This is a genomic window from Mycobacterium sp. 852002-51613_SCH5001154 (assembly GCF_001667425.1).
Taxonomy (GTDB): Bacteria; Actinomycetota; Actinomycetes; order Mycobacteriales; family Mycobacteriaceae; genus Mycobacterium.
Map to the genome: position 1 here is coordinate 227938 of NZ_LZII01000006.1, position 47886 is coordinate 275823.

Sequence of the window (47886 nt, forward strand, 5' to 3'; positions counted from 1 at the left end):
CACCCTCGACGGCGGCGCCGACTCCCGTCAGGCATTCGCCGCCAGCCCCGATCACGACACCGATCTGCCCGGCGGGATGTACCGCAACCAGATGTGGTTCCCGTACCCGGGCAGCAACGTGGTGTTGTGCCTGGGCATGTGCGGCCAGATGGTCTACGTCAACCGCTCCGCGGAGGTCGTCGCCGCCAAGGTGTCCACCCAGCCGCACTCCCATGAGCCGCACATGTTGGACACGCTGCGCGCGTTCGACGCGGTGGCACACGAACTGGCCGGGGTCACCGGTTAGTGCCTGCCGTCGGCGTCAGGTGTGGACGATCCATCCCGCTTCGGTGAAGGGAGCGGGTTGCGCGGGATCGTTGATCGTGATGTACAGGTCGCCTGCCGCAGGCATAGCGAAGCCCACGAAACCATGCGTGGTCTGCCCGTCCTGAAGGCCGCCCGACTGCAGCGGGGGCATCTTGTCGAGCCTCTGGTAGTCGACCGCAAGCGTTGCCGGCTGGGGCGCATTGTCGGGATGGGTCAACGGCTGACTGCCGCCGCCGTAACCCGCGAATATGTAGTTCCGGTCGAATTGGAAGAACCGGTGGGACGTCGCGGTGATGGTCAATTCCGCGACGTTGCAGCCGGGGCCAGACGGATTCGCAAAATGCGAGGCGCACCCCGGCGGCAACCACGTTGCACTGTCGACAGTGATGTCTGCGGTCGCGCCGCTGGCCGACCGCACATGCACGGGCACACCCAACTGACCGATCGGAAACGGTGGATTCTCGGGCGTGGGATCAGCCGATGCGATGGGACCCGAGCATGCGGCAATGGCCACGGCAACCGCGGCTGCAGGAATCACCGATTCCGCGCGCACCCCGGGGGGTTACCCGCAGCGCTGCCGCACGCAAACCCGTCCGAATAGTTGGTCGGGAGCTAGTCACGGTTCGTCGACGCTTATCGATCGCGGCACACGCGCTCGCGGCACAGCAACGATAAGGAACTGCTACCTGCCATCCGGCGCTTGCGCGGCATGTCGAGTGCAGGGGTCTTGGCAGGCGCAATTAACCCCGGGCAGTACTTGGTGTGCGACGCCGACGCCGCTGTGAATGGTGACGACCGCGACGATCCCGCCGCTCGCGGAGACTGCTGCGGCAATGAGCATTGCAACTGCGAAGCCATGGCCGAGGGGTTGCCCGATGCCGGCATCGATTCCGGCCACGGTTGGCAAGGCCGCGACGGCGAGCAGTCCGGCGAGGCGCGCGACGGCGTTGTTGACGCCTGAAGCGGTTCCGGCAAGCTCCTCCGGCACGGCGGCGAGGACCGCCGCGGTGAGCGGCGCGACGGTGATCGCCAAACCGAGGCCGAAGACCGCGACTGCGGGCAGCACCGCTTCGAAGTATGACGCCCCCGGGGTGATGCGGGCCATCAACGCCAGTCCGGCTGCGGCAAACAGGGGGCCTACCGTCATGGGCAGCCGCGGACCCAGGCGCTCGGCGAAGGCACCGGCGCACGGCGAGCCGAGCAACATGATGATGGTGGTCGGCAGGGTTGCGAGGCCGGCAGCTAACGCCGAGTAGTGCAGGGTTTGCTGCAACTGTAGTGCCAGCAAAAAGAGAGCGCCCCCGAGCGCGGCATAGACGGCGAGCGTGGTGAGGTTCGCGCCGGTGAATTGGCGCAAGCGAAATAAGCGCAGGGGTAGGACCGGGGCGGCGGCACGCGTCTCGATCAACGCAAACGTCACGAGTGCCGCTACGCCAATTGTGGCGGCTGCCACGGTGATTGGCGTCCAGCCGCGAGAAGGCGCTTCGATCAGCGCATAGATCATTCCGGCGAGGCCGACCATCACCGCGGCGGCGCCCAGGACATCCGGGCGTCCTCGCGCGGCGGTGTTGCGCGATTCGGGAACGTGACGAGCCGTAATCCACCCGGCGGCGGCGGCCAGCGGAATGTTCAAGAAGAAGATCCACCGCCAGGACGCGGCGTCGACAAGCCAACCGCCGATCAACGGGCCGAGTGCCGTGGTTACCCCGGACATCCCTGCCCAAATCCCCACGGCACGCGCCCGGTCTTGGTCTCTGATTCCGACGTCGATCAATGCAAGGCTGCCGGGAACCAACGCTGCCGCGCCGACGCCCTGAACGATGCGTGCGCCGATCAACCAGCTCACGGTCGGCGATAGTCCGCAGGCGAGCGAGGCCGCGGTGAAAACGGCCAAGCCGCTGAGAAACACACGGCGCCGACCATAACGGTCGCCCGCCGCGCCTCCGGAGAGCAGCAACGCCGTCAGCGACAGCAGATAGCCGTCGAGTACCCACTGCTGGCCGGCCAACCCGGTACGCAGGTCCCGCCCGATAGCGGGGAGCGCGACGTTGACCACGGTGCTGTCGAGAAACGCGATGCCGGAGCCAAGGACCGCCGCTGCGACCAGCCACCGTGCAGCGGGCGACGTCAACGGCACTCGCTGCGCGGCAATGACTTTCCGTTCGGTGGTCATCCTCGTGTTCGGTAGGCGCTCCACCGATCCGGGTCGTCTTCCAACGCGGCACGGTCCCAGCCGGCATTGATGGCCGCCGCTTCATAGGTGTCTTGGAGAAAACCGAGCAGCGTCCGATCCGGATCAGCCGCCTGCCGGACAACCTCATACGGTAAGACGTACTCACCGAGCTCTTTGCGGTAGCCAGCGTTTGCGGGACCGACGGCGTGGTCACCGAACCCGTCGGGCTCCGGATAGGCGTAAGCGTAGAACGCGCCCTCGTCACCGCCGCCGGGCCAGAACCCGCAGCTGCTCAGTTCGTGTGAGTAGCCCTCGACCATGACCCAGTCTCCGCAATTCGGCGCCCCGCCGGGATGGCGGGGTGCTTTGCGGCCGGAAAACCGAGTGCACGCGAGATCCATTGCGCCCCAGAAGAAATGTACCGGGCTGACCTTGCCGATAAAGCGGGACCGGAATTGACCAAGTACCCGGTCGGCCTGCAGGAGCTGGCGCCAGAACAGGTTGGCGGCGGCAGGGTCGTACGACGCGTGCTCGCTGTCCTCGGCGAACGGCAGGGCTGGGTCGACTTCGTTAGGATGCGATTGGATGCTTGTGGTGAGTCCTAATTCATCCAGTGTCCGCATGGTCTGCGCGTAGAACTCGGCGACCGACATCGGTTCCAGCGCCACGGCACGGGTGGCTCCGGTGCTGCTCCGAATCAGCAACTGGTGATCTATGAAGTCGAATTCGATGTCGAAAACCTCGGTCCCGTACGGGATCGTCGAAGTCGTCAGCCCACGGGGAGTCACGTACGAAGTGACCTGCCACCAATGGTTGACCATCGGCGAATGAGCGAGTCGGACCTTGCCGACGATCTGCATCCACATGTGCAGTGTGGCCCGCGTCGGCGCCCAGTCGTCAATTCGCAGGCTCGGCCACGCATCGCTGGGTTGCGCCATTGGCTGATCACTCCTGGCTCGGTGCCGCTTCCGTGCGGCCAGGCGTTTAGTCAAGCACTTACCCGCGCTGTGGACGAGGCGTAAGGTCTTTTCACGCGCCGCGGCCTATTCGGACATAGGGGGTCCTTAAGCGCACCGCGGTCGTTAGGTGTGGAATCGATGTCCGGTATGCACTTTGGGATCTTTACGGTCGGCGACGTCACCGATGATCCGACGACGGGCTACACACCCACCGAAGCCGAGCGCATCCGTGCCACGGTGGCGATCGCGAAGAAAGCCGAAGAGGTCGGTCTTGTCTACCCCTGGTTCGGCCAGGGCGGCCGCAGCGGCAAGGAACTCCGTTGAGAGCAACGTCTGGATCACCCTTCTTGGTGTTGGGCGCCACCGGTGGGCAGGGCGGCGCGGTTGCCAGCGCGTTGCTGGCCCTAGGAGCCCCGGTGCGCGCAATGGTGCGGCGTCCTGACGCGCCGTCGGTTCGTCGTCTGCATGAGCGCGGCGTCGAGATTGTCGTCGGCTCTCTCGATGACCACAATGCGCTTGGAGCGGCGGTGCGCGGCGTCGCAGGAGTATTCGCGCTGACCACTCCGTTCGACGCGGGGGTCGACGCCGAGCTAGCCCAGGGTCGTGCGATCGTCGGGGCGGCCATCGACGAGCAGGTGCCACACCTGGTCTTCAGTTCAGTCGCCGGAGCGGATCAGCACACCGGTGTGCCGCATTTCGAAAGCAAAGCGATCATCGAGGCGGAGCTGACCGCTAGCGGCGTGCCGTACACCATTGCTGCCCCCACCTACTTTTTCGACAACGCCCTCGGCGGAACCGACCGCATTCATGCCGGGGTGCTCGATCTGCCGCTGCCGCCCAATCGTCCGTTGCAGCAGTTGGCCCGCCCAGACTTGGCGGCGTTTGTCGCAAAGGTGCTAGGCAATCCGGAGCCGTACCTGGGGCAGCGCATCGAGCTGGCCGGCGACGCCGCCACGCCGGCGCAGATGGCCGACGTGCTCAGCGCGGCCTTGGGGCACAGCGTGCGACACGAACAGACCCCGCTCGACTCCATCGCCAATCCCGATATGCACGCGATGTGGCAGTTCCTCAACGGCCCCGGCTACCGCGTCGATATCGAGGCTCTGCACGCCGCGAACCCGGACATCCGGTGGCAGTCCTTCGCCGAGCGGGCGCGGCACGCCTTCGGGCCCCGAAGCTAAAGGAGGCGCGGACAGGAATGAACGTTCTGGCGGGAAGGCGGGCACTGGTCACCGGTGGCTCGCGCGGGATCGGCGCGGCGATCGTTAAGCGGTTGGCCGCCGACGGCGCGATGGTGGGATTCACCTACGCAGCTTCGGCAACCGCGGCAGACACGCTGCGGGCGGAGGTGTCGGAACGGGGCGGCACGGCGGTGGCCATTCAGGCCGACAGCGCCGACGCGCAACAGGTCACCGACGCGGTCGATGCCACAGTGGCGGCCTTCGGCGGTTTGGACATCCTGGTGAACAACGCCGGGTTGAGTAAGTCCGGTGTCGCCGAATCCTTTGCGCTACAGGACTTCGATCGGATGCTGGCAGTCAATGTTCGGGGCGTATTCGTGGCCATCCAGCGGGCGATTCCCCACCTAGGTGCCGGTGGCCGCATCGTCACCACCGGCAGCATCTTCGCGGACCGCGTTCCACGTCCGGGCAGCGCCGTCTATGCCATGACCAAGGCCGCGCTCTCCGGGCTGACGCGCGGGCTGGCCCGCGAGCTGGGACCGCGCGGCATCACGGTCAATGTCATCCAGCCGGGGCCTACGGCAACCGACGCCAATCCCGATGCGGGCGAATTCGCCGATGCCATGCGGGAACTCACGGCGGTCGGTCACTACGGCCGCCCCGAGGACATCGCCAGCGCCGTGGCTTACCTGGTAAGCCCGGAGGCTCGCTTCATCACCGGCATTGCCTGGAACGTCGACGGCGGTTTCACCGCCTAACCAAGACTGTCCGATGCCGCTGCTCGGTACGCTCAACTCCCTGATCAGGGAGGGTCAGCCGAACGGGTTTAAAGCATCAATCGGAACACTGTCAGGCATCACCCGGAGACCAAATGTCAACGATGAGCCGACGTCCTACCCGGGTGTGAGTCCACCCGCATGAATCGAAAGTGTGACCCAAGGATTAGCAGCGCTTTTACCCAGACGTTTTTGGGGAACGATCACTGTGACCACTGGAAAATCTTGGTCATCCGTATCCGCAGGGAAGTTAGGGGCGTTGTAGATGTCCGCTCAAGGGAACGCTGGAAGCGCGCACCTGAAACCGCCGGTCGAGAAGGTCCGGTCGCACTACGACAAGTCGAACGAGTTCTTCAAGCTCTGGCTCGACCCGTCGATGACCTACAGCTGCGCCTACTTCGACGAACATCCCGACCCGCAGAATTTGACCAAGACGCTGGAAGAGGCGCAGTACGCCAAGCGCAAGCTGGCCCTGGACAAGCTCAACCTCGAGCCCGGCATGACCCTGCTCGACATCGGCTGCGGCTGGGGTTCGACGATGCGGCACGCGGTGACCGAGTACGACGTCAACGTCATCGGCCTGACGCTCAGCGAGAACCAGTACGCACACGATGTGGAGAAGTTCAAAGAAATCGACAGTCCCCGCCGCATGGAGGTGCGGATCCAGGGCTGGGAGGAATTCCCCGACGAACCGATTGACCGGATCGTGTCGCTGGGCGCGTTCGAGCACTTCGCCGACGGAGCGGGCGACGCGGGATACGAGCGTTACGCCGTCTTCTTCAAGAAGTTCTACGACCTGCTGCCCGACGACGGCCGGATGCTGCTGCACTCGATCGTGGTGCCCACCACCGAGGAGGTCAACGCGCTCGGCTTGAAGACGACGATGACCCTGCTGAGGTTCATCAGCTTCATCCTCAAGGAAATCTTCCCGGGCGGTAGGTTGCCCCAGGTTCACCAGATCGACCGGTACGCCACGGACGCGGGATTCAAGGTCGAGCGCCATCACTTCATTGGCAAGAACTACGTTCCGACGCTGAATACCTGGGCGGACGCTCTCGAGGCACACAAAGAAGAGACGATCGCGTTGAAGGGGCAGGAGACCTACGACATCTACATGCACTACCTGCGGGGCTGCTCGGACCTCTTTCGGGACGGTTACACCAACGTTTGTCAGTTCACGATGGTCAAGTAGTCGGCTGTTAGGGGTCACCAGGCATCACCCGAAGCCGAAACGTCAAGCATCAACTGACGTCCGACGTCAAACTTGGTGCCCCCGGCACGACTCGAACGTGCGACCTAGGGATTAGAAGGCCCTTGCTCTATCCACCTGAGCTACGGAGGCAATGTGCAGGTCAGTCTATTCCAACGGCGTGTCGCGAGACGACTCGCCGCCGCGACGCGCGCGAAAAGCGTTCCCGCGCCACGGTTATCGGTTATGGTTGGGACCCTCGACACACGTGCAACACCGGCCGGTAACCGGCCGTTTACCGCAACGAGGCGTGTGCAGATCGTCGAGGGGTGGCGTTGCTATGAGCGTGACCACGCACCTGACTTCACGGTGCTCATGGGCTGGTACCCAGGCAGGACGCCTGGCGGCCGACGCGATGGATGCTTACCGGGCCGGCACGCTGTTGCTGCGCGGCTCGCCGTTCGCGCTGGGTTGCCTCGTGGGCTGGCTTTCGACGGAGTTTCCACCGCACGTGCTGACCGGGCATGCGCTGTCGCGGGTCGCGCACCCGTCCATCGGCCGCGTCGGCACATCCTGGGCCGCGCAGCGGGCGGATAGGGCGCTGACCGCCGCGCTCGAGGAGTCGTTTGGTCCAGACTTCCGCGAGCAGGTGTGCCACCCGAGCAGCATCAAGCCGGCCTGCGCGCCGCGCAGCGGCATGTTGAACAGGCCAGGGCCGCATCGCCGGTACGCGGCGCAGACGTCAAACATCTCCTACGGTCCGGGTGGGCGGGACAACCTGCTCGACATCTGGCGCCGCCATGACCTGGCGCCGGGGCGGCGGGCGCCAGTGCTGATCCAGGTCCCCGGCGGGGCGTGGACCGTCGGCGACAAACGAGTGCAGGCCTACACCCTGATGAGCCGCATGGCCGAACTCGGCTGGATCTGCGTCTCGATCAACTACTGCAAGAGCCCACGTTCGACGTTTCCCGCGCACCTCATCGACGTGAAGAGGGCGATCGCGTGGGTCCGCCAAAACATTGCCGACTACGGGGGCGATCCCGACTTCATCGCGATTACCGGCGGCTCGGCCGGCGGACACCTGGCATCCCTGGCCGCGCTCACCCCGAACGACCCGGCGTTCCAACCCGGATTCGAAGACGCCGACACGACGGTTCAGGCCGTCGCGCCCTATTACGGCGTGTACGACTTCACCGATTTCGAGAACATGCACGACTTGATGCTGCCGTTCCTGGAGCAGTTCGTGGTGAAGGCCCGCTACGCCGACAAGCCCGAGCGGTTCAGGGCGGCGTCACCGGTTACCTACGTGCACAGCGACGCGCCGCCTTTCTTCGTGCTGCACGGCGAGAAGGACGAGTTGGTTCCCAGTGGCCAGGCCCGGGGCTTCTGCGCGGCGTTGCGCGCGGCCGACGCTGCCACGGTGGCCCACGCGGAGCTCACCAATGCGCACCACGCGTTCGACATCCTGTCCACGGTTCGATCGCGGCTGGCCGCCGACGCCGTCGCCGATTTCTTGGGTGTCATCTACGGCCGGCGCGTCAGCTCCCTGCTGGACTTGGACCAGCTGGCAGCCACGTCGGCCAGCTGAGCCCGGGCCCTCGGTCACCGGCGCGGCGGTCCGACCGCTCCTTTCACCAGCGCGGCAACCCGACTAGCGTTGTGTTGGCTATGGGGTTGGCGGGGCCGAGGCAGGAGGCTTGATCGACGGTGACAGGGCTGGCGCGTCGGGCGGAGGACCATGACTGAGTCCGTCGAGGTCGTGAAATTGTCCGACCAACTTGGACCGGTCGACTATCTGATGCATCGTGGTGAAGCGAATCCCCGGACTCGGTCGGGGATCATGGCGCTGGAACTTCTCGACACCACGCCGGACTGGGATAAGTTCCTGACCCGATTCGAGAACGCTTCCCGACGGGTGTTGCGGCTGCGCCAGAAGGTTGTCGTGCCGACCCTGCCGACCGCGTCGCCGCGCTGGGTGGTGGATCCCGATTTCAACCTCGAGTTCCACGTGCGCCGGATGCGGGTGGCCGAACCCGGCACACTGCGCGACGTCTTCAACCTCGCCGAGGTGATCCTGCAGTCGCCCATGGACATCTCCCGTCCGCTGTGGACGGCCACCCTGGTGGAGGGCCTGGCCGACGGCAAAGCCGCCACGCTGCTGCACGTCAGCCATGCGGTCACCGACGGCGTCGGCGGTGTGCAGATGTTCGCGGAGATCTACGACCTGGAGCGCGACCCGCCTTCCAAGCCGACGCCCCCGCTGCCCATCCCGCAGGACCTCACACCCAATGACCTGATGCGGCAAGGCATTAACCACTTGCCCACCGCCGTGGTCGGCGGTGTCATGAGCGCGGTGTCCGGGGCGGTGTCGGCTGCCGGACGGGCCGTCCTGGAGCCGGGGTCCACCGTGTCCGGAGTCGTGAGTTACGCGCTCTCGGGCATGCGGGTGCTCAATCGGGCGGCCGAGCCGTCGCCGCTGTTGCGGCGCCGCAGCCTGGCCACCCGCACCGAAGCGATCGACATCCCGCTCTCCGACTTGCACCGGGCGGCCAAGGCCGGCGGGGGCTCGATCAACGACGCCTACCTCGCCGGCCTCTGCGGAGCCCTGCGGCGCTATCACGAGGCGCTCGGAGTGCCGATCAGCACGCTGCCGATGGCGGTACCGGTGAACCTGCGGGCCGAGGCCGACACGGCCGGCGGCAACAGGTTCACCGGGGTCAACCTGGCCGCGCCCGTGGGTACCGTCGACCCGGTCTCGCGGATGAAGAAGATCCGCGCGCAGATGACGCAGCGCCGCGACGAGCCCGCGATGAACATCATCGGTTCGGTCGCGCCACTGCTGAGCATCCTGCCTACGGCGGTGCTCGAGGGCATCACAGGCTCGGTGATCGGCTCCGACGTGCAGGCCAGCAACGTCCCGGTGTACCCGGGAGATACCTACATCGCCGGCGCGAAGGTGTTGCGGCAGTACGGGATCGGTCCATTACCGGGGGTGGCGATGATGGTGGTGCTGATCTCGCGGGGCGGGTGGTGCACCATCACCGTGCGCTACGACAGGGCATCGGTGCGCAACGAGCCACTGTTCGCTCAATGCCTGCTGGAGGGCTTCGACGAAATTCTGGCGCTGGCCGGGGAGGGGGCGCCCCACGCGGTGCCGGCCTCGTTCACCGAACCGGTGACTTCGGCACGGACGGCGTCGGGCTCATGAGCACCACGAAAGACCAGGGAAACGAGCGCGGGACACCCGGGACGGACATGCGCCTGCCGGGCTCGGTCGCCGAAATCATGGCCAGCCCACCGGGTCCGAAGATCGGGGCGTTCTTCGACCTCGACGGGACGCTGGTGGCCGGCTTCACGGCGGTGATTCTCACCCAGGAGCGGCTGCTGCGCCGTGACATGGGCGTGGGAGAGCTGCTCGGCATGGTCCAGGCCGGCCTGAGCCACACGCTCGGGCGGATCGAGTTCGAGGACCTCATCGGCAAGGCCGCCGCCGCGTTGGCCGGCCGCTTGCTGGACGACCTGGAGGAGATCGGCGAGCGGCTGTTCGTGCAGCGAATCGAGTCGCGGATCTACCCCGAGATGCGCGAGCTGGTGCGGGCGCACGTCGCTCGCGGGCACACCGTGGTGCTCAGCTCGTCGGCGCTGACCATCCAGGTCAACCCGGTGGCGCGGTTCCTCGGCATCTCGAACATGCTCACCAATAAGTTCGAGACCACGGAAGACGGGATGCTCACCGGCGGCGTGCAGAAGCCGATCTTGTGGGGGCCCGGCAAAGCCGCTGCGGTGCAACGGTTTGCGGCCGAGAACGGCATCGACCTGAAGGACAGTTACTTCTACGCCGACGGGGACGAGGACGTCGCCCTGATGTACCTGGTCGGCAACCCGCGCCCGACCAATCCCGAGGGCAAGATGGCCGCCGTGGCCAAACGCCGCGGCTGGCCGATCCTGCGTTTCAGCAGCCGCGGTCCGGTGGGCCTGCGCCGGCAGATCCGCACCCTCGCCGGCTTCGGCTCGATGTTCCCCGTCGCCGCCGGCGCCGTGGGCATCGGCGTGCTGACCCGCAACCGGCGGCGCGGGGTCAACTTCTTCACCTCGACCTTCTCCCAGCTGTCGCTGGCGATCGCCGGGGTGCAGCTCAACGTCATCGGTCAGGAGAACCTGACCGCGCAGCGACCGGCGGTGTTTATCTTCAATCACCGCAACCAAGTTGACCCGGTCATCGCCGGCGCGCTGGTGCGCGACAATTGGATCGGCGTGGGGAAGAAGGAGCTGAAGAAAGACCCGATCATGGGCACGCTCGGCAAGCTGCTCGACGGCGTCTTCATCGACCGGGACGACCCCGTCGCCGCGGTGGAGACGATGCACGAGATCGAAGACCGGGCGCGGAGGGGACTGTCGATCGTGATCGCGCCGGAAGGCACCCGCGTCGACACCACCGAAGTCGGGCCCTTCAAGAAGGGGCCGTTCCGCCTGGCCATGGCGGCCGGTATCCCGATCGTTCCGATCGTGATCCGCAACGCGGAAATCGTCGCCGCCCGCAACTCCACCGTAGTCAATCCCGGTACCGTGGATGTCGCCGTCTTTCCGCCGATCTCGGTGCAGGACTGGACCGTCGAGAACCTGCCGGAGCGCATCGCCGAGGTTCGACAGCTATATCTGGACACGCTGGCCAACTGGCCGATCGACGAGCTGCCGCAGGTCGACCTGTATGCCGAGAAGAAGGCGGCGACGAAGGCCAAGACCCCCGCGAAAAAGACTGCGGCTAAGGCGGTCTCGAAGGCACCGGCAAAGAAGGCCGCCTCCCGGAAGGCCGCCTCGAAAGCCAAGCCCGCCAAGGCGAATCCGCACGAGTCGCAGGCCGCCCTCAAAGACGGTGAGGCACACCGGCCCGCCGAGGCCACCGCCAGCACGGAGCCGCCGGAATCCGCGCCCGAAGGGCGGCCGTGACCGAAGCGGCCGCGGATACCACCGCGATCCTCACCGGCCAAGACTCGCTGGTGTTGGCGTCCATGGCCTCGCCGGTCGAGCGGGAACTGGTGACGGCCTGGATGGCTCAACAGCGCGCGGACAAGCCCGAGGCGAGATTCGACGTGCTGGAACTGCCGCCGCCCACCGCGCCCCCCGATGCGCTGACCGCGCTGATCGAGCAGCTCGAGGCCGGCGGCGGCGACGACCGTTCCATCGTCCCGGTACGGGTGTTCTGGCTGCCGCCACCGGATCGCGGCAGAGTCGCCAAGCTGGCCGGGCTGCTACCGGGGCGAGATCCCTACCACCCCAACGAACGTCAGCAACTGCAGATCATTCGCAACGCTCCCCAGCGGGCGCGGGTGGTGGCCGGCGAACCGGCGAAAGTCTCCGAACTGCGCGAGCAGTGGCGCGACACCACCGTTGGCGAGAATGAAAGCGACTTCGCCCGATTCGTCATCCGGCGCGCGCTGCTGGCGCTGGAACGCGTCGAGTATCGGATCCTGGGGCCGCAGTACAAGTCTCCGCGGCTGGTAAAGCCGGAAATCTTGGAGTCCAGCCGATTTCGTGCCGGGCTGAAGAAAATCCCCGGCGCGACCGTCGACGAAGCGGGCGAGATGCTCGACGAACTCTCCACCGGCTGGAGCCGCGTGTCCGTCGACCTCGTTTCCGTGCTCGGCAGGATGCTCAGCCGCGGATTCGATCCGGAGATTGACTACGACGGATATCAGGTCGCCGCGATGCGCGCGGCGCTGGAGGCCCACCCGGCGGTGCTGTTGTTCTCGCATCGCTCCTACATCGACGGCGCGGTGGTGCCGGTGGCAATGCAGGAAAACCGGCTGCCGCCCGTGCATGTGTTCGCCGGCATCAACCTGTCGTTCGGCGCGATGGGCCCGCTGCTGCGCCGGTCCGGCGTCATCTTCATTCGCCGCAACATCGGCGAAAACCCGCTCTACAAATACGTTCTGCGCGAATACGTCGGCTACATCGTCGAAAAGCGGTTCAACCTGAGTTGGTCCATCGAGGGCACGCGCTCGCGCACCGGCAAGATGTTGCCGCCAAAACTCGGCCTGCTGGCCTACGTCGCCGATGCCTACCTGGACGGCCGCAGCGAAGACATCCTGCTGCAGCCGGTGTCCATCAGCTTCGACCAGTTGCACGAGATCGCCGAGTACGCGGCCTACGCCCGTGGCGGGGAGAAGACGCCCGAAGGCGTTGGCTGGCTGTACAACTTCATCCGGGCGCAGGGCGAACGCAACTACGGCAAGATCTACGTCCGCTTCCCGGAAGCCGTTTCGATGCGCCAATACCTGGGCCCGGCGCACGGCACGCTGACTCACGACCAGGACGCCAAACGGCTTGCGCTGCAGAAAATGTCGTTCGAGGTCGCGTGGCGGATATTGCAGGCGACGCCGGTGACGGCGACCGGCCTGGTGTGCGCGTTGCTGCTCACCACCCGCGGCGCGGCGTTGACGCTCGATCAGCTGCACCACACCCTGCAGGACTCGCTCGACTATCTGGAACGCAAACAGAACCCGATGTCGACGAGTGCGCTGCGGCTGCGCTCGCGCGACGGCGTGCGGGCGGCGGTCGACGCGTTGTCCAACGGGCACCCGATCACCCGGGTCGACGGCGGCCGGGAACCGGTGTGGCACATCGTCCCCGACGAGCAACACGCGGCCGCGTTCTACCGCAACTCGCTGATCCATGCCTTCCTGGAGACCTCGATCGTCGAATTGGCGCTGGCGCATGCCCGGCACGCCGAGGGCGACCGGATGCGCGCCTTCTGGGACCAGGCGATGCGGCTGCGCGACTTGCTCAAGTTCGACTTCTACTTCGCGGATTCGGCGGCATTCCGGGACAACATCGCCGAAGAGATGGCCTGGCACGACGATTGGGAAGCCCATGTCAGCGCCGGGGGCGAGGAGATCGACGCGCTGCTGTTCGCCAAGCGCCCGCTGATGGCGGATGCGATGCTGCGGGTGTTCTTCGAGGCCTACGAGATCGTCGCCGACGTGTTGCGGGATGCGCCGGCCGACGTCGGCCAGAAGGACTTGACCGCCTCGGCGCTCGGCGTGGGCCGCCAATACGTGGCGCAAACCCGGGTCCGCAGCAGCGAATCGGTGTCGACGCTCTTGTTCGCCACGGCCTATCAGGTCGTCGTCGACCAGGATCTCATCGCGCCCGCGCCGGACCTCGCCGACCGTCGGGCCGCGTTTCGGGGGGAGCTGCGGGACATCCTGCGAGATTCGGATCACGTCGGGCGGATAGCGCGCGACCAGTTCGTCGCCCGCGAGGTCAAGGCGCGTCGGGAGCGCCTGGCTCGGTAGTCCCCGGTCGGGGCTCATACCCTGGGCGTATGACGGTCGATCGGTCGGTGACGCCACCCCGCGCGCGGGCGTGGCCGCTGCTGATCGGTGTCGCGCTGTTGGCGGGCTGCACGGCGGCCGGTATCGGGGCGTTGTCGCTGGCCGACGCGCTGACCGCCACGGGGTTGCCGAACCCGGGTCCGGCAACCACGCTGGGGCTACCGTTCATCCGGGCGGCGGGGGAGATCGCCGCGGTGCTGGCCGTGGGCTCGTTCCTGTTCGCGGCGTTTCTGGTGCCGCCCCAACGCAGCGGCGTCCTGGACGCCGACGGGTACCGGGCGCTTCGCCTGGGGACCGTGGCGTCGGGTGTCTGGGCGGCGTGTGCGGCGCTCCTGGTTCCGCTGACCATTTCCGACGTGTCGGGCCGCCCGCTGGTCGCGCTTTTGAACCCGGTGCGGATCTGGTCGATCGCCGGCCTGGTCACCACCGCCTCCGCGTGGCGCTGGACCGCGGCGCTGGCCGCGCTGGTGATGCTGGCCAGCCTCTCGGTGCTGCGCTGGTCGTGGACGCCGCTGCTGTTCGCCGGCTCGCTGCTGACGCTCATCCCGCTCGGGCTGACCGGCCATTCGTCGGCGGGCGGTTCGCACGACCTGGCGACCAACAGCCTGCTGATCCACCTCATGGCCGCGGGCCTGTGGGCCGGCGGCCTCTTGGCGTTGACCGCCTACGGGCTGTGCGGCGGCGGGCACGTCGCCCTGGCGGCGCGGCGGTTCTCCGCAATCGCGCTGTGGTGCTGGGTCGCGATGGCGCTCAGCGGTCTGGTGAACGCCGCGGTGCGCGTCCCGTTGGGCGACCTGGTGACCACCGATTACGGCCGATTGGTGGTGGGCAAGTTCGCCGCGTTATGCGTGCTGGGGGTGATCGGCTGGCGCCAGCGGCGCTCGTCGGTCGCCGGTTTGCAAGCGGAACCGCCTCAGCCGGAGGCGCGCCGCGCCCTGCTCCGGCTGGCGCTCGCCGAGGCCGCGGTCTTCGGCCTCACCTTCGGCATCGCCGTCGGGCTGGGCCGCACCCCGCCGCCACCGCCGCCGAGCCGGCTGCCCTCGATTCCCGAGGCCGAGATCGGCTACGACTTCAACGGCCCGCCGACCCCGGCGCGGATCCTGTTCGACTGGCGCTTCGACTTGATCTTCGGCAGCGCCGCCATCGTCTTTGCCGCCCTCTATGTGGCCGCCGTGGTCCGCCTGCGCCGCCGGGGTGACGCCTGGCCGCCGGGCCGGACCGTCGCCTGGCTGCTCGGCTGCCTCACGTTGCTGTTCGTCACGTCGTCGGGGGTCGGTCGCTACATGCCGGCGATGTTCAGCGTGCACATGGTCGCCCACATGGGCCTGTCGATGCTGGTGCCGATCCTGCTGGTGCTGGGCGCCCCGGTGAGCCTGGCCCTGCGGGCGTTGCCCGCCGCCGGCCGCGACGACCCGCCCGGTATGCGGGAATGGCTGTTGGCCGCCCTGCACAGCGGGCTGTCGCGGTTCCTCACCAACCCGGTCGTGGCCACCGTGCTCTTCGTCGCCGGCTTCTACGGGCTGTACCTGTCGAGCCTGTTCGACATCGCCGTGGGCAGTCACGCGGGGCACCTGGCGATGAACCTGCACTTCCTGCTCAGCGGGTACCTCTTCTACTGGATCGTCATCGGGGTCGACCCCACGCCGCGTCCGATTCCGCCGCTGGCCAAGGTGGGCGTGGTGTTCGCGTCGTTGCCGCTGCACGCGTTCTTCGGGGTGGTGCTGATGGGCACCCGCAGGGTGCTCGGCGCCGACTACTATCGCTCGCTCGGCTTGACCTGGCACACCGACCTGATCGGTGACCAGCGGTTGGGTGGCGGGATCGCCTGGGCGGCGGGGGAGCTGCCGCTGGTGATCGTGATGCTGGCGTTGCTGGTGCAGTGGGCGCGCAGCGACGACCGGACCGCCCGGCGGTTGGACCGCGCCGCCGACCGCGACGACGACGCCGAGCTGGTCGCCTACAACGCGATGCTGGCCGAGCTGTCGCGGCGCGACAGACCCAACCGTCCGCACCAGCCGGCGGATTGATCCACAGTCGCGATTCCTTCCACAGGCCCGATGGGGCACCGCCGGATTCCGGCCCCTTCGCCCGCCGGCCCGTCGGTGGCGCCGGGCTCAATGGCGGCCAGGACGGGCGGTGCCTCGTTCACCGCCCAACAGCAAACCGAGAAGGGATCATTCCAATGTTCGAAACCCCGCTTACCGTGGTCGGGCACATCGTCAACAACCCCGAACGCCGACAGGTCGGCACCCAGGAGGTCATCAAGTTTCGCGTCGCCAGCAACTCCCGGCGGCGCACGGCCGACGGCGGCTGGGAGCCGGGCAACTCGCTGTTCATCAACGTCAACTGCTGGGGAAAGTTGGTCACGGGCGTGGGTGCCGCGTTGGGCAAGGGCGCCCCGGTGATCGTGGTCGGTCACGTCTACACCAGCGAGTACGAAGACCGCGACGGCAACCGCCGCTCGTCACTGGAGATGCGGGCGACCTCCGTCGGGCCCGACGTATCCCGCGCGATTGTGCGGATCGAGAAGCCGGGCTACACCGGTCCCAATCCGGAGCAGGCGGCCATCAATGGAACTTCGGTGGCGGCCGCCGACGTTGGTGGTGACGAGGACCTGAAGGCCGGCGACGACCCGGCCGACTCCGGTGACGGCGCCGCTGACCGCGTCTCGCTCTCCGTGCCGGCTTGACGGTCGGCTTGGGGGCGGGCCGGCGGTTGTCGGCCGGTGCCTAGGATGGTCCGCGAGATCACTTGTAGACCAGAAAGGCACAACAGCGGCATGGCTGAGTTCATCTACACGATGAAAAAGGTCCGCAAGGCGCACGGCGACAAGGTGATCCTGGACGACGTCACGTTGAGCTTCTATCCGGGCGCCAAGATCGGCGTCGTCGGCCCCAACGGCGCCGGCAAGTCGAGCGTCTTGCGGATCATGGCTGGCCTGGACAAGGCGAACAACGGCGAGGCCTTTCTGGCCACCGGGGCCACCGTCGGCATCCTCCAGCAGGAGCCGCCGCTGAACGAAGACAAGACGGTGCGCGGCAACGTCGAAGAGGGGCTCGGCGAGATCAAGGTCAAGCTGGACCGCTTCAACGAGGTCGCCGAGTTGATGGCCACCGACTACTCCGACGAGTTGATGGAGGAAATGGGCCGGCTCCAGGAGGACCTCGACCACGCCGACGCGTGGGACCTCGACTCGCAGCTGGAGCAGGCCATGGACGCCCTGCGCTGCCCGCCGCCGGACGAGCCGGTGACGAATCTGTCCGGCGGAGAGCGGCGCCGCGTGGCGCTGTGCAAGCTGCTGTTGTCCAAGCCCGACCTGCTGCTGCTGGACGAGCCGACCAACCACCTGGACGCCGAAAGCGTGCAGTGGCTCGAACAACACCTGGCCGCCTACCCGGGCGCGGTGTTGGCTGTGACCCACGACCGGTACTTCCTGGACAACGTCGCCGAGTGGATCCTCGAGCTCGACCGCGGCCGTGCGTATCCCTACGAGGGCAACTACTCGACATATCTGGAGAAGAAGGCCGAGCGGTTGGCGGTGCAGGGCCGCAAGGACGCCAAGCTGCACAAGCGGCTCACCGAGGAGCTGGCCTGGGTGCGGCAGGGGGCAAAGGCGCGGCAAGCGAAGAGCAAGGCCCGCCTGCAGCGCTACGAGGAGATGGCCGCCGAAGCGGAGAAGACGCGCAAGCTCGACTTCGAGGAAATCCAGATCCCAGTCGGGCCCCGCCTGGGCAACGTGGTCGTCGAGGTCGACCACCTCGACAAGGGCTACGACGGGCGGACCCTGATCAAGGACCTGTCCTTCACGCTGCCCCGCAACGGCATCGTGGGCGTGATCGGGCCCAACGGGGTGGGCAAGACGACGCTGTTCAAGACCATCGTCGGGCTGGAACAGCCGGACAGCGGGACGGTCAAGGTCGGAGAGACGGTCAAGCTCAGCTATGTCGACCAGTCTCGCGCCGGCATCGATCCCAAGAAGACCGTGTGGGAAGTCGTTTCGGATGGCCTCGACTACATCGAGGTCGGCCAGAACGAGATCCCGTCGCGCGCCTATGTCTCGGCGTTCGGGTTCAAGGGTCCCGACCAGCAGAAGCCGGCCGGCGTGCTGTCCGGTGGCGAGCGAAACCGGCTGAACCTGGCGCTCACGCTCAAAGAAGGCGGCAACCTACTTCTGCTCGACGAGCCCACCAACGACCTCGACGTCGAGACGCTGGGTTCGCTGGAGAATGCCCTGGAAAAGTTCCCGGGCTGCGCGGTGGTCATCTCGCACGATCGCTGGTTCCTGGACCGCACCTGCACGCACATCCTGGCCTGGGAGGGCGACGAGGACAACGAGGCCAAGTGGTTCTGGTTCGAGGGCAACTTCGGCGCATACGAGGAGAACAAGGTCGAACGGCTCGGTGTTGACGCGGCCCGGCCGCACAGAGTGACCCACCGGAAGCTCACGCGCGACTAGTGTCAGCTGCGCAGCACCCCGAAAATGCGGCCCAGACGAGCCGCGGCGGGTGCACCCCGCTTGCGGGGGAAGTGGGCGGTTGAGCGCAGTGGCGTTCGTCACGAGTTGGGAGCCATCGGCATGACGATTGATCCCGGAGCCAAGCAGGCGCTCAAGCCGTGGACCGCATTCACCCGGCAGCAGGACATCCCCGACTGGATCGCGAAGGCCTATATCGAGAGCTATCGCGGCCCGCACGGCGACGAACCCGGGGCGGAATCCGGCCCAATCGACCTGACCGTCCCGACCGCGATCGTGACCCCCGCCATGCTCGGCGCGCACTATCGGCTCGGTGAGCACCGTCCCGCCGGCCAAAGCCGGGTCGCGGTCTACCCCGCGGACGACCCGGCCGGATTCGGGCCCGCGCTGCAAGTCGTCACCGACCACGGCGGCATGCTGTTGGACTCCGTCACGGTGCTGCTGCACCGCCTCGGTGTGCCCTACGCGGCCATCATGACCCCGGTGTTCGAGGTTCACCGCAACCCTGCGGGCGACCTGGTCAGCGTCGAGTCGAAACCGCCCGGTGCCCCGCAATACGTGGGCGAGGCGTGGATACACGTGCAACTGCTGCCCTCGGTCGACAGCAAGGGCCTCGCCGAGGTCGAACGGTTGTTGCCCAAGGTGCTGTCCGACGTGCAACAGGTCGCCAGCGACGCGGGCGAGTTGATCGCCACCCTGAGCGGCCTGGCCGCGGAAGTGGAAACCAACGCCCAGGGCCACTTCTCGGCCCCCGACCGCGCCGATGTCGCGGCGCTGCTGCGCTGGCTGGGCAACGGTAACTTTCTGCTGCTCGGCTACCAACGTTGCCGCGTGCACGATCGTTTCGTCTCCGGCGACGGGTCACCCGGGCTGGGCGTCCTGCGCTCCCGCACCGGTGCCCGCCCTCGGCTGACGGATGACGACAAATTGCTGGTGTTGGCGCAATCGGTCGTCGGCAGCTACCTGCGCTACGGTGCCTATCCGTACGCCGTCGCGGTTCGGGAAAATGTCGGCGGCGACGACGGCGTGGTCGAGCACCGCTTCGTCGGACTCTTCACCGTCGCCGCCATGAACGCGGACGTTCTGGAAATCCCCACGATCTCGACCCGAGTGCGCGACGCGCTCGCCCTGGCCGACAGCGACCCGATCCACCCCGGCCAGCTGCTGCTCGACGTCATTCAAACCGTCCCGCGCTCAGAGCTGTTCACGTTGAGCGCCGAACGGCTCTTGACGATGGCCAAAGCCGTGGTGGATCTGGGATCCCAACGGCGGGCGTTGTTGTTCCTGCGCGCCGATCGGCTCCAGTACTTCGTCTCGTGCCTGGTCTACCTGCCCCGCGATCGCTACACCACGCAGGTGCGGTTGCAAATCGAGGACATTCTGGTCCGCGAGTTCGGTGGCACGCGGCTCGAATTCACCGCGCGCGTTAGCGAATCGCCTTGGGCCCTCATGCATTTCATGGTGCGGTTGCCGGAAGACGCGGCGCCGGTCGACGTCTCCGAAGCCAACCGGGTCCGCATCCAGGGACTGCTGAGCGAAGCCGCGCGGACCTGGACCGACCGGTTGATCGGGGCCGCCGCGGAAGGCTCCGTCGACCAGGCCGATGCCGAGCACTACGGCACCGCTTTCTCCGAGGTCTACAAGCAAGCCGTCACCCCGGCCGATGCCATCGAGCACATCGGCATCATCGAAGGGCTGCATGATAATTCGGTCAAGCTGGTGTTCTCCGAGCGAGGCGAGGACGGGGCCGCCCAGCTGACCTGGTTTCTGGGCGGGCGCACCGCCTCACTGAGCCAGCTGCTGCCCATGTTGCAGAGCATGGGCGTGGTGGTGCTCGAGGAGCGACCGTTCACCGTCACCCGCCCGGACGGGCTGCCGGTATGGATCTATCAGTTCAAGATTTCTACGCACCCCACGATCGCGCCGGCGACGACCACTGCCGACCGCGACGCGACCGCACAGCGGTTCGCCGATGCGGTCACCGCGATCTGGCAAGGTCGCGTCGAGATCGACCGGTTCAACGAGCTGGTCATGCGCGCCCGGCTGACCTGGCAGCAGGTCGTGCTGCTGCGCGCCTATGCGAAGTACTTACGGCAGGTGGGCTTTCCCTACAGCCAGTCCTATATCGAGTCGGTGCTGAACGAGCACCCGTCCACCGCGCGATCGCTGGTCGCCCTATTCGAGGCGCTCTTCGATCCCCGGCCGTCGGGCGCGTCAGTCAACCGTGACGCACAAGCGGCGGCGGCCGCGGTGGCCGCCGACATCGACGCGCTGATGAGCCTGGACACCGACCGCATCCTGCGGGCGTTCGCATCGCTGGTTCAGGCGACGCTGCGCACCAATTACTTTGTGACGCGCGAGCGTTCGGCACGCGCCCGAAACGTGTTGGCACTCAAGCTGAATGCGCAGCTCATCGACGAATTGCCGCTGCCGCGTCCCAAGTACGAGATCTTCGTCTATTCGCCCCGCGTCGAAGGTGTGCACCTGCGGTTCGGCCCGGTGGCCCGCGGCGGGCTGCGCTGGTCGGACCGCCGCGACGATTTCCGCACCGAGATCCTCGGCCTGGTCAAGGCGCAGGCGGTGAAGAACGCCGTCATCGTGCCGGTTGGCGCCAAGGGCGGCTTCGTCGTCAAGCGGCCGCCGCTGGCGACCGGCGATCAGGCGGAGGACCGCGATGCCACCCGCGCCGAGGGCGTCGCCTGCTATCAGCTGTTCATCTCCGGCCTGCTCGATGTGACCGACAACGTCGACCACAAAACGAGAAAGGTCAGCCCGCCGCCCGAGGTGATACGGCGCGACGGTGACGACGCCTACCTGGTGGTGGCCGCCGACAAGGGCACCGCGACCTTCTCCGACATCGCCAACGACGTGGCGAAGTCCTACGGCTTCTGGCTGGGTGACGCCTTCGCGTCCGGCGGATCGGTGGGCTACGACCACAAGGCGATGGGCATCACGGCCAGGGGTGCGTGGGAGGCCGTCAAGCGACACTTCCGGGAGATGGGCGTCGACACCCAGGCCGAGGACTTCACGGTGGTGGGCATCGGCGATATGAGCGGTGACGTGTTCGGCAACGGCATGCTGCTCTCCAAGCACATCAGGTTGATCGCCGCCTTCGATCACCGGCACGTGTTCCTCGACCCCGACCCCGCCCCCGCGGCCTCGTGGGAGGAGCGCCGGCGGATGTTCGACCTGCCGCGGTCCAGCTGGGAGGACTACGACAAGTCGTTGATCAGCGAGGGCGGCGGTGTGTACAGCCGCGAGCACAAGTCCATCCCCGTCAGCCCGCAGGTGCGCGACGCGTTGGGCATCGACGCAGAGATCACCGAGATGACCCCGCCCAACCTGATCAAGGCGATCTTGCAGGCGCCGGTCGATCTGCTGTTCAACGGCGGCATCGGCACCTACATCAAGGCCGAGTCCGAGTCCGACGCCGACGTCGGCGATCGCGCCAACGATCCGGTGCGCATCAACGCAAGTCAGGTGCGCGCCAAGGTGATCGGCGAGGGCGGGAACCTGGGGGTGACCGCCCTGGGCCGGGTCGAGTTCGATCTGTCGGGTGGGCGCATCAACACCGACGCGATGGATAACTCCGCCGGCGTGGACTGTTCGGACCACGAGGTGAACATCAAGATCCTGATCGACTCGCTGGTCACCGCCGGCAGGGTCGACCCCGACGAGCGCAAAGCGTTGCTGGAGTCGATGACCGACGAGGTCGCGCAACTGGTGCTCACCGACAACGAGGATCAGAACGACCTGATCGGCACCAGCCGCGCCAACGCGGCCAGCCTGCTGCCGGTGCACGGCAGGCAGATTCAATACCTCGTAGACGAGCGTGGGCTCAACCGCGAATTGGAAGCCCTGCCGTCGGAGAAGGAGATCGACCGGCGGTGTGAGGCCGGCATCGGCCTGACGTCGCCCGAGCTGTGCACCCTGATGGCGCACGTCAAACTCGGGCTCAAAGAGGAGATGCTGAACACCGAATTGACCGAGCAGGATGTGTTCGCATCCCGGTTGCCGCAATACTTTCCGACGCCGTTGCGGGAACGGTTCAGCGCAGGGATCCGCACCCACCAGCTGCGCCGTGAGATCGTCACCACCATGCTGATCAACGACCTGGTCGACACCGCCGGCATCAGCTACGCGTTCCGGATCACCGAGGATGTCGGGGTCGGGCCCGTCGACGCGGTGCGGACGTACGTCGCCACCGACGCCATCTTCGGCGTGGGAGAGATCTGGCGGCGGATCCGCGCGGCGAATCTGCCGGTCGCGATGTCCGATCGGCTCACGCTCGACACCCGACGGCTGATCGACCGCGCCGGCCGCTGGCTGCTCAACTACCGACCGCAACCGCTGGCCGTGGGTGCGGAGATCAACCGGTTCGCGGCGAAGGTCAAAGACCTGACCCCGCGGATGTCGGAGTGGTTGCGCGGCGACGACAAGGCGATCGTCGAGAAGGAAGCCGCCGAATTCTCTTCGCAAGGTGCACCCAACGACCTGGCGTACATGATCGCCGCTGGTCTCTACCGATTTAGTCTGCTGGACATCATCGACATCGGCGACATCAACGACATCGACGCCGCCGAGGTCGCGGACACCTATTTCGCCCTGATGGACCGGCTGGGCACCGACGGCCTGCTGACCGCGGTGTCCGAACTGCCCCGCAATGACCGCTGGCATTCCCTGGCGCGCTTGGCGATTCGCGACGACATCTACGCCTCGCTGCGATCGTTGTGCTTCGATGTGCTCGCCGTGGGCGAGCCGAACGAAAGCGGCGAGGAGAAGATCGCCGAGTGGGAACACCTATCCGCATCAAGGGTGGAGCGGGCCCGCCGAACCCTCATCGAAATTCAGGAAAGCGGGGAAAAGGATCTCGCGACGCTGTCGGTGGCCGCGCGTCAGATCCGGCGCATGACCCGCACCAGTGGAAGAGGATCATCAAGTTGAGCGTCGGCTTCGTCGCCCCCGTGCCGGTGCGTTGGTCGGACATCGACATGTATCAGCACGTCAACCACGCCACCATGGTCACGATTCTGGAGGAGGCCCGGGTCCAGTTTCTGCGCGAAGCATTCGAGGTCGATATCTTGACCATCGGGTTGCTAATCGCCGAAGTCAAGGTGACGTACAAAGGTCAACTGCGGCTGGTCGATTCGCCGCTGCAGGTGACGATGTGGACCAAGCGGCTGCGGGCGGTGGACTTTACGCTGGGCTACGAAGTGCGCTCGGTCGGCGCCGATCCCGAGTCTAAGCCCGCCGTCGTCGCCGAGTCGCAGCTGGCCGCCGTTCATATCGAGGAGGAGCGCCTGGTGCGGCTCTCCCCACATCATCGGGAGTATCTGCAACGGTGGATTCGGCAGTAGTTGACCGCGGACTCTGGTTGGGGCCAGCCGACCGGGCCGCCCAGCGCAGGGACCTGGCCGCGTTCGTCGACTACGCGCTGCGTCTCGACGACACCGCCGTCATTCGCCTCCGCACTCGATCGGCCGGTCTGCTGACGGCTTGGGTGGCAACCGGTTTCGACGTCCTGGCCAGTCGCGTGGTGAGTGGTGAAGTGCGGCCCGAGGATCTGTCGGTGGGCGCGGACGCCCTGGCGCGCGGCCTGGCCGCGATGGACGACGCGGGCTACGTCGACCCCGGCTTCGCGATGGACTCCGCGTGGCGGGGTGCGTTGCCCCCGGACGCCGGCTTCACCCACCTCGAGGACATACCCGCCCGGGTGATGCTCGACCTGGCGCAGCGCGGCGCACAACTTGCCAAGGAACACGGCAGTTCGCACGGCCCACCCGTATCGCTGCTCGACCAGGAAGTCATCCAGGTGAGCTCCTCCGATGCGAGTGTGGGGCTGCCCATGCGGTGTGTGTTCGCTTTGACCGCAATGGGTTTCCTACCGCAGTCACCAGATGCCGTCGGCGCCGACGAAATGATCAGGGTCCGGATCCTGCCGACCTGGTTGCGCATCGACGCCCGATTCGGCTCTGTGTACCGGCGCCGCGGCGACCCGGCGCTCCTGCTCCGCTGACTCGTATCACGTTCCGAATCATCTTGAGTCAAACCCCGGCATGCGGGGTGAGTCGTCACGTGCTGTAGACCATCCACAGCGGAAGAACCGAGTCCAGGTAATCCATGAACTTCTTGAGGCCCACGCGGTATTGCCCGTAGCCGTATGGATCTTCGGCGTACTCCGGAAAGGCGATGCCCAGTCCGAACAGGCCGGGGGCGATGATTCCGTTCATCCGGTTGTATTGCAGCGGGCCCCACTGGGGCGTCTCGGGCAGCTTCCGCTGCTCGAAACCAACGGTGTAGACGACGTGGTCGCACTCGGCGATCTTCTCTTCGAAGTCCGGGGCGGCAACCCAGCACCTCTCCAACCGTTCCGGATGCTCACCGTCGATGTTCTCGCGGGCCCAGACGGCGGCCCGGCCCTTGAGACCGGTATCATCGAAAAGGATCCAATCATCCAGGTAGACAGCGTATTTGAGCGGGCTACGGTAAAAATTGATCACCCGACCGACCGGAAGCCGCAGCAGGTGCGGTAACGCGATCATCGACGAGTGCGACGAGCCGAAGACGCCAACCGTCGCGCCCTCCAGCGGCACCTCGGCGAGCTTGTCGGCATCGAGGGCGACCTCGACCGGAATTTCGTCGGGGGGATAGTCGAGCCTCTTGGGGGCTGCGCCGATGGCGAGGATCACGTTGTCCGAGGCCAGTTCCGGATCCTGCGTTTCGATCCGCCACTGCCGTCGCTGCAGGGACAGGGTGGTGGCCATCGTCTCGAAGGTGTGCACCCGTTCGCGCAGTTGCGCGGTGACCCACACCAATGGGTCGGCGACCAGGGCAAGGGCGCAGGTCTCCTCCGGGTCCACTTCGGCCAGCGGCATTGGCGGGGCTTGGGAGAACCGAAAGGCCGCAGAGCCATTCAGGAAACTCATGAACGTCCCGGCAATGGTGTTGCTCGACACCGACCGCCACTTACCGCCCAGGTCTCCCGCGGCGAAGGCGGGATCGATCCAGGCGATCTTGTCCGGCGGTACGCCCCGATCGAGCAGCCTGCCGACCGCAGCAATTCCGGCGGGTCCGGCTCCGATCACTGTCCACGCGTAGGTCGCCATGTAACTAGGTATAGAGGAGCGATGAGGCACGCGCCGAGTCGTCGGGTCCGATCAAACGATGTCGGCGAACATCAGCGCCGTGCCGGCGGCGGTGACGGCTTGAGTTACGATTTGCGCGTAGGTGAGTCGAACGGTGCGCGGCATCAACCTCGTCCAGCGCTGCGCCATCCAGTGGTACGCCCAGAAAATCGCGAGCGCGCCGAACCCCAGGGCCGCGGTCCAGTTGACGACGCTGACCCAGTCGGCCGCGGCGTGCGGCATGTGGTGTGCGGCGTGCTGCAAGCCCGCCGCGGCGCTGTGTGCGGGCATGCTCATCGCTTCGTCGCCCGCCTGATCCGAGTGGCCGGGCAAGCTGCCGTTCATCGCCCCGTACATCCAGGCCATCGCGACCATCATGAGGGCGTAGTAGTAGTTCGTCAGCCTGCCGTCGGCGGCCCAGGGCGCGCGGCGGCCGATGCCGACGAACCAGGCGCCCGCGAGCAGGAAGCACGTCGGTGCGACGATGGTCGGCAAGCTCATGCCAACCCCCCAGGCCATCAAGATCATCACCGCAGACATCGCCAGGTGCAGCAGCTGGCTCACGACGCCGGTCCAGCATCGGCGTTGGGCGACAAGGAAATACGCGTAGGCCGCGAAGCTGACGGCAAAGAGCGCCGTCACTAGCCATCGCAAGGTGTTATCCACCAACCCGCCTCTCGCCGGTGGGCCCACACGACGTCAGCTTGAGACCCGGAATCGGGGTTTCGATCTCGGCCATGGCACGAGAGTACCCCCAGAGGGTATCTATCCCGCGGCGCCACCCCGACGATCGCCCATGCGCAATGCGAAACCGAGTGCTCCGCCCCGGCTTTGGGGGAGGCCGGTCAGGCCAGCCACGCCGCGGCGTCCGGCGGGAGTTCGCCGTCGACCAGCGGGGCGCTGGCCATGATGAGCTGTCCCGGCGGCAGTGGGATCGGTCGCCGGCCGGCGTTCACCGCGCACACCGCTCCGCCGCCGCGGCGCCTGAAGATCAGCGCATCGCGTGGCGCGTCCAACCACTCGATTTCGTCACCGTCGAATTCGGTGCGCTCCTTGCGCACCTTGATGATGTGCTGGAAGAACGAGAAGGTCGATTCGGGGTCCGCGGCCTGCCGCTCGACAGTCAGTGCCGCCCACTCCCGCGGCATCGGTAACCAGGTGTCGGGCGACGAGGAGAACCCGAACGGGGGAGCCTCGCCCGACCACGGCATCGGAACCCGGCACTTGTCGCGGCCGCGCTCGGTGTGCCCGGAGCGTTCCCACGTCGGGTCCTGCAATACCTCGTCGGGCAGCTCGACGTCCGGCAGCCCCAGTTCCTCGCCGTTGTAGATGAACACTGCGCCCGGCAGGGCGAGCATCACCATCGCCATCGCCTTCGCCCGGCGCAGCCCGATCTCGCCGCCCCCGTACCGGGTGACCTCACGGCCCACGTCGTGGTTGGACAGCGTCCAGGTCGGGATGGCGTTTTCGATCGCGATGGCCTCCATGGAGTTCTGGATCGCGTGCTGGATCTCGCTGGCGTCGAAGTCGATCTTCGTCAGCCGGAAGTTGAAGCCGAGGTGCAGTTCGTCGGGCCGCAGGTACTCGGCCCACAGCAGATTGTCGAGCACCCACACCTCGCCGATGGTCACCGCGTCGGGATAGTCGTCGACGATCTTGCGGATCCCGCGGTGAATCTCGTGCACGCTCGGGTGGTTGAAGCGGGGGTCGTCGTCGCTGTGACTCAGCACCTTGACGTCGTCCTTCGCGTCGGGCAGGTCGGCCGGCTTGGCCATCCCGTGCGCCACGTCGATGCGGAAGCCGTCCACGCCGCGTTCCAGCCAGAAACGCAGCGTCTTCTCGAAATCGTCGAAGACGTCCGGGTGCTCCCAGTTCAGGTCCGGCTGCTCGGTGTCGAAAAGGTGCAGGTAGTACTGGCCCGGATTGCCGTCCGGCTCCACCACCCGCGTCCAGGCGGACCCCCCGAACACCGACGTCCAGTTGTTCGGCGGTAGCTCCCCGGCGGGACCCCGGCCGTCGCGGAAGTAGTAGCGGTCCCGCGCGTCGGTGCCCGGCCCTGCGGCCAGCGCGGCCTGAAACCACGGGTGCGCCGAGCTGGTGTGGTTGGGCACCACGTCCATGGTGATCTTGATGCCCCGCTCGTGCGCCGCCGGGATCAGCCGCTCAATGGCCGCCATCCCGCCGAACAGCGGGTCGATGTCGCGCGGGTCCGCGACGTCGTAGCCGTGGTCGGCCATCGGCGAGACGGTGACCGGGTTGAGCCAGATCGCGTCCACCCCGAGTCGCTCGAGGTGATCCAGGTGGGCCAGTAATCCATCGATGTCGCCCACGCCGTCGCCGTCGCTGTCGGCGAACGACCGGGGATAGACCTGATAGAAGACCGCGTTCGACCACCATGCTCCGGGGCTCATCCTGTTCCGTTCAGTTCGCTGGGCTATCAGAAGGGCGAGTTGACCAGCGAGTGGGCGGCCATCTCAAGGTAATCGAGCAACTGACGTCGGTGCTCGTCGTCGAGGGTGTCCGAATCGATCGACGCGACCGCCGTGTGCATGCAGCGCAGCCAGGCGTCGCGCTCGATGGGAGTGATCCGGAACGGGACGTGGCGCATCCGCAGCCGTGGATGCCCGCGCCGGTCGGAGTAGGTGCGGGGGCCGCCCCAATACTGCTCGAGGAACATGCGCAACCGTTCCTCGGCGCCCGCCAAATCGTCTTCGGGGTACAGCTGGCGCAGAATTTCGTCCTCGGCGACCTGGGCATAAAAGCGGGACACGATCGCATGAAAGGTTTCGGCACCGCCGACGGCGTCATAGAAGGACTGTGGCTCGGAATCCATCGCCTCCATTGTGGTCCATCGCGGCGGCTGCGGCCTGAGCCGGGCCGAGGGCACAACCGCTGTTCACCCGGACGACATGCCGTTCACCTGCAATAGGGGTGCGATTGGCGGCGAATCATGGTGGACTATCCGCGGAGGATCTATGGCGCAGGGCAAGAGACGCCGCAGCCACCGCAGTTCCGGGGCCGCGGCAGGGTTAACCGGGCCCCCGACCGCGTCATGCCTGCATAGCGTCGATACCCATCCCCCCACCCGCCAAGACAGCGCGTCCCTGTGGAGTCGTCGGCGGGTGCTGCTGCTGAATTCGACATACGAGCCACTGACCGCGCTGCCGATGCGGCGGGCCATCGTGATGGTCATTTGCGGGAAGGCCGACGTGGTCCATCACGACCCGGCCGGACCGGTGATCCATTCGGCCACCAGCTCGATCATGGTGCCCTCGGTGATCCAGCTGCGGACCTACGTCCGCGTCCCGTACCGGGCCCGCGTCCCGATGACCCGGGCAGCGCTGATGCACCGGGACCGATTCTCCTGCGCGTATTGCGGAGCGAAGGCCGACACCGTCGACCACGTGGTGCCACGCAGTCGCGGCGGCGACCACTCGTGGGAGAACTGCGTCGCGTGCTGCTCGACGTGCAATCACCGCAAGGGCGACAAACTGCTCACCGAACTCGGCTGGGTGCTGCGCCGGACCCCGCTGCCACCGACGGGGCAGCACTGGCGACTGCTGTCGACGGTCAAGGAGCTCGACCCGGCCTGGGCGCGCTACCTCGGCGAAGGCGCGGCCTGACCAATCTCGTGTCCGGGTGTGCCACGAGAACACCCGGTGGGATACGGTTTTCGTCGTGAGCATGCTGGAGATCCACGCGTACTTCATCGGAATACCGTTGCTGCTGGTGGCCGTGCTGGCGGTGCTGATCTGGTCGCACAAGGGACCGCACCCGGCGACCTACAAGTTGGGTGAGAAGTGGACGCATCCGCCGATCCTGTGGGCGGCCACCGACGAAGACGTCGGCCACACCCACGGCGGGCACGGCGGACACGAGTTCTCAGTTGGAGGTGGCGCCAGTGGCACATGGTGATGTGGCGACGATCGAGCCCGGCGAGCTGCCCAACGGGTGGGTGATCACCACCAGCGGACGGCTTTCCGGAGTCACCGAGCCCGGCGAGCTCTCCGTTCATTTCCCGTTCCCGACCAAGGACCTCGTCGCCATCGACGACGCACTGAAGTTCGGTTCCCGGGCATCGAAGGCACGGTTCGCCATCTACCTCGGTGACCTGGGCAGCGACACCGCCGCCCGGGCTCGCGAGATCCTGGCCAAGGTGCCCACGCCCGACAATGCGGTGCTGCTGGCGGTCTCGCCCGACCAGAAGGTCATCGAAGTGGTCTACGGCTCCCAGGTCCGGGGCCGCGGCGCCGAGTCGTCCGCGCCGCTCGGCGTTGCCGCCGCATCGTCGGCGTTCGAGCGGGGCGACCTGGTGGACGGACTGGTCAGCGCGATCCGCGTCCTCAGCGCGGGCATCTCCCCGGCTTAGTGGCGAGCGCGGCGGAGTTGGGCGCCGCGGGTCGCCACCGTCGGTTTAGTGGCGATCGCGAGCGCGGCGGTGCCGGGCGCTGCGGGTCGCCACCGTCGGTTTAGTCGGCCGCGTCGAACCTGCGGGCCCGCAAGGACCGCTTCACCCCGGCCTGGCCCTCGAGCACCAGCCGCCGCAACGCCGGCGGCACTTCGGGGGCGGACAGGAACTTGTCGGCGGCCGCGATCCCGGCCTCACTGATGTTCCAGTGCGGGTACAGGCCGATCACCACCGTTTGCGCGACTTCGCTGGAACGCCGCGCCCACACGCCGGGTATCGCCTCGAAATAGCGGTCGGTGAACGGCGTGAGCAAGTCATGCTGTCCGGCCGGGGCGAAGCCCGCGATGATGCTGCGAGCGGTGATGTTTGCCAGGGTGTCGTCCTCGATCACCGTGGTCCAGGCGTCCTCCTTGACGCGCGGCTGCGGCCGCGCCGTCGCCGCCTGGGCGCCGTGCCGCTTGCCCGCGGCGGTCGGATCGCGCTGTACCTCCGCGTCGATGAAAGGCGTGGCGGGCCCGTCCGCGTCGATTTCGCCGGCGCTTGCGAGCGCGGTCACGATGCGCCACCGCAGGTCGGTGTCGATCTCCAGGCCGGCCAGCCCCAACTCGGCCGGGTCGTGGTCGAACAAGTCCGCCAGGACGACGACGTGCCGGGTCGACAGCACCGACGAACAAAGGGTGTTGACGAAGGCGAGCTGGTGATCGGATCCGGGGTCGGCGGCGCGCGCCAGCTCTAGCAGCCGATCGGCGAACTGCGGCCACCCATGCTCGCGCGCCCAGCCCGGCTCGGCGTAGGAGCCCAGCGCCGTCTGCGCTTGCAGCAGCAACCGCTGCGCCACCCCGACCTCGGTCTCGGCGTGCACACCGTCCGAGACCAGCGCCACGAAGTCGCGGGCGCGTAGTTCGGCCTCGCGCGTCATCTCCCACGCCGCCGACCACACCAGGGAGCGCGGGAGTGGCTCGGCGATGTCGGCGATCCGCTGCAGCGCCGTCTGCAGTGACCCGGCGTCCAGCCGCAGTGAGCAATACGTCAGATCGTCATCGTTGACGAGCACCAGCTGACCGCGCGAAACACCAATCAGGGCAGGCACTTCCGTGACAGGGCCCTCGACGTCGAGTTCTTCGCGCCGGACCCGCACCAGCTTGCCGGCGCCGTCATCGTCGTAAATCCCGATCGCCAGCCGGTGCACGCGGGTTTCACCTGCACCCGGGGCGGCGCCACTCTGTGTCACGGCGAACCGGGTGAACCGGCCGTCCGGGTCGATGTCGAAATCCGGCCGCAGCGTGTTCAAACCGGTGGTCTTCAACCACTGCTGGCCCCAGTCGGACAGGTCCCGGCCCGACGCCTTCTCCAGCGCGGCGACAAGGTCGTTGAAGGTCGCGTTGCCGAACGCGTGGTTGCGGAAGTAGTCGCGCAGCCCGGCCAGGAAGTGCTCCAGCCCGACGTAGGCGACCAGCTGCTTGAGGACGGAGGCGCCCTTGGCGTAGGTGATGCCGTCGAAGTTCACCTCGACCGCGGCCAGGTCGGGGATGTCCGCGGCGATCGGGTGCGTGGACGGCAGCTGGTCCTGACGGTACGCCCACGACTTCTCGACCGTCGCGAAAGTCGTCCAGGCCTCGGTGAATTCGGTGGCCTCCGCCTGGCACAGCACCGAGGCGAACGTCGCGAACGACTCGTTGAGCCACAGGTCGTCCCACCAGGTCATGGTGACGAGGTCGCCGAACCACATGTGCGCCATCTCGTGCAGCACGGTTTCGGCGCGCCGCTCGTAGGAGGCCCGGGTGACCTTGCTGCGAAAGACGTAGTCCTCCAGAAAGGTCACCGCGCCCGCGTTTTCCATTGCGCCGGCGTTGAATTCGGGCACGAACAGCTGGTCGTATTTTCCGAACGCGTAGGGCAGCCCAAAGTTCTTGTGGTAGAAGCCGAATCCCTGCTTGGTCTGGGTGAACAGCCGCTCGGCGTCCATGTGGCGCGCCAACGATTCCCGGCAGAAGATGCCCAGCGGGATCTCGCCGTGTTCGTCGGTGTAGCTGTCCTTCCACTCGGCGTACGGCCCGGCGATGAGGGCCACCAGATAGGTGCTCATCCGCGGGGTGGTGGCGAAGGCGTGCACGCCGTCTTCGATGGACACCGTCGCGCCGTTGGAGACCACTTTCCAGTGTTTGGGCGCCGTCACCCGCAGGTCGAACGTCGCCTTGAGGTCGGGCTGGTCGAAACAGGCGAACATGCGCTTGGCGTCGGCGGTTTCGAATTGCGAGTACAGGTACGTCTCGTTGTCGACCGGGTCGACGAAGCGGTGCAGTCCCTCGCCGGTGTTGGAGTAGCGGCAGTCCGCGTCGACCACGAGGACGTTGCGTTTCTCGAGACCGCGCAGCGCGATGCCCGTCGATTCGTCGTAAACCGACACATCCAGATCGTGGCCGTTGAGGCTGGCGCCGCGCACCGTCTCGGCGGCGAGGTCGATGTACGAGTCGGCGCCGGGAAGCGCGTCGAACACCACCGTGGTGGTGGACCGGAACGTCCGCTCGCCGGGTGCGCCGGAGCCATCGGTGACATCGAGGTCGATCCGGTAGCTGTCGACGGTGATCAGGGAGGCGCGTTCGACGGCCTGGTCCCGGGTGAGATTAGGAAGGGCCACGCGTCCAACTTACGTGCCCGGCCCGCAGCTCGGTCGGTGCGGGAACAGGGGCGCGGCGCCTACGGTTGTGCTGAACGGTGTACCGACCGACGAGAGGACTGCGCTATGGCTGAGAAGGCCGCCGAGAAAGACCAAGCCGATTTCTGGTTCGACCCGCTGTGCCCGTGGTGCTGGATCACTTCGCGTTGGATCCTCGAGGTGGAGAAGGTCCGCGACATCGACGTGCACTTTCACGTCATGAGCCTGGCGATCCTCAACGAGAACCGCGAAGGCCTGCCCGACAAATATCGCGAAATGATGAAGCACGCCTGGGGTCCGGTGCGCGTGGCGATCGCCGCCGAGCAGGCCCACGGCGAAGGCGTGCTCGACCCGCTGTACACCGCGATGGGCACCCGGATTCACAACGAGGACAACAAGGACCTCGAGGAAGTCATCAAGTTGTCACTGGCCGACGCCGGCCTGCCCGCGGAACTCGCCGAGGCCGCGCACAGCGAGGCGTACGACGACGCGCTGCGCAAGAGTCACCACGCCGGCATGGACGCCGTCGGCGACGACGTAGGCACGCCGACCATTCACGTCAACGGGGTGGCGTTCTTCGGGCCCGTGCTCTCGAAGATCCCTCGCGGCGAGGAGGCCGGCAAGCTATGGGACGCGTCGGTGACCTTCGCGTCCTACCCGCACTTCTTCGAGCTCAAGCGGACTCGCACCGAGAAGCCCGAATTCGACTGATGAGCGGCCCGTGTAAGGATTGCGGGCATGCGCGTCTACCTCGGCTCTGACCACGCCGGATTCGAGCTCAAGCAGCAGATCATCGAGCACCTCAAAGCGTCCGGACACGAGCCGATCGATTGCGGCGCCTTCACCTATGACGCCGAGGACGACTACCCGGCGTTCTGCATCGCGGCCGCGACGCGCACGGTGGCCGACCCCGGCAGCCTGGGCATCGTGCTGGGCGGTTCGGGCAACGGCGAACAGATCGCGGCCAACAAGGTGCCGGGAGCCCGTTGCGCGCTCGGGTGGAGCGTCGAGACGGCGACCCTGGCCCGCGAGCACAACAACGCCCAGTTGATCGGGATCGGCGGTCGCATGCACACCGTCCCCGAGGCGTTGGCCATCGTGGACGCCTTCCTGCGTGCGCCATGGTCCAAAGCCGAACGCCACCAACGGCGGATCGACATCCTCGCCGAGTACGAGCGCACTCACCAGGCGCCCCCGGTGCCCGGCGCGCAGGGCTGAGACGCCATGCCCGAAGGGCATACCCTGCACCGGCTGGCCCGGCTGCATCAGCGCCGCTTCGGTGGGGCGCCCGTTGCGGTGTCGAGCCCGCAGGGCCGCTTCGTCGATTCGGCCTTGGTGGACGGCCGCGTGTTGCGCCGCACCAGCGTCTGGGGCAAACACCTGTTCCACCACTACGAGCCCCTTCAAGGCGGACCGATCGTGCACGTGCACCTCGGCCTCTACGGTGCCTTCACCGAATGGCCACGCGTGGACGCGGTCCTTCCCGAACCGGTCGGGCAGGTGCGGATGCGGATGGTCGGCGCCGACTACGGCACCGACTTGCGGGGCCCCACGGTCTGCGAGGTGATCGACGAGGGCCAGGTTTCCGACGTGCTGGCCAGGCTCGGTCCCGATCCGCTGCGTAACGACGCGGATCCGTCCTGGGCTTGGAACCGAATCACAAAGTCCCGCAGACCCATTGGCGCACTACTGATGGATCAGACCATCGTCGCCGGCGTGGGCAACGTCTACCGCAACGAACTGCTCTACCGCCACCGCATCGACCCGTTCCGCGCCGGCCGGGATATCGGCGAGGCGGAGTTCGACGCGGCGTGGACCGATTTGGTGGCGCTGATGAAGGTCGGCTTGCGCCGCGGCAAAATCATCGTGGTGCGGCCCGAGCACGACCACGGAGCCCCGTCTTACCGGGCCGGGCGGCCCCGGACATACGTCTACCGGCGCGCCGGCGAGGCCTGCCGGGTCTGCGGAGATTCGATCCGCACGGCCGTGTTGGAGGGCCGAAACGTGTTCTGGTGCCCCAGCTGTCAGAAATGACAAGCCGCGTTTGCGCTGAACCTAGGTGACGCCCAGCGCGGCGTAGACCTCGTTGCTCAGGGCGAGGCTGCGCGGGTCCGCGTTGGCCTTGGTGGCGTCGAAACGGTTCATCACGTACGCGTAGCCGATCCGGTGTTCCAGATCGACGAACCCGAAGGAGCCGCCGAGGCCACCGTGGCCGAAGATCCGCGGGTTGGGCCCGTTGACGCACCGCTGGTTGAGCATGTAGCCCAAACCCCAGCCGTGATCGGCGACCCGTGGCCCGAGCACCAAGTCGGTCTCCTGGCCGCCCTGGCACTCCCGCACCAGGTCCATGTGCTCGCGGCTGAGCACCTTCTCCTGGGCGAGCGCGTTGTAGAACGTCGCCAATCCCAGGGCCGACACCTGACCGTTCGTGCCGGGGAACTCGAGTTCGCGCCACAGCTGCAGGTCGTGGGAGCCCAGCTCGTCGTCGGGGGCGAAGCCCATGGAGATTGACAGCCCCGCCTTGGGGTGCTCGGCCAGGCTGGCCGGGTAGCCGGGCGCCTGCGCGTCGGCCAGCAGGTCGCGGGCGTGTGGTTTGTTGACCCGCTCGGCGCAGCGGCGTTGTTCGGCGAGGGACAGCCCGATGTGGACGTCGGCGCCGAACGGTTCGGCGATCTCGGTGCGCAGGTACTGGCCGATCGTCCGGCCCGTGACCCGGCGGAACACCTCACCGAGGATGAAGCCGAAGGTGGTCATGTGGTAGCCCTGGGCGGTGCCCGGCGCCCAGTAAGGTTCTGCGGCGGCCAGCTGCGCGCAGACGAAATCCCAGTCGGCGACGTCTTCCCAGCGCAGCCGGGTTCGGGGGCCTATCACGCCGGACCGGTGACTCATCACCATCGCCAGCGTGATGTCTTGTTTGCCCGCCTGCGCGAACTCGGGCCAGTAATGGGCGACCGGGGCCTGCAGATCCAGCTCGCCGCGGTCGGCCAGCTGGTGGACACAGGTGGCCGACAGGCCTTTGGTGCCGGACAACACCGTGGTCAGGGTGTTCTGCTGCCAGGCCCGGGTACGGGCGGCGTCGGCATAGCCGCCCCAGAGATTGACGACGAGGGACCCGTCCACCCACGCAGCGACGGCCGCGCCAACTTCATCGCCCAGCGCGAAGTTGCGCTCGAACGCGTCGCGCACTCCGACGAAGTCCGACGCGCATGAGCCATGGATTTTGACGTCGCTCATGGCGCCTCTCTATGGAGCAGATCCTTACCCCGAGCGGGCGACGGGAATCGAACCCGCGTAGCTAGTTTGGAAGACTAGGGCTCTACCATTGAGCTACGCCCGCATGTGCTAGTCGAGCGTGACTGTAGCTGTCGACGAAGATCAAATCTAATCGACGCGGTCTTGTGATCGCTCCGTGAGGGTCCGCGAGGTCGCCGCGAAGCCCGTGGCTAACCCGGACGTGAGGGGCCTTAGGATCATCGAGGTCAGCGCGGGGTGTAGCGCAGCTTGGTAGCGCATCCGCTTTGGGAGCGGAAGGCCGCAGGTTCAAATCCTGTCACCCCGACCAGCACGACCCCGTGCCGCATGCACACGGCCCACCGAACGCCAGGAACGACCACCGAGGAGCACCCCCGTGAAGAGCACCGTCGAGCAGCTGAGCCCCACCCGGGTCCGCATCAACGTGGAGGTGCCGTTCTCCGAACTCGAGCCCGATTTCCAGCGCGCCTACCGGGAGCTGGCCAAGCAGGTGCGGCTTCCCGGCTTCCGGCCCGGCAAGGCGCCGGCGAAGTTGCTGGAGGCCCGGTTCGGCCGGGAGGCCCTCCTCGACCAGGTCGTCAACGAGGCGCTGCCCGCCCGGTACGGGCAGGCGGTCGTCGATTCGGAGGTGCAGCCCCTCGGCCAGCCCGAGATCGAGGTCACCAAGAAGGAGTACGGCGAGGAGCTGGCGTTCACCGCCGAGGTCGACGTCCGCCCCAAGATCGAGCTGCCGAACCTCGGCGCGCTGAAGATCTCGGTGGACCCGATCGACGTCAGCGACGAAGACGTCGACGCCGAATTGCAGTCACTGCGCACCCGGTTCGGCACCCTGACCGGCGTCGACCGTCCGGTGGCCACCGGTGACTTCGTCTCCATCGATCTGTCCGCCACCATCAACGGCGAAGAGGTGCCGGGGGCCGCCGCGGAGGGCCTGTCCCACGAGGTCGGGTCGGGCCGGCTCATCGCCGGCCTCGACGACGCCCTGGTCGGACTGTCCGTCGATGAGTCCCGGGAGTTCACCGCCCAGCTGGCGGCCGGCGAGCACGCCGGGCAGGACGCGCAGGTGACGGTCACGGTCAAGTCGATCAAGCAACGCGAACTCCCCGAGCCCGATGACGAGTTCGCCCAACTGGCCAGCGAGTTCGACACCATCGAGGAGCTCCGGTCGAGCCTGCGCGACCAGGTTGGGCGGGTCAAGCGCGCCCAGCAGGCCGACCAGATTCGTAATGCAGCGCTGGACACGCTGCTCGAACAGGTCGATGTGCCGCTGCCGGAAGCGATCGTCAAGGCGCAGGTCGACAGCTCGCTCCACGACGCGCTACACAGCCTCGACCACGACGAAGCCAAGCTCGAAGAGGCGCTCGCCGGGCAGGGAAAGACCCGCGAAGAATTCGAGACCGAGACGCGCACCGCCGCGGAGACGGACGTCAAGAAGCAGCTGCTGCTGGATGCGCTGGCCGACGAGCTGGAGGTCCAGGTCGGCCAGGACGACTTGACCGAACGACTGGTCGCGACTTCGCGGCAATACGGCATCGAGCCGCAGCAGCTGTTGGGCTACCTGCAGGAGAACAACCAGCTGCCGGCCATGTTCGCCGACGTGCGGCGCGGGCTGACCATCGCCGAGGTGGTGCGGGCGGCGACGGTCACCGACACCGATGGCAACGCGATCGACACCAGCGAGTTCTTCGGCAAGCGTTCGGACGAGGCCGAGCTGACAAGCGAGGCCGAGGAAGCCGAAGACGCCGACGAAGCTGAGGCCCCCGGCGACGAAACGGAGTGACCGGTTTGACGCTGTGAGCGAAAGCGCCCAATTGAGGGGGAGCGTGACCGCGAAACAGTGGGCTCGGTTGGTTAGTGTCGGTGCATAGAAGAACTCGAGAAAGCAGGTAAACCAGTCGTGTCTGACATGCGTTCGCCCTCGCAAGGGCTCAACCTCACGGACTCGGTCTATGAGCGCTTGCTCTCCGAGCGCATCATCTTCCTGGGTTCGGAAGTGAACGACGAGGTCGCCAACCGGCTGTGCGCGCAGATCCTGCTGCTCGCCGCAGAGGATGCCGACAAGGACATCTCGCTGTACATCAACTCCCCGGGCGGATCGATCAGCGCCGGCATGGCCATCTACGACACCATGGTGCTGGCGCCCTGCGACATCGCCACCTACGCGATGGGCATGGCGGCCTCGATGGGCGAGTTCCTGCTCGCGGCCGGCACGAAGGGCAAGCGCTACGCGCTGCCGCACGCGCGCATCCTGATGCACCAGCCGCTCGGCGGGGTGACGGGCAGCGCGGCCGACATCGCCATCCAGGCCGAGCAGTTCCACGTCATCAAGAAGGAGATGTTCCGGCTGAACGCGGAATTCACCGGGCAGTCGATCGAACGCATCGAGGCCGATTCCGATCGTGACCGCTGGTTCACCGCCCCGGAAGCACTGGAATACGGGTTCGTCGACCACATCATCACGCGCGCCGCCCACATCACCAACGGAGAAGCCCAGTGAGTACCCATAACCCTCAGATCCAGCCGCAGGCGCGCTACATCCTGCCGTCGTTCATCGAGCACTCCAGCTTCGGCGTCAAGGAGTCGAATCCCTACAACAAGCTGTTCGAAGAGCGCATCATCTTCCTCGGCGTCCAGGTGGACGACGCTTCGGCGAACGACATCATGGCGCAGCTACTGGTGTTGGAGTCGCTGGACCCCGACCGCGACATCACCATGTACATCAACTCGCCCGGCGGCGGATTCACCTCGCTGATGGCGATTTACGACACCATGCAGTACGTGCGCGCCGACATTCAGACGGTGTGCCTGGGCCAGGCCGCCTCTGCCGCGGCGGTGTTGCTCGCCGCGGGCACTCCCGGCAAGCGGATGGCGCTGCCCAACGCGCGGGTGCTGATCCACCAGCCGTCGCTTCAGGGTGTGATCCAGGGCCAGTTCTCCGATCTAGAGATCCAGGCCGCCGAGATCGAGCGGATGCGCACGCTGATGGAGACCACGCTGGCCCGCCACACCGGCAGGGACGCCGCGACGGTCCGCAAGGACACCGACCGGGACAAGATCCTTACCGCCGAAGAGGCGAAGGACTACGGAATCATCGACACCGTCCTGGAGTACCGGAAGCTCTCCGCGCAGAACGCGTAGGTCTGTAGGTCACGCCGGGCGCAAGGCGGCCGCGACGTCGGCGATGTCCGCCGGCCCGACCCGGCAGCAGCCACCGACGAGGCGTGCCCCCGCCGCCACCCACTGCGTGGCCAGCCGCGCCGAAAATGAACGCCGCCCCGCCCAGCCCCGGCCGTCCCAACGCTCGCCGCTGTTGGGGTAGACGATCACGGGCTTGCCGGCTGCCGCGGCGATCTCGATCGCCGGCAGCACGTCCTCGGGTGCGCAGCAATTGACGCCGATCGCGACGATCTCGCGCACCCCGGCGGCGACGGCGAACGCCTCGGCCAGCGGTTGCCCGGCCCGGGTTCCGGTGCCGTCGATGGTGTAGCTGAGCCAGGCCGGCGCGCCGACCGAACCGACCAGATCGACCAGCGCCTCGGCCTCGTCGATGTCGGGCACGGTCTCGCACGCCAGCACGTCGGCGCCGGCGTCGGCCAGGATCTCCAGCCGGGGTCGGTGCCATCGCCGCAAAGCCGCGACGGACAGGCCGTAGCGTCCGCGATATTCCGATCCGTCGGCCAGTGCGGCGCCGTACGGGCCGACCGAGGCGGCGACGAGCCCGCCCGCGCCCGCGTGGTCACGCGCGGTCTTCGCAAGTTCGACGCTGCGACGTAGTAGCCCGGCGGCCTCCGCTCGGTCGATCCCGCGGGAAGCGAAGCCCTCGAACGACGCCTGGTAGCTCGCCGTCGTCGCGATCGCGGCACCGGCGCGATAAAACGCGGCGTGAACGGAGACGATTTCGTGCGGGTCGTCCGCCAGTAGCCTGGCCGACCACAACGGGTCGGAGAGGTCATGCCCGCGCGCTTCCAGCTCGGTCGCCAGGCCGCCATCGTTGATCAGGACCGACCCGCTGTTCAGAGCCAATTCCACCCGGCCACTGTAGGGTGATTTCTTGGGGATCTGCCCATGCTCTACCCGGGTCGGCATCTCCAGCGGAAGTGGAAATCGGTCGCCGCACCAGCCTCGGTTGGGTAACGACCGCGACACGCCAAAGACACGCAAAGCGCGCCTTTCGCGAGTGACGGGCGCCGTGTGGCTATATGTTTCATCCAGACGGACAGCATGAATACCACCGACGCGATTCGGCCTTAACGGTCGCGTCGGGCCCGATCTAGCGGGTAGCGTCGGGGCATACATGCGGCACAGCAAGACGAACGGCGAAAAGGAAGTAGGCACCTAAGCACCATGGCGCGCATCGGAGACGGCGGTGACCTGCTGAAGTGCTCGTTCTGCGGGAAGAGCCAGAAACAGGTCAAGAAGCTCATTGCTGGCCCCGGTGTGTACATCTGCGACGAGTGCATCGACCTCTGCAACGAGATCATCGAAGAGGAGCTGGCCGACGCCGACGACGTCAAACTTGACGAACTCCCCAAGCCGGTTGAGATCCGGGAATTCTTGGAGGGCTACGTCATCGGGCAGGACACCGCCAAGCGGACGCTGGCCGTCGCCGTCTACAACCACTACAAGCGCATCCAAGCCGGGGAGAAGGGCCGCGACTCCCGGCACGAGCCGGTTGAGCTGACCAAGTCCAACATCCTGATGCTCGGTCCCACCGGCTGCGGCAAGACCTACCTCGCCCAGACGCTCGCCAAGATGCTCAACGTCCCGTTCGCCATCGCCGACGCCACCGCGCTGACCGAAGCCGGTTACGTCGGTGAGGACGTCGAGAACATTCTGCTCAAACTCATTCAGGCCGCCGACTACGACGTCAAGCGCGCCGAGACCGGAATCATCTACATCGACGAGGTCGACAAGATCGCCCGCAAGAGCGAGAACCCGTCGATCACCCGCGACGTCTCCGGCGAGGGCGTTCAGCAGGCCCTGCTGAAGATCCTGGAGGGCACGCAGGCGTCGGTTCCCCCGCAGGGCGGCCGCAAGCACCCGCACCAAGAGTTCATCCAGATCGACACCACCAACGTGCTGTTCATCGTCGCGGGGGCGTTCGCCGGCCTGGAGAAGATCATCTACGAGCGCGTCGGCAAGCGGGGCCTGGGCTTCGGCGCCGAGGTCCGCTCGAAGGCCGAAATCGACACCACCGACCACTTCTCCGACGTCATGCCCGAGGACCTGATCAAGTTCGGCCTGATCCCCGAGTTCATCGGCCGGCTGCCGGTGGTCGCCTCGGTGACCAACCTGGACCGGGAGTCGTTGGTCAAGATCCTGTCCGAGCCGAAGAACGCTCTGGTCAAGCAATACACCCGGCTGTTCGAGATGGACGGCGTCGAGCTCGAATTCACCGATGACGCGCTGGAGGCGATCGCCGACCAGGCGATCCACCGCGGCACGGGCGCCCGCGGTCTGCGCGCCATCATGGAAGAGGTCCTGCTGCCGGTGATGTACGACATCCCGAGCCGCGACGACGTCGCCAAGGTCGTAGTGACCAAGGAGACCGTGCAGGACAACGTGCTGCCGACGATCGTGCCGCGCAAGCCGTCGCGCACCGAGCGTCGCGACAAGAGCGCCTAACACTCCCCGGCGGTCGAGCCGCCGCGCATTTGGGTACTAGATGCGCATGCCGGCCGCCGCTGCCACCGCCAGCCCCGTACCGCGCCGGCTGACGGGCGCGCTCGACCTGGTGAACTTCCTGCTGGCCGATGTGCGCGACGGGCTGGGCCCCTACCTGTCGATCTACTTGCTGCTGGCCCACCATTGGGATCAGGCGTCGATCGGGTTCGTCATGGCGGTCGGGGGGATCGGGGCGATCGTTGCGCAGGCGCCGGCCGGCGCGTTGGTGGATCGGAGCACGGCCAAACGGGCGCTGATCATCGTCGGGGCGTTGACCATCACGGTCGGTTCGTTGGCGATGCCGTTGTTTCCCGGCTTCTACTCGATCTCGGTATTGCAGGCCCTCACTGGCATCGCCGGCTCGGTCTTCGCCCCGGCGCTGGCCGCGATCACCTTGGGCGTCGTGGGTCCCCGTTACTTTTCCCGGCGGATCGGGCGCAACGAGTCGTTCAACCACGCGGGCAACGCGTCGGCCGCCGCCATTACCGGCGGGCTGGCCTACTTCTTCGGCCCGGTGGTGGTGTTCTGGGTGCTTGCCGTCATGGCGGCCGCCAGTGTGCTTGCGACGCTGCGGATTCCGGGCGATGCGATCGACCATGACGTCGCCCGGGGCATGGATCACGTGCGGGGAGGGCCGCACGAGACGCCGTCGCGGATGGCGGCGCTGCTGCACAACCGCAGGCTGATGATCTTCGCCGCGACGGTCATTGCGTTCCACTTCGCCAATGCGGCAATGCTGCCGCTGGTCGGCCAGCTGCTGGCGCTGCACAACAAGGACGTCGGGACCGCCCTGATGGCCGGTTGCATCGTCGCCGCGCAGGTGGTCATGGTGCCGGTGGCTTACTTCGCCGGAACCAAGGCCGATTCGTGGGGACGAAAGCCGATCTTCCTGGTTGGCTTCGCGGTCTTGGCCGCCCGCGGATTTCTCTACACCCTGTCCGGTAACCCGTACTGGTTGGTCGGCGTCCAGCTGCTTGACGGCATCGGGGCCGGCGTGTTCGGCGCGCTGTTTCCCCTCGTGGTCCAAGACGTGACGCACGGCACCGGCCGGTTCAATGTCAGCCTCGGCGCCGTGACGGCCGCGACGGGGATAGGCGCCTCGGTTTCCAACCTCGTTGCGGGCTGGATCGTGGTGGCCGCCGGCTACGACGCCGCCTTCGCTTCCCTGGGAGCGCTCGCGGGCGTGGGCTTCTTCCTGTACCTGATCGCGATGCCCGAAACGGCGCCCAGAGAATTGGCCGCCGTCGCGGAAGAGTGACCAATACCACACTTTTGAAGTGTCGGCGCCACCGTCCCCCGGCTGACATCGGTTTTAGGTGAAAACCGCTGCGTGTAATGGTTTAGAGACGGCCATTCTCGTCTTAGAGTCTCTTAAAGAAGTGCCATAATTGGTACCACCAGTGACACACAGCGCGAGGGCGCGGGACTCGCTTGAACAGCGCGTAACGTAAAGCTTCAGCAGCGAAGTGCCTATCCGACGAATGGAAGGCGGATACGTGGATCCGAACGGCAGCGGAGCCGGATCTGATTCTCACAACGGCTCGAACGGGTCGCCTTCCGGTGGCGGGTCCGACCGCCAGCGCCTGGAGCAAGTCGTCATTCGCTTCGCCGGGGACTCCGGCGACGGCATGCAGCTGACCGGTGACCGGTTCACCTCGGAGGCAGCGCTTTTCGGCAACGACCTGGCGACCCAGCCGAACTACCCCGCGGAGATCCGCGCCCCCGCAGGCACCCTGCCCGGGGTCTCGTCCTTTCAGATCCAAATCGCCGACTACGACATCCTGACCGCCGGTGACCGCCCAGACGTGCTCGTCGCGATGAACCCGGCGGCGCTCAAGGCCAACCTGGGCGACCTGCCGCGCGGCGGCATGGTGATCGCCAACTCCGACGAGTTCACCAAGCGCAACCTGACCAAGGTGGGCTACGTAACGAACCCCCTCGAGTCCGACGAGTTGTCCGACTACGTCGTGCATTCCGTCGCGATGACCACGCTGACGCTGGGCGCGGTTGAGGCGATCGGCGCGTCGAAGAAAGACGGCCAGCGCGCGAAGAACATGTTCGCGCTGGGTCTGCTGTCGTGGATGTACGGCCGGCCGATCGAGACCAGCGAGAAGTTCATCCGGGAGAAGTTCGCCCGCAAGCCCGACATCGCGGAGGCCAATGTCTTGGCGCTCAAGGCGGGCTGGAACTACGGCGAAACGACCGAGGCGTTCGGCACCACCTACGAGGTTTCGCGGGCGACGTTGCCCTCTGGCGAATACCGGCAGATCTCCGGCAACACCGCGATGTCCTACGGCATCGTCGCGGCGGGTCAGCTGGCCAACATTCCGGTGGTGCTCGGCAGTTATCCGATCACGCCGGCGTCGGACATCCTGCACGAGCTGTCCAAGCACAAGAACTTCAACGTCATCACCTTCCAGGCCGAGGACGAGATCGGCGGCATCTGCGCCGCAATCGGCGCCTCGTACGGCGGTGCTCTGGGCGTCACGAGCACGTCGGGCCCGGGGATCTCGCTCAAGTCGGAAGCGTTGGGTCTCGCGGTGATGACCGAATTGCCCTTGCTGGTCATCGACGTTCAGCGCGGCGGCCCCTCGACCGGCCTGCCGACCAAGACCGAGCAGGCCGACCTGCTGCAGGCGCTGTACGGCCGCAACGGGGAGTCGCCGGTTGCCGTGCTGGCGCCACGCTCGCCGTCCGACTGCTTCGAAACCGCGCTCGAGGCGGTACGCATCGCGGTCTCCTACCACACCCCGGTGATCGTGTTGTCCGACGGCGCAATCGCCAACGGCTCGGAGCCGTGGCGCATTCCGGACGTCAGCACGCTGCAGCCGATCAAGCACACGTTCGCCAAGCCGGACGAGCCGTTCCAGCCGTACAACCGCGATCCGGAGACGCTCGCGCGCCAATTCGCCGTGCCGGGCACCCCCGGCCTCGAGCATCGGATCGGTGGCCTGGAGGCGGCTAACGGCTCGGGCGCCATCTCCTACGAGCCGGTCAACCACGACCTCATGGTTCGCTTGCGCCAGGCCAAGATCGACGGCATATCGGTTCCCGACCTCGAGGTTGACGACCCGACCGGAGACGCCGAGCTGCTGCTGATCGGCTGGGGCAGCTCGTACGGCCCGATCGGTGAAGCCTGCCGGCGTGCGCGGCGCAAGGGCGTCAAGGTCGCGCACGCCCACCTGCGCTACCTGAACCCGTTCCCGGCGAACCTGGGCGATGTGTTGCGGCGTTACCCGATGGTGGTGTGCCCGGAGATGAACCTGGGCCAGCTCGCCCTGTTGCTCCGCGGCAAGTATCTGGTCGACGTGCAATCGGTTAGCAAGGTCCAGGGTGTCGCATTCCTCGCCGACGAGATCGGGCGTGTCATCCGCGCTGCGGAGGGCGGCACGCTGGCAGAAATCGAGCAAGACAAGACGATGGTCGCCAGAATGGCGGCAGCAACGGTTGGAGCGGGAGCTATCGAATGACCGACCTGGTGGGAAATCTGGCGGGCACGGACCTAGGGCTGACCCCTAGGTTGAAGAAGAACGACGGTGTGCCCACCACGGATCAGCCGCAGAAGGGCAAGGACTTCACCAGTGACCAAGAGGTCCGTTGGTGCCCCGGGTGTGGGGACTACGTCATCCTCAACACCATCCGCAACTTCCTGCCCGAGCTCGGGCTGCGTCGCGAGAACATCGTGTTCATCAGCGGCATTGGTTGCTCGAGCCGGTTCCCGTATTACTTGGAAACCTACGGATTTCACTCCATCCACGGGCGCGCGCCGGCCATCGCGACCGGTCTGGCGCTGGCCCGCGAGGACCTCTCGGTGTGGGTGGTCACCGGTGACGGCGACGCGTTGTCGATCGGCGGCAACCACCTGATCCACGCGCTGCGCCGCAACGTCAACATCACGATCTTGTTGTTCAACAACCGGATCTACGGGCTGACCAAGGGCCAGTACTCGCCGACGTCGGAGGTCGGCAAGATCACCAAGTCCACCCCGATGGGATCGCTGGACCACCCGTTCAATCCGGTGTCGTTGGCGCTGGGTGCCGAGGCGACGTTCGTCGGCCGCGCCCTCGACTCCGACCGCAACGGACTGTCCGAGGTGTTGCGCGCCGCCGCCGAGCAGCGCGGCGCCGCGGTGGTCGAAATCCTGCAGGACTGCCCGATTTTCAACGACGGCTCCTTCGACGTGCTGCGCAAGGAGGGCGCCGAGGAACGGGTGATCAACATCCGCCACGGCGACCCCATCACCTTCGGCGCCGACGGCGAGTACTGCGTGGTCAAGTCCGGCTTCGGCCTCGAATTCGCCAAGACCGCCGACGTGTCCGTCGACGAGATCATGGTGCACGACGCGCACACCGACGACTCGGCCTACGCCTTCGCGCTGTCGCGGCTCTCCGATCAGAACCTCGATCACACCGTGCTCGGAATCTTCCGGGATGTCAGCCGCCCCACTTACGACGACGCGGCGCGCTCGCAGGTGCAGGCCGCCCGCGCCGCGAAGCCGTTCGACGACGCCGCCCTGCAGTCGCTGCTGCGTGGGCGCGACACCTGGACCGTCGACTGACGTGGGCGAAACGAGTTCACTCGCCGGCGTAGTGCTCGCCGGCGGCGCATCGCAACGGATGGGGCGAGACAAAGCGAGCCTGCCCGTCCCCGGGTCCGCGGGCTCCGATGCAACCACGATGGTCGAACACGTCGTCGGCATCCTCCAACAGCGTTGCGACCCAGTCCTTGTCATGGCCGCCCAAGGGCAGCCGTTGCCCGAACTGCACGCTCGGGTCATGCGCGACGAACTGCGCGGCCTGGGCCCGTTGCCGGCGACGGGGCGGGGATTGCGCGCGGCCGCCGATGCCGGCGCCCGCCTCGCCTTCGTCTGCGCCGTCGACATGCCGTTCCTGGCCGTCGAACTCATCGACGACCTCGCCCGCCGGGCGCTGGAGACGGGTGCGGAAGTGGTGCTGCCCTGGGACGGCCAGGACCACTACCTTGCCGCGGTGTACCGGACGGACCTGGCCGACCGGGTCGACGCGTTGGTGGCCGCCGGCCAGCGCAAAATGCGCGCCCTGGTGGACTCATCGGATGCCCAGCGCGTCGTGACGTCGGAATCGCGGTGGCTGACCAACGTCAACACCGACGCGGAGCTCCGCGCCCTCGCACAGCCCCGCAGCTGACGGCAATCCCGCGCCACCAGCGCGGCGAAATCGCGTCGGATAAATTCTGCGTAAATTCGGGCACTGCCGACGCCCGAGAATGCGCAAGCCTATTCGACATAAGACGAGTGCTGTTCTCGCTTCGATTTCGGGCTAAGCGACTCGCCGTCGGGGAATAGGCAATCCGGCGGCGCACCGTGATCTGTTGGCGCACCACGAGTTTCAGGCCAATTGCCCGCCGCTTTATAAGGACGCCGTGTCCATGCGCCCGGCGTCGACCGAAATCACAGATCTCGTGAGCAAATCGGCAAGGCCGAATCGGACGGTCTGACGGAGGCGTCCGGCGGAGCAGTCGCCCTCCACGGCCGTGGCCTCGATCGCGGGCAGATAATTGTCGAAAAGCATTATGCAGGAACAAATTTCAGCACATTACCGCCTCCGGCGCGGGGACGGCTACGGGTGTCAACGCCCGCTATTTGAACGATGCAAGTTAGCCAGCAGCGCAACACAATTCGTTCCCGTGGTCAGGCGTGGCGCGTGACGGGGCAACGTAACTTGTTGTAGGCTACGCCGCTTCGCGACAGCGGACCTGGGTCCGTTGGACCCGAAACGGCCCAAACGTGGTAGCGCAAATACGTGCGCCAGTTCACAAAATGGGCGTGATTCGGCTCACGATTTGAAACGCCGCGCGATTGTTGGGTACTTCTCGAAATCACGCAGCTGACCTGCCGAAATGGCGACGGTATTGCGCCGTGATCACCCCGTTACCGAAACGAGATGGCCGTCTTCCCAAGATGACGAACGCGGCTCGTTCTCGTACGGTCCCTGTTAGCCCGCAACGGGTTACGGAACAGTAACTGAAAACAGAATCACGGACCCGCGTGTGAGCGGGGCTGCGGACGGCGAAGGCCAGTCCGCGGCCGGCGGGTAGCAGTCCGCCGGGCGATTCGAGCCCACCGCTGTCGTGCCGGAACAAGCCGGCACGTTCCGAAGCAGGTTTCCGCATCAACCAGAAACCGTCAGCCCACCCCCGTGGGCTTGCTTTGGCGCGCGCGCACCGCGAAAGGAAAGATATTGAAGAACGTCCGTAAGACGCTCGTTCTTGCCGCGGTCACGGGCACCCTCGTGACCATCCCGTCGGCCACCGCGACTGCGGAGCCGATGGGTTTCGACCCCAACATGGCGCCCGCCCCGGCGCCGGACGCGCCGCCCCCCCCGGCTCCCGACGCCCCGCTGGCTCCGGACG

The 47886-nt window shown here is 66.8% G+C and carries 38 protein-coding genes, 3 tRNA genes and 1 pseudogene (1 of these 42 only partly in view); 30 read left to right on the forward strand and 12 right to left on the reverse strand.

Going from position 1 to position 47886, the window contains the following annotated elements; genetic code table 11:
• Positions 1-286 carry the 3' end of a serine hydrolase domain-containing protein gene (locus tag A5750_RS02960; RefSeq protein ID WP_067261090.1) on the forward strand. It extends 893 nt beyond the left edge of the window, so the window shows 286 of its 1179 coding nt (coding positions 894-1179); its start codon lies beyond the left edge, outside the window; the stop codon is at positions 284-286.
• Positions 287-301: 15 nt separating this feature from the next.
• Here the strand turns inward: A5750_RS02960 and A5750_RS02965 are convergent, their stop codons facing one another.
• The 3 genes from A5750_RS02965 to A5750_RS02975 form a co-directional block, all read right to left on the reverse strand.
• Positions 302-859 carry a hypothetical protein gene (locus A5750_RS02965; RefSeq protein ID WP_067261092.1) on the reverse strand — a complete coding sequence of 186 codons (558 nt, stop codon included), beginning with the start codon at positions 857-859 and terminating at the stop codon, positions 302-304.
• Between the two features lie 129 nt (positions 860-988).
• Positions 989-2479: a DHA2 family efflux MFS transporter permease subunit gene (locus A5750_RS02970; protein ID WP_067261094.1), complete on the reverse strand. Its 1491-nt coding sequence runs from the start codon at positions 2477-2479 to the stop codon at positions 989-991.
• Entirely contained in the window at positions 2476-3417 is a 942-nt protein-coding gene (locus tag A5750_RS02975; RefSeq protein ID WP_067261096.1) for a DUF5996 family protein, read from the reverse strand. The genes A5750_RS02970 and A5750_RS02975 overlap by 4 nt, the downstream gene beginning before the upstream one ends.
• A 168-nt stretch (positions 3418-3585) precedes the next feature.
• On the opposite strand from A5750_RS02975, the pseudogene A5750_RS25705 reads away from it, so the two are divergent.
• The 4 genes and pseudogenes from A5750_RS25705 to A5750_RS02990 all read left to right on the forward strand — a co-directional run.
• Positions 3586-3711: pseudogene (locus A5750_RS25705) on the forward strand (LLM class flavin-dependent oxidoreductase); the annotation flags it as partial.
• 47 nt (positions 3712-3758) lie between these two features.
• Positions 3759-4619 (forward strand): NmrA/HSCARG family protein, encoded by an 861-nt coding sequence (locus A5750_RS02980; protein ID WP_067261098.1) that lies wholly within the window; start codon positions 3759-3761, stop codon positions 4617-4619.
• Positions 4620-4636: 17 nt separating this feature from the next.
• Entirely contained in the window at positions 4637-5377 is a 741-nt protein-coding gene (locus tag A5750_RS02985) for a 3-oxoacyl-ACP reductase family protein (RefSeq protein ID WP_066958415.1), read from the forward strand.
• 283 nt (positions 5378-5660) lie between these two features.
• On the forward strand, positions 5661-6587 hold the full coding sequence (locus A5750_RS02990) for a cyclopropane mycolic acid synthase family methyltransferase (RefSeq protein ID WP_067261100.1): 927 nt from the start codon (positions 5661-5663) through the stop codon (positions 6585-6587).
• 73 nt (positions 6588-6660) lie between these two features.
• Here A5750_RS02990 and A5750_RS02995 read toward each other — a convergent pair.
• Positions 6661-6737: transfer RNA gene (locus A5750_RS02995), tRNA-Arg, on the reverse strand.
• Positions 6738-6924: 187 nt separating this feature from the next.
• Here A5750_RS02995 and A5750_RS03000 point away from each other — a divergent pair.
• The 10 genes from A5750_RS03000 to A5750_RS03045 all read left to right on the forward strand — a co-directional run bounded on the left by A5750_RS03000 (position 6925) and on the right by A5750_RS03045 (position 24408).
• Positions 6925-8172 carry an alpha/beta hydrolase gene (locus A5750_RS03000; RefSeq protein ID WP_067261101.1) on the forward strand — a complete coding sequence of 416 codons (1248 nt, stop codon included), beginning with the start codon at positions 6925-6927 and terminating at the stop codon, positions 8170-8172.
• 150 nt (positions 8173-8322) lie between these two features.
• Positions 8323-9792, forward strand: coding sequence for a wax ester/triacylglycerol synthase family O-acyltransferase (locus A5750_RS03005; RefSeq protein ID WP_067261107.1), 1470 nt, complete (start codon positions 8323-8325; stop codon positions 9790-9792).
• Positions 9789-11531 carry an HAD-IB family hydrolase/lysophospholipid acyltransferase family protein gene (locus tag A5750_RS03010; RefSeq protein WP_066958409.1) on the forward strand — a complete coding sequence of 581 codons (1743 nt, stop codon included), beginning with the start codon at positions 9789-9791 and terminating at the stop codon, positions 11529-11531. Before A5750_RS03005 ends, A5750_RS03010 begins: the two co-directional genes overlap by 4 nt.
• On the forward strand, positions 11528-13879 hold the full coding sequence (locus A5750_RS03015) for a glycerol-3-phosphate 1-O-acyltransferase (protein ID WP_067261109.1): 2352 nt from the start codon (positions 11528-11530) through the stop codon (positions 13877-13879). Before A5750_RS03010 ends, A5750_RS03015 begins: the two co-directional genes overlap by 4 nt.
• Before the next feature lie 29 nt (positions 13880-13908).
• Positions 13909-15945, forward strand: a complete 2037-nt coding sequence (locus A5750_RS03020) for a cytochrome c oxidase assembly protein (protein WP_067261111.1) — start codon at positions 13909-13911, stop codon at positions 15943-15945.
• A 155-nt stretch (positions 15946-16100) separates the two neighbouring features.
• Positions 16101-16607, forward strand: coding sequence for a single-stranded DNA-binding protein (locus A5750_RS03025; protein WP_066958404.1), 507 nt, complete (start codon positions 16101-16103; stop codon positions 16605-16607).
• 90 nt (positions 16608-16697) lie between these two features.
• Positions 16698-18374 (forward strand): energy-dependent translational throttle protein EttA, encoded by a 1677-nt coding sequence (gene ettA, locus A5750_RS03030; RefSeq protein ID WP_067261114.1) that lies wholly within the window; start codon positions 16698-16700, stop codon positions 18372-18374.
• A 120-nt stretch (positions 18375-18494) separates the two neighbouring features.
• Complete coding sequence (locus tag A5750_RS03035) at positions 18495-23336, forward strand: NAD-glutamate dehydrogenase (protein WP_067261117.1); 4842 nt, start codon at positions 18495-18497, stop codon at positions 23334-23336.
• Entirely contained in the window at positions 23333-23749 is a 417-nt protein-coding gene (locus A5750_RS03040; protein WP_066958398.1) for a thioesterase family protein, read from the forward strand. The genes A5750_RS03035 and A5750_RS03040 overlap by 4 nt, the downstream gene beginning before the upstream one ends.
• Positions 23734-24408 (forward strand): hypothetical protein, encoded by a 675-nt coding sequence (locus tag A5750_RS03045; protein WP_067261119.1) that lies wholly within the window; start codon positions 23734-23736, stop codon positions 24406-24408. Before A5750_RS03040 ends, A5750_RS03045 begins: the two co-directional genes overlap by 16 nt.
• Before the next feature lie 55 nt (positions 24409-24463).
• Here A5750_RS03045 and A5750_RS03050 read toward each other — a convergent pair whose 3' ends face one another.
• The 4 genes from A5750_RS03050 to A5750_RS03065 all read right to left on the reverse strand — a co-directional run bounded on the left by A5750_RS03050 (position 24464) and on the right by A5750_RS03065 (position 28349).
• A complete protein-coding gene (locus A5750_RS03050) occupies positions 24464-25477 on the reverse strand; it encodes an FAD/NAD(P)-binding protein (RefSeq protein ID WP_066958671.1) in 1014 nt (337 codons plus the stop codon).
• Positions 25478-25549: 72 nt separating this feature from the next.
• Complete coding sequence (locus A5750_RS03055; RefSeq protein ID WP_082959022.1) at positions 25550-26158, reverse strand: DUF5134 domain-containing protein; 609 nt, start codon at positions 26156-26158, stop codon at positions 25550-25552.
• A 203-nt stretch (positions 26159-26361) separates the two neighbouring features.
• Positions 26362-27927: an alpha-amylase family glycosyl hydrolase gene (locus A5750_RS03060; RefSeq protein WP_066958392.1), complete on the reverse strand. Its 1566-nt coding sequence runs from the start codon at positions 27925-27927 to the stop codon at positions 26362-26364.
• A gap of 26 nt (positions 27928-27953) precedes the next feature.
• Positions 27954-28349, reverse strand: a complete 396-nt coding sequence (locus A5750_RS03065) for a globin (protein ID WP_066958669.1) — start codon at positions 28347-28349, stop codon at positions 27954-27956.
• A gap of 142 nt (positions 28350-28491) precedes the next feature.
• Here A5750_RS03065 and A5750_RS03070 point away from each other — a divergent pair, with 142 nt between their 5' ends.
• From A5750_RS03070 to A5750_RS03080, 3 genes are all read left to right on the forward strand, one after another.
• On the forward strand, positions 28492-29139 hold the full coding sequence (locus A5750_RS03070; protein ID WP_066958390.1) for an HNH endonuclease: 648 nt from the start codon (positions 28492-28494) through the stop codon (positions 29137-29139).
• A gap of 64 nt (positions 29140-29203) precedes the next feature.
• Positions 29204-29431: a hypothetical protein gene (locus A5750_RS03075; RefSeq protein ID WP_066958666.1), complete on the forward strand. Its 228-nt coding sequence runs from the start codon at positions 29204-29206 to the stop codon at positions 29429-29431.
• A complete protein-coding gene (locus A5750_RS03080; protein ID WP_066958388.1) occupies positions 29418-29885 on the forward strand; it encodes a DUF5130 domain-containing protein in 468 nt (155 codons plus the stop codon). Before A5750_RS03075 ends, A5750_RS03080 begins: the two co-directional genes overlap by 14 nt.
• 100 nt (positions 29886-29985) lie before the next feature.
• Here the strand turns inward: A5750_RS03080 and pepN are convergent, their stop codons facing one another.
• Complete coding sequence (gene pepN / locus A5750_RS03085; protein ID WP_066958386.1) at positions 29986-32562, reverse strand: aminopeptidase N; 2577 nt, start codon at positions 32560-32562, stop codon at positions 29986-29988.
• Between the two features lie 105 nt (positions 32563-32667).
• On the opposite strand from pepN, the gene A5750_RS03090 reads away from it, so the two are divergent.
• The 3 genes from A5750_RS03090 to A5750_RS03100 are packed head-to-tail and all read left to right on the forward strand — an operon-like array spanning position 32668 to position 34614.
• Positions 32668-33291, forward strand: coding sequence for a DsbA family protein (locus A5750_RS03090; RefSeq protein WP_067261124.1), 624 nt, complete (start codon positions 32668-32670; stop codon positions 33289-33291).
• A 27-nt stretch (positions 33292-33318) separates the two neighbouring features.
• Positions 33319-33798: a ribose-5-phosphate isomerase gene (locus A5750_RS03095; RefSeq protein ID WP_066958382.1), complete on the forward strand. Its 480-nt coding sequence runs from the start codon at positions 33319-33321 to the stop codon at positions 33796-33798.
• A gap of 6 nt (positions 33799-33804) precedes the next feature.
• Complete coding sequence (locus A5750_RS03100) at positions 33805-34614, forward strand: Fpg/Nei family DNA glycosylase (RefSeq protein ID WP_067261127.1); 810 nt, start codon at positions 33805-33807, stop codon at positions 34612-34614.
• A 21-nt stretch (positions 34615-34635) separates the two neighbouring features.
• Here the strand turns inward: A5750_RS03100 and A5750_RS03105 are convergent, their stop codons facing one another.
• Entirely contained in the window at positions 34636-35814 is a 1179-nt protein-coding gene (locus A5750_RS03105) for a serine hydrolase domain-containing protein (RefSeq protein WP_066958378.1), read from the reverse strand.
• Between the two features lie 32 nt (positions 35815-35846).
• Positions 35847-35917, reverse strand: a tRNA-Gly gene (locus A5750_RS03110).
• A 148-nt stretch (positions 35918-36065) separates the two neighbouring features.
• Here A5750_RS03110 and A5750_RS03115 point away from each other — a divergent pair.
• The 4 genes from A5750_RS03115 to clpP2 all read left to right on the forward strand — a co-directional run bounded on the left by A5750_RS03115 (position 36066) and on the right by clpP2 (position 38970).
• Positions 36066-36142: transfer RNA gene (locus A5750_RS03115), tRNA-Pro, on the forward strand.
• Between the two features lie 66 nt (positions 36143-36208).
• On the forward strand, positions 36209-37612 hold the full coding sequence (gene tig / locus A5750_RS03120) for a trigger factor (protein WP_067261129.1): 1404 nt from the start codon (positions 36209-36211) through the stop codon (positions 37610-37612).
• A 126-nt stretch (positions 37613-37738) separates the two neighbouring features.
• Entirely contained in the window at positions 37739-38329 is a 591-nt protein-coding gene (clpP1, locus tag A5750_RS03125; protein ID WP_066958374.1) for an ATP-dependent CLP protease proteolytic subunit ClpP1, read from the forward strand.
• The gene (clpP2, locus tag A5750_RS03130) at positions 38326-38970 is read left to right on the forward strand and encodes an ATP-dependent CLP protease proteolytic subunit ClpP2 (RefSeq protein WP_066958371.1); all 645 of its coding nucleotides are present in this window, start codon (positions 38326-38328) and stop codon (positions 38968-38970) included. Before clpP1 ends, clpP2 begins: the two co-directional genes overlap by 4 nt.
• 9 nt (positions 38971-38979) lie before the next feature.
• On the opposite strand, the gene mmuM is transcribed toward clpP2, so the two are convergent.
• On the reverse strand, positions 38980-39855 hold the full coding sequence (mmuM, locus tag A5750_RS03135) for a homocysteine S-methyltransferase (protein WP_369817343.1): 876 nt from the start codon (positions 39853-39855) through the stop codon (positions 38980-38982).
• Positions 39856-40176: 321 nt separating this feature from the next.
• Between mmuM and clpX the strand changes: the two genes are divergently transcribed.
• The 5 genes from clpX to mobA all read left to right on the forward strand — a co-directional run bounded on the left by clpX (position 40177) and on the right by mobA (position 46661).
• Entirely contained in the window at positions 40177-41457 is a 1281-nt protein-coding gene (clpX, locus tag A5750_RS03140) for an ATP-dependent Clp protease ATP-binding subunit ClpX (RefSeq protein ID WP_066958367.1), read from the forward strand.
• 46 nt (positions 41458-41503) lie between these two features.
• The gene (locus A5750_RS03145; protein ID WP_156659801.1) at positions 41504-42754 is read left to right on the forward strand and encodes an MFS transporter; all 1251 of its coding nucleotides are present in this window, start codon (positions 41504-41506) and stop codon (positions 42752-42754) included.
• A 238-nt stretch (positions 42755-42992) separates the two neighbouring features.
• Positions 42993-44966, forward strand: coding sequence for a 2-oxoacid:acceptor oxidoreductase subunit alpha (locus A5750_RS03150; RefSeq protein ID WP_156659799.1), 1974 nt, complete (start codon positions 42993-42995; stop codon positions 44964-44966).
• Positions 44963-46054, forward strand: coding sequence for a 2-oxoacid:ferredoxin oxidoreductase subunit beta (locus tag A5750_RS03155; RefSeq protein ID WP_067261131.1), 1092 nt, complete (start codon positions 44963-44965; stop codon positions 46052-46054). Before A5750_RS03150 ends, A5750_RS03155 begins: the two co-directional genes overlap by 4 nt.
• Before the next feature lie 58 nt (positions 46055-46112).
• Positions 46113-46661, forward strand: coding sequence for a molybdenum cofactor guanylyltransferase (mobA, locus tag A5750_RS03160; protein ID WP_231989115.1), 549 nt, complete (start codon positions 46113-46115; stop codon positions 46659-46661).
• Positions 46662-47886: the final 1225 nt, after the last annotated feature.

Coding starts and splice junctions, on each gene's coding strand:
- A5750_RS02970 (WP_067261094.1), bottom strand. CDS start 2,479: ATGACCACCGAACGGAAAGTCATTGCCGCGCAGCGAGTGCCGTTGACG.
- A5750_RS03035 (WP_067261117.1), top strand. CDS start 18,495: ATGACGATTGATCCCGGAGCCAAGCAGGCGCTCAAGCCGTGGACCGCA.
- A5750_RS03020 (WP_067261111.1), top strand. CDS start 13,909: ATGACGGTCGATCGGTCGGTGACGCCACCCCGCGCGCGGGCGTGGCCG.
- A5750_RS03000 (WP_067261101.1), top strand. CDS start 6,925: ATGAGCGTGACCACGCACCTGACTTCACGGTGCTCATGGGCTGGTACC.
- A5750_RS03090 (WP_067261124.1), top strand. CDS start 32,668: ATGGCTGAGAAGGCCGCCGAGAAAGACCAAGCCGATTTCTGGTTCGAC.
- A5750_RS03105 (WP_066958378.1), bottom strand. CDS start 35,814: ATGAGCGACGTCAAAATCCATGGCTCATGCGCGTCGGACTTCGTCGGA.
- A5750_RS03145 (WP_156659801.1), top strand. CDS start 41,504: ATGCCGGCCGCCGCTGCCACCGCCAGCCCCGTACCGCGCCGGCTGACG.
- A5750_RS03060 (WP_066958392.1), bottom strand. CDS start 27,927: ATGAGCCCCGGAGCATGGTGGTCGAACGCGGTCTTCTATCAGGTCTAT.
- clpP1 (WP_066958374.1), top strand. CDS start 37,739: ATGCGTTCGCCCTCGCAAGGGCTCAACCTCACGGACTCGGTCTATGAG.
- mobA (WP_231989115.1), top strand. CDS start 46,113: ATGGGGCGAGACAAAGCGAGCCTGCCCGTCCCCGGGTCCGCGGGCTCC.
- A5750_RS03100 (WP_067261127.1), top strand. CDS start 33,805: ATGCCCGAAGGGCATACCCTGCACCGGCTGGCCCGGCTGCATCAGCGC.
- A5750_RS03070 (WP_066958390.1), top strand. CDS start 28,492: ATGGCGCAGGGCAAGAGACGCCGCAGCCACCGCAGTTCCGGGGCCGCG.
- A5750_RS03005 (WP_067261107.1), top strand. CDS start 8,323: ATGACTGAGTCCGTCGAGGTCGTGAAATTGTCCGACCAACTTGGACCG.
- A5750_RS02975 (WP_067261096.1), bottom strand. CDS start 3,417: ATGGCGCAACCCAGCGATGCGTGGCCGAGCCTGCGAATTGACGACTGG.
- A5750_RS03065 (WP_066958669.1), bottom strand. CDS start 28,349: ATGGATTCCGAGCCACAGTCCTTCTATGACGCCGTCGGCGGTGCCGAA.
- A5750_RS02990 (WP_067261100.1), top strand. CDS start 5,661: ATGTCCGCTCAAGGGAACGCTGGAAGCGCGCACCTGAAACCGCCGGTC.
- clpX (WP_066958367.1), top strand. CDS start 40,177: ATGGCGCGCATCGGAGACGGCGGTGACCTGCTGAAGTGCTCGTTCTGC.
- A5750_RS02985 (WP_066958415.1), top strand. CDS start 4,637: ATGAACGTTCTGGCGGGAAGGCGGGCACTGGTCACCGGTGGCTCGCGC.
- A5750_RS03095 (WP_066958382.1), top strand. CDS start 33,319: ATGCGCGTCTACCTCGGCTCTGACCACGCCGGATTCGAGCTCAAGCAG.
- A5750_RS03025 (WP_066958404.1), top strand. CDS start 16,101: ATGTTCGAAACCCCGCTTACCGTGGTCGGGCACATCGTCAACAACCCC.
- ettA (WP_067261114.1), top strand. CDS start 16,698: ATGGCTGAGTTCATCTACACGATGAAAAAGGTCCGCAAGGCGCACGGC.
- A5750_RS03010 (WP_066958409.1), top strand. CDS start 9,789: ATGAGCACCACGAAAGACCAGGGAAACGAGCGCGGGACACCCGGGACG.
- A5750_RS03155 (WP_067261131.1), top strand. CDS start 44,963: ATGACCGACCTGGTGGGAAATCTGGCGGGCACGGACCTAGGGCTGACC.